Origin of the sequence: Fictibacillus sp. NRS-1165 (assembly GCF_050468105.1) — a bacterium.
Classification (GTDB): domain Bacteria; phylum Bacillota; class Bacilli; order Bacillales; family Fictibacillaceae; genus Fictibacillus_C; species Fictibacillus_C terrinigri.
This window is the reverse complement of sequence record NZ_JBDPNU010000026.1, coordinates 1-57,671: the sequence shown is the minus strand read 5'-3', so window position 1 is coordinate 57,671 and position 57,671 is coordinate 1. Positions and strand designations below refer to the sequence as shown.

At 43.6% G+C, this 57,671-nt stretch carries 45 protein-coding genes and 5 pseudogenes (1 of these 50 running past the window's edge); 15 read left to right on the top strand and 35 right to left on the bottom strand.

From position 1 onward, the window contains the following. Nucleotides 1-159 carry the 3' portion of a uroporphyrinogen-III C-methyltransferase gene (gene cobA, locus ABHN01_RS12925; RefSeq protein WP_429875872.1) on the top strand. 615 nt of this gene lie to the left of the window's left edge, so only the last 159 of its 774 coding nucleotides appear in the window; the start codon falls outside the window, past its left edge; it ends in the stop codon at nt 157-159. Nucleotides 160-230: 71 nt separating this feature from the next. Here cobA and ABHN01_RS12920 read toward each other — a convergent pair whose 3' ends face one another. Then, nucleotides 231-1,436, bottom strand: coding sequence for a nitrate/nitrite transporter (locus ABHN01_RS12920; protein WP_429875871.1), 1,206 nt, complete (start codon nt 1,434-1,436; stop codon nt 231-233). 192 nt (nt 1,437-1,628) lie between these two features. Between ABHN01_RS12920 and nirB the strand changes: the two genes are divergently transcribed. From nirB to ABHN01_RS12880, 8 genes and pseudogenes are all read left to right on the top strand, one after another. After that, nucleotides 1,629-4,040: a nitrite reductase large subunit NirB gene (gene nirB, locus ABHN01_RS12915; protein ID WP_429875870.1), complete on the top strand. Its 2,412-nt coding sequence runs from the start codon at nt 1,629-1,631 to the stop codon at nt 4,038-4,040. Nucleotides 4,041-4,069: 29 nt separating this feature from the next. Next, entirely contained in the window at nt 4,070-4,375 is a 306-nt protein-coding gene (gene nirD, locus ABHN01_RS12910) for a nitrite reductase small subunit NirD (protein WP_290399234.1), read from the top strand. Nucleotides 4,376-4,406: 31 nt separating this feature from the next. Continuing rightward, on the top strand, nt 4,407-6,548 hold the full coding sequence (gene nasC / locus ABHN01_RS12905) for an assimilatory nitrate reductase catalytic subunit NasC (RefSeq protein ID WP_429875869.1): 2,142 nt from the start codon (nt 4,407-4,409) through the stop codon (nt 6,546-6,548). Between the two features lie 222 nt (nt 6,549-6,770). After that, nucleotides 6,771-7,643, top strand: a complete 873-nt coding sequence (locus tag ABHN01_RS12900; RefSeq protein WP_429875868.1) for a LysR family transcriptional regulator — start codon at nt 6,771-6,773, stop codon at nt 7,641-7,643. A gap of 153 nt (nt 7,644-7,796) precedes the next feature. Then, nucleotides 7,797-8,108, top strand: a complete 312-nt coding sequence (locus ABHN01_RS12895) for a hypothetical protein (RefSeq protein ID WP_429875867.1) — start codon at nt 7,797-7,799, stop codon at nt 8,106-8,108. 22 nt (nt 8,109-8,130) lie between these two features. Then, nucleotides 8,131-9,044 (top strand): annotated as a pseudogene (locus ABHN01_RS12890) (AEC family transporter). 885 nt (nt 9,045-9,929) lie between these two features. Beyond that, on the top strand, nt 9,930-11,564 hold the full coding sequence (locus ABHN01_RS12885; protein ID WP_429875866.1) for a bifunctional metallophosphatase/5'-nucleotidase: 1,635 nt from the start codon (nt 9,930-9,932) through the stop codon (nt 11,562-11,564). Between the two features lie 88 nt (nt 11,565-11,652). Next, nucleotides 11,653-12,690, top strand: a complete 1,038-nt coding sequence (locus tag ABHN01_RS12880; RefSeq protein WP_429875865.1) for a nucleotidyltransferase domain-containing protein — start codon at nt 11,653-11,655, stop codon at nt 12,688-12,690. A 371-nt stretch (nt 12,691-13,061) separates the two neighbouring features. Here the strand turns inward: ABHN01_RS12880 and ABHN01_RS12875 are convergent, their stop codons facing one another. The 4 genes and pseudogenes from ABHN01_RS12875 to ahlS form a co-directional block, all read right to left on the bottom strand. Further along, the gene (locus tag ABHN01_RS12875) at nt 13,062-13,436 is read right to left on the bottom strand and encodes a VOC family protein (protein ID WP_429875864.1); all 375 of its coding nucleotides are present in this window, start codon (nt 13,434-13,436) and stop codon (nt 13,062-13,064) included. A 109-nt stretch (nt 13,437-13,545) separates the two neighbouring features. Continuing rightward, nucleotides 13,546-14,100, bottom strand: a pseudogene (locus tag ABHN01_RS12870) (tyrosine-type recombinase/integrase). A gap of 826 nt (nt 14,101-14,926) precedes the next feature. Further along, nucleotides 14,927-16,114, bottom strand: coding sequence for an iron-containing alcohol dehydrogenase (locus ABHN01_RS12865; protein ID WP_429875863.1), 1,188 nt, complete (start codon nt 16,112-16,114; stop codon nt 14,927-14,929). Between the two features lie 13 nt (nt 16,115-16,127). Beyond that, nucleotides 16,128-16,859, bottom strand: a pseudogene (gene ahlS, locus ABHN01_RS12860) (AhlS family quorum-quenching N-acyl homoserine lactonase); the annotation flags it as partial. 23 nt (nt 16,860-16,882) lie between these two features. On the opposite strand from ahlS, the gene ABHN01_RS12855 reads away from it, so the two are divergent. Further along, nucleotides 16,883-17,371, top strand: coding sequence for an MFS transporter (locus tag ABHN01_RS12855; RefSeq protein WP_429875862.1), 489 nt, complete (start codon nt 16,883-16,885; stop codon nt 17,369-17,371). Nucleotides 17,372-17,539: 168 nt separating this feature from the next. Here the strand turns inward: ABHN01_RS12855 and ABHN01_RS12850 are convergent. Together ABHN01_RS12850 and ABHN01_RS12845 are read right to left on the bottom strand one after the other, a co-directional pair. Further along, nucleotides 17,540-18,061, bottom strand: a pseudogene (locus ABHN01_RS12850) (putative PEP-binding protein); the annotation flags it as partial. Further along, nucleotides 18,049-18,816, bottom strand: coding sequence for an MFS transporter (locus ABHN01_RS12845; RefSeq protein WP_429876023.1), 768 nt, complete (start codon nt 18,814-18,816; stop codon nt 18,049-18,051). The pseudogene ABHN01_RS12850 and the gene ABHN01_RS12845, both read right to left, overlap by 13 nt. Nucleotides 18,817-19,082: 266 nt before the next feature. Between ABHN01_RS12845 and ABHN01_RS12840 the strand changes: the two genes are divergently transcribed. The 3 genes from ABHN01_RS12840 to ABHN01_RS12830 are packed head-to-tail and all read left to right on the top strand — an operon-like array spanning nt 19,083 to nt 22,577. Then, nucleotides 19,083-19,790, top strand: a complete 708-nt coding sequence (locus ABHN01_RS12840; protein WP_429875861.1) for a FadR/GntR family transcriptional regulator — start codon at nt 19,083-19,085, stop codon at nt 19,788-19,790. Between the two features lie 23 nt (nt 19,791-19,813). Further along, on the top strand, nt 19,814-21,220 hold the full coding sequence (locus tag ABHN01_RS12835; RefSeq protein WP_429876022.1) for an FAD-binding oxidoreductase: 1,407 nt from the start codon (nt 19,814-19,816) through the stop codon (nt 21,218-21,220). Then, nucleotides 21,213-22,577, top strand: a complete 1,365-nt coding sequence (locus ABHN01_RS12830) for a (Fe-S)-binding protein (RefSeq protein WP_429875860.1) — start codon at nt 21,213-21,215, stop codon at nt 22,575-22,577. The genes ABHN01_RS12835 and ABHN01_RS12830 overlap by 8 nt, the downstream gene beginning before the upstream one ends. A gap of 117 nt (nt 22,578-22,694) precedes the next feature. On the opposite strand, the gene ABHN01_RS12825 is transcribed toward ABHN01_RS12830, so the two are convergent. The 7 genes from ABHN01_RS12825 to ABHN01_RS12795 all read right to left on the bottom strand — a co-directional run bounded on the left by ABHN01_RS12825 (nt 22,695) and on the right by ABHN01_RS12795 (nt 32,118). After that, on the bottom strand, nt 22,695-23,465 hold the full coding sequence (locus ABHN01_RS12825) for an IclR family transcriptional regulator (protein WP_429875859.1): 771 nt from the start codon (nt 23,463-23,465) through the stop codon (nt 22,695-22,697). Nucleotides 23,466-23,532: 67 nt separating this feature from the next. Then, nucleotides 23,533-24,312, bottom strand: a complete 780-nt coding sequence (locus ABHN01_RS12820) for a fumarylacetoacetate hydrolase family protein (RefSeq protein WP_429875858.1) — start codon at nt 24,310-24,312, stop codon at nt 23,533-23,535. 13 nt (nt 24,313-24,325) lie between these two features. Continuing rightward, the gene (locus ABHN01_RS12815) at nt 24,326-25,531 is read right to left on the bottom strand and encodes an NAD(P)-dependent malic enzyme (RefSeq protein WP_429875857.1); all 1,206 of its coding nucleotides are present in this window, start codon (nt 25,529-25,531) and stop codon (nt 24,326-24,328) included. 112 nt (nt 25,532-25,643) lie between these two features. Beyond that, nucleotides 25,644-27,824, bottom strand: coding sequence for a malate synthase G (locus ABHN01_RS12810; RefSeq protein ID WP_429876021.1), 2,181 nt, complete (start codon nt 27,822-27,824; stop codon nt 25,644-25,646). Nucleotides 27,825-27,978: 154 nt separating this feature from the next. Next, on the bottom strand, nt 27,979-29,433 hold the full coding sequence (locus ABHN01_RS12805; protein ID WP_290400562.1) for an FAD-binding oxidoreductase: 1,455 nt from the start codon (nt 29,431-29,433) through the stop codon (nt 27,979-27,981). Then, nucleotides 29,405-30,790, bottom strand: coding sequence for a (Fe-S)-binding protein (locus ABHN01_RS12800; protein WP_429875856.1), 1,386 nt, complete (start codon nt 30,788-30,790; stop codon nt 29,405-29,407). The genes ABHN01_RS12805 and ABHN01_RS12800 overlap by 29 nt, the downstream gene beginning before the upstream one ends. Before the next feature lie 2 nt (nt 30,791-30,792). Beyond that, nucleotides 30,793-32,118 (bottom strand): FAD-binding oxidoreductase, encoded by a 1,326-nt coding sequence (locus tag ABHN01_RS12795; RefSeq protein ID WP_429875855.1) that lies wholly within the window; start codon nt 32,116-32,118, stop codon nt 30,793-30,795. 415 nt (nt 32,119-32,533) lie between these two features. Between ABHN01_RS12795 and ABHN01_RS12790 the strand changes: the two genes are divergently transcribed. Further along, complete coding sequence (locus ABHN01_RS12790; RefSeq protein ID WP_429875854.1) at nt 32,534-33,772, top strand: SGNH/GDSL hydrolase family protein; 1,239 nt, start codon at nt 32,534-32,536, stop codon at nt 33,770-33,772. A gap of 556 nt (nt 33,773-34,328) precedes the next feature. On the opposite strand, the gene ABHN01_RS12785 is transcribed toward ABHN01_RS12790, so the two are convergent. Then, nucleotides 34,329-35,168, bottom strand: a complete 840-nt coding sequence (locus ABHN01_RS12785; protein ID WP_429876020.1) for an NAD(P)/FAD-dependent oxidoreductase — start codon at nt 35,166-35,168, stop codon at nt 34,329-34,331. A 49-nt stretch (nt 35,169-35,217) separates the two neighbouring features. On the opposite strand from ABHN01_RS12785, the gene ABHN01_RS12780 reads away from it, so the two are divergent. Next, on the top strand, nt 35,218-35,466 hold the full coding sequence (locus tag ABHN01_RS12780) for a hypothetical protein (protein ID WP_429875853.1): 249 nt from the start codon (nt 35,218-35,220) through the stop codon (nt 35,464-35,466). A gap of 121 nt (nt 35,467-35,587) precedes the next feature. On the opposite strand, the gene ABHN01_RS12775 is transcribed toward ABHN01_RS12780, so the two are convergent. From ABHN01_RS12775 to ABHN01_RS12680, 20 genes and pseudogenes are all read right to left on the bottom strand, one after another. Then, nucleotides 35,588-36,376 carry an enoyl-CoA hydratase/isomerase family protein gene (locus ABHN01_RS12775; protein WP_429875852.1) on the bottom strand — a complete coding sequence of 263 codons (789 nt, stop codon included), beginning with the start codon at nt 36,374-36,376 and terminating at the stop codon, nt 35,588-35,590. Continuing rightward, nucleotides 36,376-37,539: a thiolase family protein gene (locus tag ABHN01_RS12770; RefSeq protein ID WP_429875851.1), complete on the bottom strand. Its 1,164-nt coding sequence runs from the start codon at nt 37,537-37,539 to the stop codon at nt 36,376-36,378. Before ABHN01_RS12770 ends, ABHN01_RS12775 begins: the two co-directional genes overlap by 1 nt. Nucleotides 37,540-37,581: 42 nt before the next feature. Further along, the gene (locus ABHN01_RS12765; RefSeq protein ID WP_429875850.1) at nt 37,582-38,415 is read right to left on the bottom strand and encodes an SDR family NAD(P)-dependent oxidoreductase; all 834 of its coding nucleotides are present in this window, start codon (nt 38,413-38,415) and stop codon (nt 37,582-37,584) included. Further along, complete coding sequence (locus ABHN01_RS12760; RefSeq protein WP_429875849.1) at nt 38,416-40,296, bottom strand: AMP-dependent synthetase/ligase; 1,881 nt, start codon at nt 40,294-40,296, stop codon at nt 38,416-38,418. Nucleotides 40,297-40,376: 80 nt separating this feature from the next. Further along, complete coding sequence (locus ABHN01_RS12755; RefSeq protein WP_429875848.1) at nt 40,377-40,739, bottom strand: SCP2 sterol-binding domain-containing protein; 363 nt, start codon at nt 40,737-40,739, stop codon at nt 40,377-40,379. A gap of 45 nt (nt 40,740-40,784) precedes the next feature. After that, complete coding sequence (locus ABHN01_RS12750) at nt 40,785-42,011, bottom strand: acyl-CoA dehydrogenase family protein (RefSeq protein WP_429875847.1); 1,227 nt, start codon at nt 42,009-42,011, stop codon at nt 40,785-40,787. Then, nucleotides 41,971-43,155: an acyl-CoA dehydrogenase family protein gene (locus tag ABHN01_RS12745; RefSeq protein WP_429875846.1), complete on the bottom strand. Its 1,185-nt coding sequence runs from the start codon at nt 43,153-43,155 to the stop codon at nt 41,971-41,973. Before ABHN01_RS12745 ends, ABHN01_RS12750 begins: the two co-directional genes overlap by 41 nt. 160 nt (nt 43,156-43,315) lie before the next feature. Continuing rightward, nucleotides 43,316-44,542, bottom strand: a complete 1,227-nt coding sequence (locus tag ABHN01_RS12740; RefSeq protein ID WP_429875845.1) for an esterase/lipase family protein — start codon at nt 44,540-44,542, stop codon at nt 43,316-43,318. Next, a pseudogene (locus tag ABHN01_RS12735) lies at nt 44,539-46,092 on the bottom strand (aldehyde dehydrogenase family protein). The gene ABHN01_RS12740 and the pseudogene ABHN01_RS12735 overlap by 4 nt, the downstream one beginning before the upstream one ends. Nucleotides 46,093-46,102: 10 nt before the next feature. Next, the gene (locus ABHN01_RS12730) at nt 46,103-47,164 is read right to left on the bottom strand and encodes an SDR family oxidoreductase (protein WP_429875844.1); all 1,062 of its coding nucleotides are present in this window, start codon (nt 47,162-47,164) and stop codon (nt 46,103-46,105) included. 81 nt (nt 47,165-47,245) lie between these two features. After that, on the bottom strand, nt 47,246-47,851 hold the full coding sequence (locus ABHN01_RS12725) for a TetR/AcrR family transcriptional regulator (RefSeq protein ID WP_429875843.1): 606 nt from the start codon (nt 47,849-47,851) through the stop codon (nt 47,246-47,248). 312 nt (nt 47,852-48,163) lie between these two features. Further along, the gene (locus ABHN01_RS12720; RefSeq protein ID WP_429875842.1) at nt 48,164-48,781 is read right to left on the bottom strand and encodes an NUDIX hydrolase; all 618 of its coding nucleotides are present in this window, start codon (nt 48,779-48,781) and stop codon (nt 48,164-48,166) included. Nucleotides 48,782-48,922: 141 nt separating this feature from the next. Continuing rightward, nucleotides 48,923-49,510 (bottom strand): hypothetical protein, encoded by a 588-nt coding sequence (locus ABHN01_RS12715; protein ID WP_429875841.1) that lies wholly within the window; start codon nt 49,508-49,510, stop codon nt 48,923-48,925. A 234-nt stretch (nt 49,511-49,744) separates the two neighbouring features. Further along, complete coding sequence (locus tag ABHN01_RS12710; protein WP_429875840.1) at nt 49,745-50,674, bottom strand: CDP-alcohol phosphatidyltransferase family protein; 930 nt, start codon at nt 50,672-50,674, stop codon at nt 49,745-49,747. 22 nt (nt 50,675-50,696) lie between these two features. Further along, on the bottom strand, nt 50,697-51,764 hold the full coding sequence (locus ABHN01_RS12705) for an iron-containing alcohol dehydrogenase family protein (RefSeq protein ID WP_429875839.1): 1,068 nt from the start codon (nt 51,762-51,764) through the stop codon (nt 50,697-50,699). 12 nt (nt 51,765-51,776) lie between these two features. Next, nucleotides 51,777-52,493, bottom strand: coding sequence for an NTP transferase domain-containing protein (locus tag ABHN01_RS12700; protein WP_429875838.1), 717 nt, complete (start codon nt 52,491-52,493; stop codon nt 51,777-51,779). Nucleotides 52,494-52,518: 25 nt separating this feature from the next. Continuing rightward, the gene (locus tag ABHN01_RS12695) at nt 52,519-53,520 is read right to left on the bottom strand and encodes a phosphotransferase (RefSeq protein ID WP_429875837.1); all 1,002 of its coding nucleotides are present in this window, start codon (nt 53,518-53,520) and stop codon (nt 52,519-52,521) included. 160 nt (nt 53,521-53,680) lie between these two features. After that, the gene (locus ABHN01_RS12690; protein ID WP_429875836.1) at nt 53,681-54,355 is read right to left on the bottom strand and encodes a DUF2642 domain-containing protein; all 675 of its coding nucleotides are present in this window, start codon (nt 54,353-54,355) and stop codon (nt 53,681-53,683) included. Between the two features lie 46 nt (nt 54,356-54,401). Continuing rightward, a complete protein-coding gene (locus ABHN01_RS12685; protein ID WP_290400584.1) occupies nt 54,402-55,757 on the bottom strand; it encodes an arsenic transporter in 1,356 nt (451 codons plus the stop codon). A 337-nt stretch (nt 55,758-56,094) separates the two neighbouring features. Then, on the bottom strand, nt 56,095-56,757 hold the full coding sequence (locus ABHN01_RS12680; protein ID WP_429875835.1) for a DUF2642 domain-containing protein: 663 nt from the start codon (nt 56,755-56,757) through the stop codon (nt 56,095-56,097). Between the last annotated feature and the right edge of the window lie 914 nt (nt 56,758-57,671).

Genomic DNA, 57,671 nt, shown 5'->3' with positions numbered 1-57,671 from the left:
AGTCTATTGACCTCCACGCAAAAGATCGCAGGGGATGAGAAGGTGCATTTTCCTGGTATTCTTCTAGTTGGAGATGTAGTTACGTTTAACGACAAGATAAATTGGTTCAATCCACATAACAAACAGCTTCCGGCGAGTGTGGTAGGCTCCGGTTTATAGGCAAAAAAAGAAGATGACGGCAGGCAGGCCAATAGAGGAGCCCACCTTTCCGCCATCTTTTTATTATGGATTTATATTTTAATAGAGCTTTTGTTCATCGCCCATGTTTTCTTCCAGGAGTTCTGAGCAGTCATTAACATGAAAAAGGCGAGGATCCCAATCAAAGAGTATACGATAAAACCGGCCGCGTAGCTTCCAGAAAACTCTTTTAGTGTACCTAAAATAATCGGAACGAAAAAACCGCCAACTCCTCCGGCCGCTCCTACAATACCGGTGATGACCCCGATTTCTTCTTTAAATCGCTGAGGAACAAGCTGGAAGACAGCGCCGTTCCCCATACCTAGACACGACATTCCTGCAAACAATAGAACGGTCACAAGGAATAAGGACGGCAACTGGCTCACTCCCAGCATGCATAGCGTTACACCGATCAATAAATAGCTTAATAACCGTACCCCGCCGATTTTATCTGCAATCATTCCTCCGATCGGACGAACAAAACTGCCGGCAGCAACACAGAAGGTAACAAAGTTTCCTGCAGCGATACTGGACAAGTGGTACTGATCCACGAAAAAGATACTTAGGAAGCTGGTCAATCCTACAAATCCCCCGAAGGTCACACAGTAAAGAAGGCAAAAATACCAGGTATCTCTCATCTTTAAGACAGTTAAATAGTCCTTTACTGGCTTTGCAGGAGGCTGTGAAGGGGCATCCTTGGTGATCAATATATAAAGGGTGAACGTGGCCAGGAGCGGGATTAGTGCGAGCCCCATCACACCGTTCCACCCAAACTGTTCTGCGAGCCGCGGGCCAAAAAGGGTAGCCAATAAGGTTCCGCTGTTGCCTGCACCTGCAATTCCCATCGCAGCACCCTGCAGATGGGGCGGATACCAGCGGCTTGCCAGAGGCAGCGCGGCGGAAAAACTTGCTCCCGCTACCCCTAATAATAATCCGATTCCATAGAGTTCAGCGAGATGAGTACCTGAGAGCCAACCCCACAAGAGCGGCAGCATAGTGACAATCATACCCCCTATCGCTGTTTTCCTTGGTCCGATTCGATCGGTTAAAACGCCGAATAATAGTCTGAATAATGATCCGCTGAGTATGGGTATCGCAACGATAAGCCCTTTTTGAGAAGGGGAGAGACCAAAGTCCTTCGTGATATAAACCCCTAATGCTCCAAGCAGTACCCAAATCATGAAGCTCACATCAAAATACAGGAAGGATCCAATCAACGAGGGGGCATGTCCGTTATTTCTTAAGTCCTTTAACTTCATTCATATCACTCCAATCTAAGGTTTCTCTTAGTCTACGCCGGTTAAAATTGATATGCAGTTTTAATGGAAGAAAAGGTAACAGACAAATTTATAAAAAACAATGTGAGGTTTTCTGACATACGTGAAGTCTTCTTCGTCTGCGTTTGGTATGGTGTTAACAAGAAAGCATCAAATACTGCTTAGGAGGTTCTTATGGAAAGAAAGAAGCTTGTCCTTGTTGGAAATGGTATGGCCGGCGTCAGGTGTATAGAGGAGATCTTGAAAATTGACGCTGAAGCCTTTGATATTACAGTGTTTGGCAGTGAACCTCATCCCAATTACAACCGGATTCTTTTATCCACAGTGCTTCAGGGTGATACCTCGATTCAAGATATTACGTTAAATGAAATGTCATGGTATGAAGAAAATAATATCAAGCTATATACAGGGGAAACCGTGATTAAGATTGATCCTGATCAACAGCTCCTCTTTACCGACCTCGGCAAGGAGGTCTTTTACGACCAATTGATCCTCGCAACTGGATCACAGCCTTTTATGCTGCCGATTCCTGGTGCGGATAAAGAGGGAGTTACTGCTTTCCGGGACATTAAAGATTGTGAAACCATGATTGCTGCTGCACAAAATTATAAAAAAGCAGTGGTGATCGGTGGCGGGTTACTGGGGTTAGAAGCAGCACGGGGCCTGATTAACCTTGGAATGAAGGTCGATGTTGTCCATCTTACAGGCCAGTTGATGGACAGACAGCTGGATCTCGTCGCATCAGATCTTCTGAAAAAAGAGCTGGAAAGCCAGGGGATGAATTTTCTGCTCGAAAAGCAAACAGAAGAGATATTCGGAGGAAAACGGGCAGAGGGATTACGGTTTAAGGATGGTTCAACTGTGGATGCCGATTTAGTCGTAATGGCTGTAGGAATAAAGCCTAACGTCCAGCTGGCAAAGGACAGCGGCATTCCTGTTAATCGAGGAATTGTTGTAGATGATTATTTGCAGACCGAGATCCCGAACGTTTATGCAGTGGGAGAATGCGCCGAGCATCGTGAAATGGTGTATGGATTGGTAGCTCCTCTCTATGAACAAGGAAAGATACTAGCAGAACGAATAACCGGGCTTAAGAACAGGAAGTATGAGGGGTCCGTCATCTCAACACAATTAAAAGTGTCGGGTGTTGATGTCTTCTCAGCAGGACAATTCATGGAAAGTGAACATACGAAAGCTATTAAAATTCATGATGATGTGGAAGGAATCTATAAAAAAATTGTTTTTCAGAACAACAAAGTGATTGGAGCTGTGCTTTTTGGGGATATTCAGGACGGTCCGCGCCTCCTAAAAATGATCCTTGAGAAGGTTGATGTTTCAGACCTTCCAAAAATTGCAGTTCTGGCCACTCCTTCAGAGGATACCGCAGAGAGCGCTGTAGTTTCCATGCCCGCGAGTGAAGTCGTTTGCGGGTGCAATGGTGTTTCCAAAGGCGAGATTTGTGAGGCCATCGTTACTCAGGATCTTAAAACAGTGGATCAGGTAAGAGATTGTACAAATGCCTCCCGGTCGTGCGGCGGCTGCAAGCCCGTCGTTGCCGAACTTCTGGAATATACACTTGGTGATGACTTCGATTACAGTGAGCAAAAGGAAGCGATCTGCAGCTGTACAACATTAAGCCGGGAAGAAGTCATTGAAGAAATCAGAACAAAGGATTTGAAATTCGTGAAAGAAGTGATGCATGTCCTTGATTGGAAAGAAAAAGAGGGATGTTCGAAATGCAGACCGGCATTAAATTATTATTTGGGTATGATCAATCCCGCACAATATGAGGATGAATCAGCATCCAGGTTTGTTAATGAACGGCTCCATGCCAACATCCAGAAGGATGGAACCTATTCCGTAGTGCCGAGAATGTACGGCGGAGTCACAACGGCAGAAGATCTGCGGAAAATTGCGAACGTAGCGGAAGCGTATAATGTTCCGATGATCAAGTTAACCGGCGGGCAGCGGATTGATCTATTGGGCGTAAAAAAAGAAGATCTTCCTAATGTCTGGGCCGATCTCGATATGCCATCAGGGTATGCCTATGCTAAATCCTTGCGAACCGTAAAAACGTGTGTAGGTGAACAGTTCTGCCGGTTTGGCACGCAGGATTCCACCCAGATGGGCATCGACCTTGAGAAGAAATTCGAACGCCTGAATACTCCGCATAAAATTAAGATGAGCGTATCAGCATGTCCGCGGAACTGTGCCGAATCCGGAATTAAAGATCTGGGTATCGTTGGTGTGGACGGTGGATGGGAACTGTATGTCGGCGGTAACGGGGGCACACATTTGAGAGCCGGCGATCTGCTATGTACGGTCCAGACAAAAGAAGAAGTAATCACAATGGCTGCAGCGTTTTTACAGTACTACAGAGAGACAGCCAACTATCTTGAGAGAACATCGAAATGGATTGAACGAGTAGGCTTGGAGCATGTACGTGAAGTCCTTTTTGACGAAGAAAGCCGCAGCCAGTTAGTCGAGCGGATCGAGGAAGCACTCGTTTATACTCAGGATCCTTGGAAGGAAATTATTGAAAGCAAAGAAACACGAGAAAAATTGTTTGAGAGTTTGAAAGTTTAACAAGAACAATGAAAAGGGAGGCAGGACAAATGAACAGGATCGAAGTCGCACAGCTTCATAATTTGCCGGAAAAACTAGGGGTGACGCTCAAAATCGCAGAGCATGACATTGCACTCTTCAGACTTTCTAACGGAAAGATCAAAGCAGTTGAAAACCGCTGCCCTCATAAGGGTGGTGTTCTTTCCCAGGGAATAGTCAGCGGTGATTATGTATTTTGTCCGATGCATGATTGGAAGATCTGCACGACGAGTGGAGAGGCTCAAGGCCCGGATACGGGCTGCGTCAAAACGTATAAAGTAGAAGTGCAGGATGAGAAAGTCTATCTGTGCTTATAGGGAGAAGAGAGAACGAAGAAGGTGAGGCCATATGTCCAATAATTTTCTCCAGCATTTTCGTCACCAGCAGCAGGAAGCAGCCTATGAAAAAGCCATGGATACCCAGTGCCCGTTCTGCAGTGTTCAATGCACGATGCAACTGCTGGAACAACGGGAAGGCGGTCGAAAGAAATATAAAGTACTGCCCTTGAAAGAGACGGTGTCAGAGGCCAGATTGTGTATAAAAGGAAGAAACGCCCATCAGCATGCGCTTCATAGAGAGCGTATTCTGCATCCGATGAAAAGAGTGGGTCGTCACTTCGAACAAATATCATGGGATGACGCATTACACTTTATTAAAGAGCAGTTCACGAGCATTCAGAAACAGAACGGCAATGATGCAGTAGGTGTATACGGGGGAGGCTCGCTAACGAACGAAGAAGCCTATTTATTAGGAAAGTTTGCAAGGGTTGCCTTAAAGACAAAACACATCGATTACAATGGGCGCTATTGTATGTCGGCAGCTGCCTCTGCGATGAGTGAAGCATTTGGTTTGGACAGGGGCATAACAAATTTGGTGCAGGAGATCCCCTATTCACGATGTATCATCCTGGCGGGAACCAATATTGCTGAATGCCAGCCAACCTTGCTTCCCTATTTTCAAAAAGCAAAAGAGAACGGAGCCTTTATTATCGCGCTGGATCCCAGAGAGACACTGACAACGAAACTGGCGGATATGCACCTTAAAGTAAAACCAGGCATGGACGCAGCACTCGTCAACGGCATGCTGAAAGTCATACTCGACCAAAATCTCTATGATCTTTCGTTTATTGAGGAGAGGACGAACGGTTTTGAAGAGTTAAAAGAGCATATCGAGTCTCTTGATCTAAATGAAATTGCCGCGTCAACAGGGATCCAGCGTGAACAAATGGAGCGGGCAGCCGTTCATTTTGCAACAGGCTCCACAGGTATGGTGTTTACAGCAAGAGGTGTCGAACAGCAAACACATGGTCATGCGACAGTACGGAACTTCTTAAATTTGATCTTAGTAACGGGTAACATCGGTAAGCTGGGATCAGGATACGGAGCTGTAACCGGTCAGGGGAATGGGCAGGGAGGCAGGGAACACGGGCAGAAGGCAGATCAGCTTCCGGGATACAGGAGTATCGAGCATCCAGAACATCGAAAATATATCTCCAAGGTTTGGGGGATTACCGAAGAAGAACTGCCCGGTAAAGGTGTTTCCGCATATGAGATGATCGAGAAAATGGATGCCGAAGAAATCAAGGCTTTATTTATAATGGGCTCCAATCCGCTCGTTTCAACACCAAATGCGAATCTGGCAGAATCCGCGTTAAAAAAGCTAAAGTTTTTAGTCGTGGTTGATATGTTTTTATCTGAAACTGCAAAGCACGCTGATTTAGTGCTGCCGAGCTCGTCCTACCTGGAGGACGAAGGAACGATGACCAACATGGAAGGACGTGTGACGTTAAGAAAAGCTGCGCGGAGCTGTCCAGGCGAAGTCAGACATGACTGGCAAATTCTTTGTGATGTAGCCGCCCAGCTGGGTAAGAAGACATATTTTCCTTTTCAATCAGCAGAGGAGATCTTTAATGAACTTAGAGTGGCCAGTAAGGGAGGAAAGGCCGATTACTACGGCATCACGTACAAAAGACTGGAAAAAGAAAGGGTATTTTGGCCATGTCCCGCTCCTGGCCATCCAGGAGAAGGAAGGCTGTTTACCGAATCCTTTGCACACGAGGATGGGAAAGCGAAATTTTTAACGGTAGCCAACCATAAACCAAAGGAACAACCGAACAGGCAATTCCCCCTGTATTTAACGACAGGGCGTGTAATGAGCCATTATTTAACGGGAGCACAGACCAGAAGAAGCCCTGCCCTCGCTGCGAGGGAGATCGAGTCGTTCATCAGGATTCACCCGAGTACAGCCAAAGCCTTTCATGTTCAAAACCATTCGTTGGTTAAGGTTGAATCTGCGCGGGGAAGTATACAAGCCCGGGGACTTTATGACGAGTCCATACGTGAGGATACGGTATTCGTCCCCTTTCATTGGGGGGACGAGCAGAATATCAATAAAGTTACATATCACGCACTGGATCCGGTTTGCAAGATGCCTGGGTTCAAAGTGTGTGCTGTCAGAATTGCACCCGTGGTTGACCTTTCAAGAAATTGAAAGTCGGTGACAAATACAAAAACAAAGTGAAAAACCCGGCATGCAAGCGGCCGGGTTTTTATAGAAGAGGAATACTTGAAGTTAAACAGCTGATTGACAAATACCCCCTAACATATGGCTGTCTGCTCAATTGCGGACAGCTTTTTTGCTGCGAACATGTCTTCGATCTGTGGTAAATTTTAATTATATCAATCTGAAATGGCAACGATGGAGGAAGTCGAGATGGATGAACGGGATTGGCTTATACTAAAGGTTCTATATGAAAAAAAGAATATTACGAAGACGGCGCTGCAATTGTATATTTCACAGCCAGCCCTTACGAAAAGAATTCAGCACATCGAGAAGGAGTTCAGGCTGGTCATTATCGAACGCGGAAAAAGGGGAGTTCAATTTACACCACAGGGTGAATATCTCGCCAAGTGTGCGGATGAAGTGCTCAGCCGGTTCCAGAATATCAGGGAGAACGTCATCAATATGAGTGAAGAAGTTGCAGGGACACTGAGGCTCGCTGTTTCCAATTATATAACCTTGCACAAACTTCCCAAACTGTTAATGCTTTTCCGTGAGAAATTTCCTCAGGTAGACTTTAAAGTTACGACCGGCTGGAGTAGAGAAGTGTTTAATCTTGTCTATAATCATGATGTACATATTGGTATTGTGCGAGGAAATTATCAGTGGTCTGATGCAAAGCTACTGCTTTTTGAAGAAAATCTCTGCATCACATCCAGGGAGGAGATTAAGCTGAGTGATTTACCATCCACTCCGAGGATTGATTATGGAACAGACCCAGCCTTAAAGACAATCATCGATAATTGGTGGAGCAGGACCTTTTCCCGCCCGGGGATAGTCGGTATGGAGGTGGACAAGGGGGAAACGGCCAAGGAGATGGTCATGAACGGTTTAGGTTATGGAATACTTCCCAGTGTTCTAGTGGATCAGAATACAGACCTTTTCAAAATTACTCTTATGGACGAAAAGCAAGAACCGATTGTTCGAGAAACATGGATGTTCTATCATGAGAAATCAATGGAGATGAAACTAATTTCCGAATTTGTCCGTTTTGTTCAAGGTTTGGATTTTATCCATGATCTTTGAAAACCACAGGCTCTGAGCCTGTGGTTTTTTTGCAGATCACCATTTCGAGGCTGATTATCATTCCATTTTTATATCGCTGTCGATTCGTTAATGATATTTTAATCATCCATGCTTTCTCTCTATGATGGAAATGTGGAAGGGAGAGAAACGTGAATGGAGATTCAAACAAAGCAGCTTTATGCACGCTTTAAGGATAATGAAGGCAAAAATTTTGATGCGATCCTGCAGAATGAACATGAGGGCAATATGGGCTTCGGCTTTATGAACACTATAAAAAACGGGATCGTTCGAGCTGTCAATAAAAAGGTGATAGTCAGCGAGCCAAAAACTGCGAATTATTTCAGCCTTCCCCTCTGGGGAGTTGAAAATATACTTGATGAAAGCTGCGGAGAATATGACATCGCATTCACCGTAACATACGTCAACTCCTATCAACTGTTTATCCAAATCTATGAACCTTACTAATTCAGGAAGAAAGGAACATCTTATGAAAATATTTTTGATGATTATCGTAAATGTCATTCTCCCCGTCTTTATTCTAATCGGCATCGGAGCGTTTATTCACCGCAAATATAAACTCGATTTGAATACCTTATCTAAGATAAATAACTATCTGCTCATGCCAGCCGTCAGTTTTGTGAATATCTATCAAAGTGAAATCCGGGGAGAGGCACTGCTTACAATCATCGGTTTTCTGCTGCTGCAAAATGGATGTCTCATTCTCCTAAGCAGCATCGTTGCAAAAATATCCCGTTTTGACCGCAGTCTTTCTGCGACTTTTAAAAACAGTGTGGTGCTCAACAACTCTGGCAACTTTGGACTTCCGGTCAGCCAGCTTGTGTTTCAGCACAACCCGTTAGGGGCCTCCATTCAGGTCATCGTTACTATTTTCCAGAACTTTATTACATATACTTATGGTTTAATGAACTCTGCCTCGGTTCATACAAAACGTTCCACGGCTATAAAATCGTTCCTTAAGAACCCCATTTTCTTTGCCCTGCTGCTCGGACTGGCGTTTCAAATGACAGCAATAAAATTACCTTCTTTTCTTTGGACTCCCATTGATAATATTTCCAGTGCTTTTATTGCGGTTGCCCTCATTACGCTTGGTGCTCAGAGTGCATATTTAAGGATTAATCAGTTTTCTCTTCCACTCCTGCTGAGTCTTATCGGGCGCCTGATTATATCACCAATGATCGCCTTGGCCCTCATTTTATCACTGGTACAACGGCACAAGCGCTGTTCATCGCAAGTTCATTTCCATCTTCAAGAAACAGCGCCCTGTTTGCTTTGGAACATGGAAACCATCCGTCCTACGCAGCTCAAACCGTCTTGTTATCAACGCTTTTCAGCAGTCTTACGGTTACGCTTGTCGTTTATTTATCAAAGGTCTTATTTTAAATATTTCTGAGGTGAAGGAAATCCTGCGTTCGGAGGACGTATTACGAAGTTACATAAATAGTGATGAGAAAAGAAGTGCAAGCATATTAGGCTGCACTCCTTATTATTTTTTAAAAGTGACCACGTTCACAAGTTCTCAGCGCATCGTTCTCCTGTGATCTTTTAAACCCAATCCATTCCTCTTTATTTACATACTTTACTATGAAAAAAATTTAAGGATGTGAGGAAATGGAGGCTTCTAATCAAATTCCCATGCAATTAAAAAATGATCTCAATCTCAGAACCCAATTTACGTTTATAGCAAACGATCCAACCTTGGCGTGTATTTTGAAAAATATTGCTTCGAATTCTGTTAATATTTCGGGTTTTTTCTTAACGAAAGACCGCCAAAAGAATAATTTTTGTCAGGCTTGTAGCTGGTACATCTGAATCTGAGAGTAACCATGATCTCCGTATCGTTAGAGAAACACTGCAATCTCTTAATGTTTCTTTTCAAGAGGAAACAATCATCGCTATCTCTAACATTCCCGCGGGCATTCCAGGCGTTTTCAGCACATTGTTCGGCAGCCTATGGTGTAAGTTAGAAGTTAAATCATTTTACATCGGAGAAAACGATATCATATTTATGAATGTATCCAATGTTAAGAAAGCAATAAAGATCCTGTCTCAAGAGGAATTGAAGCAATGCCAAAATGACAGTTGATTTCAATACGTAAGGTAGCATTACTAACTTGCAAGAGGACGACCTGGAATGGTGGGAAGAAAACCATCATTTTTGATCGTCCATTTTTTGAATTTACTTAATTTTTACGACTACCCCCATTTAGCTTAATGTTTAAAAATTATAATTGGGCTGTCAACTAGATTCTAGGGGGGGATTTGTTCATGCGGAAACAGCCATTCACTAAATTAAGATCGATGATTTTAGCCGCATCCATGGCATTATGTGTACTTGCCATACCTTGGGCAGTAGACGCCGTAAAAGCATTCGCAGATGATCAAACGCACAAGCAAAAGAATGTGAACGTTCAATTGCTTGGTATTAATGATTTTCATGGACAGCTTGATACGTATGATAAAAAACGTAACGCTGGCGGTGCGGAATATCTTGCAGCCTATCTTAAAAAAAGGGAAGCTGCCAACCCTAAAAACACCCTTATGGTTCATGCCGGCGATGCAGTAGGCGCAAGTTCTCCAGTGTCGGCTTTACTTGAGGACGAACCAACGATTAAGTTTCTAAATAAAATGGGCTTTGATGTAGGCACGGTTGGAAACCATGAATTTGATGAAGGAGTAAAAGAAATGCTCCGTCTTATAAATGGAGGCAGCCACCCTAAAACAGTCGAAAAATACGGCAAGTTTGAAGGTGCGGACTTTCCTTATGTAGCCGCCAATGTGATTGATAATAAAACCAATAAGCCATTGCTCGACCCGTACGCCATCAAAAAAGTAGAAGGAGTTCCCATCGGCTTTATTGGGATTGCGTTGTCTGATACACCAAGTGTGGTAATGCCAAGCGGCACAGATGGAGTTCGATTTACAGATGAGACGAAAGCCATCAATAAATATGCAAAAAAATTAAAAGCGAAAGGAATCAAATCCATTGTCGTGCTAGCTCATAATCCGGCTGCTTCTAAAGAAGATGGTTCAAAGGCTTCTGGAGAATTAGTAGATATTGCTAAAGGAGCCGATGATGAAGTAGACGTGCTTTTTGGCGGCCATAATCATGCACTAACGAATACCACGGTTGACAATAAATTACTTGTAGAATCTTACTCTTACGGTACTGCGTTTTCTGATGTTGATCTAGTGATTAATCCCGTAACGAAAGATATTGTGAAAAAGAAAGCAGAAATTGTAACTGCCTACCGTGACAAAATCAAACCGGATGCAAAAATAAAAAAGATGGTGGATGCGTATTCGGCAGATGTAGCGCCAATTCTAAATCAAAGGATTGGAACGGCCTCTGCTCCAATCAGCAAACAACAAAATTCGAACGGAGAGTCTGAGTTAGGAAGCATGATTGCGGATGCCATGAGAGCTCAAACTCATACAGATTTCGCATTTATGAATCCTGGTGGAATACGCGCGGACATTGATGAGGGCGAAATATTGTGGAAGGAACTATTTACAGCTCAGCCATTTGGCAATGATCTTGTGAAAATGGAGTTAACGGGGGATCAAGTGAAACAGTTGTTGAATCAGCAATGGGCAGATCCTGAAAGAACAAAGATCCTTCAGATTTCGGGATTAAAAGTAAAATATGATGACTCTCGCCCTGCAGGCGACCGAATTGTTGAAATAACTCTTCCTGACGGGAGGGCAATTCATTCTTCCAAAACTTATACTGTTACTGTCAACAGCTTTATGGCTAGTGGGGGAGATGGATTTACCACGTTGGAGGATGGAAAAAACCAATTGGTTGATATACCCGACCTCGATGCCTTGATCCATTTTATTCAATCCAAAAGGGAGGTAAACCCAACGATTGATGGCCGCATGACAAAATTAAATAATTAGGGACAACAGAAAGGAGTGAGCTCGGCATCCCTTTTTTGTTCATACCATGTCGGATTCTTGGGCAACTTAATCCATAGGGGGGATGGTGATGCAACTTGAATTTTTCCTATCGATACCTAAAAAAGAACGCATACTGCTGATGCAATTTTCTCGGATACTCCCGATGGAACTTTTTAAAGAATATGCCAATCAACGAACCGTCCTCACTCAGTATTTGGATGACTTCCCTGAGTTTCGGACCGTATTTGTTATCCTGGACGACATGGAACTCTATTATAGTTATTATCCGCACGCAAGAGAGACCAAAACAGAAGCGATCACTTCTTGGGAATCGGAACTGAAGAAGATCCAGAAACGAATCCAACCAAAAGCGAAAAAGCTGGTGAAATGGTTTCATCAGTTAAAGAAACAAGGGAAAATCACGGAAGAAAAGGCGAAACCAAATATAAAAGGTGCTCTCTTTCAGAGGGCACGAGAGATTAGTCAGCATTTGGCTTCCCTTTGGTTCATTGAAATCGTGTCTCTTTTCGGGTCGGTCGCTGTTGGAACTGAAAAAAAGGGTTCGGACATTGACCTCTTGTTGCATCACACCATCCGAGCGAAAACAAAAGTTGAACCGGTTTTGAACCATATAAAAAATGACGTCAAACAAAGGTTCAACATCGATCTTGATATGCTCAACCATTCTAAACATATGGAGAACATAGGGTTTTATGAACCTGCAGTTGTGATGGCAGAGGAACCCGCGATTAAGATTTTCGGGCAGCATCCCATCCTAAAAAAAGACCTGCAAGTTTTTGTTGTAGATTTGTACGCTGGTCATCATCTCCAGCTCATTCTTTTACCAAAAACCACGGAAGATACGGGATATTCTGTTGTTTTGATTTCGGATACGGAACAAATCGCCCTCTTTTCCATTAAAATGGAGGGCAATCTTGGGATTTTCAGCAGCCTCGCTGAAAACCGCCTAGCTTTGAAAAAACAGAATATCCCCTTTACTGATGCTGATTTCCAACGGTTTATAGGGGACTTAATGACTGAACTGTTGAGAAAACAAGAACCAGAATTGAATCATGTGTTCCCCGAAGCATTCTATGAATCGTACAAAGACATGCCCACGTTTTAGTGAGATGCCAAATCGGCATCTCTTTTTTACGCAACAAAACGTACATATTATCGCTCCAAAAAATCAAACAGAGGAACAACGGGAACGGATCATTAAAGAATGGCACATTGCTGGCTGGCATATTATTGATGAAATAATGGAAAAGGAATCAAAAAAGAGTGCTAAATAAGCACTCTTTTTACGTGAAGTTTTAAAAACAGGTATTCGTAGCATCCCATTATTAGTGTAATTACGGAATTTCACCTGGGCTTTGACATGCGTTGGATATAAACGAACTTATCCGTTTCATTGATCTTCAAGTCCTGGGCATTATATTCATTAAAAAGCCCTGGTTATAAATCAGGGCACAAAACCTTAACAATTACAAATCATTACACATTTCCATCTAAATCTTTAAAGTTAAAATAGGCAAAATCATCAATACGTTCTATTTCCCTAACGATTGTAATTTCTTTGTTTTTAACAAATTTATAGGCTTCATCAATATCCTCGACGAAAAAATTAAATAGAACATGTTCTGAAGGACTTAATGTAAATCCTGGATCAAAAGTATGATCGTCGTCCAAAGTAAGTCCAGTCTCGGAAGTAATGGGTATGTTATATACAGGTGATGCAACGTCATCCTTATTGAATGGGATCGCAAGTAAATCACTGTACCATTCTGCTGATTTTTCTAGGTTACTAACATGGATGAAAACATTGTTTACCTTACAGGCAATAGGAGAAGAAAGAGAGTTCTTAGACATTCCACCTTTTCATTGCATTTAATGTTACATATTCGATGAAGAAGGAGAAATCCCCTTTAATCGGAGAAGTAGCGGAAGGGCTTAGGAATAGTTCCTAAGCGTTATTTCATTACTGCATAAATGAATGAATTGCACTCTTTTTTTGTTCTAAATTCACATGGGTATACATTGCTGTAGTAGATAAACTCTCATGACCTAATAATTCTTGTAAGATTCGTATATCCACTTTATTATTTTGAAGAAGCAAAGTCGCAAACGTATGGCGTAAATGGTGCAAAGAGAACCGTCTAGGCGGCAATCCTGCTTTGGGTAAGATTTCTTTAAATATTTTGTGTAAACCCCTAGGATCCATTTTCATTTTATTTTTATTTAAAAATACGGGTTCAGTTGGATACAGTTGATAGTCTTCTTGCTGATCAATATAGTCCTTTAGTAAAGGGATAACAATGGGATGAAGAGGGAGGAGATGTTCCTTTTTCCCTTCCCAAAGATACGAATCGTTTGGTTATACCATATCGATTTGCTCCCATGTTAAATCCACTAATTCCTGTCGTCTCATCCCAGTTGTCGCAAGTAATTTAAACATTACATGATTGCGTGAAGCAAACCGATCCGTAGAGTTTTCTAAATACGCAAATAATTTTTGTAGTTCTTGGAGTGTCATATATACCGGTAATTTTTTATCTGATTTAGGAGCCTGAACGCCCAGCATAAAATTGTGCTTTAGATTAAGCGTATTTTTGGAGTAATTTTTTTCTACCTGTAAATACATTAAAAAATCATCGGTTGCTTGTTTTAAATCCATGTAACGACCTCCGTAAAATTTAATTATGAGGACGTACCCGTAAATTACGGGTCGATCCTGAGAATTATGAGACGATCCCGACAGTTATCAGGTCGATACACGTTATTATTGTAAACTTGGAGAGAGGAAGTTCCTAATATAAGATATTATCGGAACGTGAGGGGATCAAGTTATGGTACGTTTGTGTTTTTTTGTTAGTTAACATAATATATATTCTAGGAAGCTATGCGAGAGCGAATGAAATTTGTTTCAAATGTTAAGTTTACTGATGATATTGAGACAACATAAAAATTGAAACAAAAATCTGATCTCGAAAATGTTTCAGATCCCAACTTTCATTTACACACGCATATTAATAGAAGTTATTATTCTCAAATTGAATTATTTAAAAAAGATTCAAGTCCTTTTAATGCAGCAAATTTTTATTCAGGGCATTTAAATGAACCCTTCAGTTCGTGCTAGAGCAATCTCCAGTATCAATTATGCATTGCGATTTACAATTACGTTATACATGGATTTTTAATCCCCCTTCGACCATTCACCATTTGACATAATTGGAAAAAGCGATGATGAATTAGGAGATCCCGCCATGAGATTTGGAATAGCAATAAAAAACTCCTTGAGGAGAGTGTCCTCAAGGAGTTTTTTATGCATACAGTGGCTTTTGATGTGGAATAGAATTCATTTACCGCCTCGTTGGCTCAGTGACAACACCGTTAAAAGCAGATTGATAAATGTTCCTAATGTCATCCTCCAATAATGGGTAAGGGCTTCTGGCCAGTATCCGCCTTTGCTGGACTCCGTCTTGAGTGAGGCGTTCCAAAGCGGATTCAGGTATATCAAACTCTGCTAAAGTTGACGGAATTCCAACATCTTTTACAAGCCTCTCCAGTTCCTCAACGCACTTGTAAGAAGCGTCTTCCTCAGATAAATAGCTGGAGTTGCCCCCTAGCGCGTTTAAAATATCCGCCATTTTTGCCGTGCAGCTTTTTCGGATATAACCCATGACATAAGGCAGCAATACGGCGTTTGATTCACCATGGGAAATATGGAATTGACCGCCTAATGGATAGGCTAACGCATGAACTCCCGCCACCCCTGCATTAAAGAACGCTAGTCCTGCGATAAAGCTCCCATTACTCATATCGATCCGGGCCTTTTTATCATTGCCATTATGGACGGCCTTTCGTAATGAACGGCCAATGAGACGAATGGCTTGAAGGGCTAAACCATCGGTCACTGGGCTTGCATTAACCGAAATATAGGCTTCCACCGCATGGGTTAATGCATCAATTCCCGTGGCTGCTGTGACTTTCGCTGGAACAGAAACCGTTAATTCAGGATCCAAAATGGCTGCATCTGCTAAAAGATAATCGTGGGTAACGACGTCTTTTGTTGATTCTAAGGATAAGACGGATATATTTGTCACTTCCGAACCCGTACCAGAAGTTGTCGGGATAAGGATTTTTGGCAATCCTTTCTTTTCCACTTTCTTTGTTCCGGTGAGGTTTAAATAGTCGGCTACTGATCCTTCATGCTCCGCCAGAACGGCTGCTAATTTCGCTAAATCCAATGCACTACCTCCACCGAGGCCAACCACCATTTCAAATTGACCTGTTCGAGCAAAGGAAACTAGCTTCTCACCTGTTTCTATAGGTGGTTCAGGTACCACATCCGTATATATCGTAACATGATACCCCCCCTCTTTTAGGGGAGTAGTCACCCGCTCGACTAACCCTATTTTTTCAAGCATGGGATCCGTTACCACCAGTATTTTCTTAGGCGCGTATTTTTCGACTTCGGGCAATAGTTGTTCCAAAGCACCCCATCCGGTATAACTTAATGGGGCAAAAACTAACTTATCAAAACTCATTTAAGATTCCCCCTTACTCATAATAGCCTTCAGTAGATTTGCGAAATTCTTTAAATTGATTAGGATCATGCCCAAACCAGACCTGAGAGTTTGTTTCCTGAGCTATTCTGCGTATTTTTTCAACCGCGTTTACATAGCCCAGTGAATCGTAGATGATGCCGGGCGGCTTGATCGGTGGACCAAAGCTTTCCGACGTATAGACCGCATCTGAAGCAAGGATGATTCCGCCCGATTCCGGCATATCGATGTGAAGTCCAATCATGCCCCAGGCATGGCCACTTCCAAAATTTAAAATCTTAATGCCTTCTGCCAATTGGAGATTGTCATCACTCCGTTTTACTGTTCGCCACTGAAGATTATTTTTGATCCAAGCATCAATATCTGCCCAAATATATGCCCCTTCCTTTTGATTGCGTGCGTAGGATTGGAGTGTACCGTTCAACTCGTCTTCATGAACGATAATCGTTGCATTCGTAAATAGTTCCAAACAACCCGCATGGTCTAAATGAAGGTGGGAAGCGACTACATGCTTTATATCTTCCGGCCGTACATTCAGCTGTTCCAAACGGTTATGAAGGTAGCATTCTTCCCCCATGGAAATCGGAAACATGGCTTGAGTTGCTTGTCCCCACCGGCCATCAGGACCCATTGAATTGGGGTTGCAAGCGGTATCAAAAAGGATTTTACCCTCTGGATGATCAATGAGAACGGTATAAACGGGGAATTCAACAAATTCGGTTTGCGATCATAAAAGGCTTTTCCGGGGTATTGTCGAATACGGAGATCGGCTTGATCTCGACCATTCCTTACGTTGTCGCGGCATTAATCATGAATTGGTGGTCTCAACGCTCTGACAAAAAAGGGGAGAGGCACATGCATGCCGCCATCCCGCTTCTTCTTGCAGCCGTATCACTTGTCGGAGCAGGTTTAGCATCGAACCTTATGGTGGCCATGGTTTTAATCACGGTCTCGTTAACAACCATGTATTGTTTTAAAGGCCCCTTTTGGGCGCTTCCTTCCATGGTTCTGACGCCATCGATGGCTGCGGTGGGTATCGCCGTAATCAATTCGATCGGAAATTTAGGTGGTTTTGTAGGGCCATATGCGATTGGTGCCTTAAAAGATGCGACAGGCGGTACCTTCGCTGGCTTGATTTTTCTAAGTGTCATGATGGTGGTCGCATTCATTATGCTTTTGCTATTACGCAAGGATAAAAAGACTTTCCCGACGGAAAAGCACTATAAGATAGCGAAATAAGATGGTATTTTGGGGGATGGACGGAACATCAGGGATTAAACGGGAACGTCGAAGTAAGAATGGCAGAAATCTGATCCTTTAATCACCTTCAAAAGTTGGGGTGGAGATTCTTGAACGTAAGTTTCCAATAACAGCAAAGAAAAGCAGCCGTTTGGCTGCTTTTTTAATTTAGGTCATCTGGATGGATTGACGTTCATATACACGCTGTATTTGTTCATTTTTAATATTCGCTTGAGCTGCTGCAAGGCGTGCCAGAGGTACTCGATATGGTGAGCAGCTTACGTAATCTAAACCTGCATCATGGAAGAATTGGATCGAGCTTTTTTCTCCTCCATGTTCACCACAAATTCCTGTTTTTAACCCGGGCTTTGTTTCTCTACCAAGTTTTACGCCAGTTTCTACAAGTTTACCAACGCCTTCTTGGTCAAGAGAAGCGAATGGATTTTCCGGCAGAATTTTGTTTTCGATATATGCCTGAAGGAACTTACCCTCTGCGTCATCACGACTATATCCAAACGTAGTTTGAGTTAAATCATTTGTTCCAAAGGAAAAAAAGTCTGCCTCGTGCGCAATTTGGTCAGCTGTTAGAGCTGCTCGTGGAACTTCAACCATCGTACCTATAAGGTAATCGTATTCGAGGCCTGTTTCTTCTTGAACTTGCCGCCCGGCATTAATGACTAGTTGACGCATTTACCCGTAATATAGACAAAATAAATCAAAGCAAGATACCACACTTTCGGACTGGAGAGTGCCTTTTTGTGTCCATATTTTGCATGGTTAGGGCTTGTCTTAATCATGGCTTTTCGTTCTTTTTCCAGATCCGCCGTGAGCCATATCTTCTCTTCCTTTGCAAGCCACTGTGCGTCCTGCGGCCGTTCCGTTAAATAGAAGTAGGAAACGACTCCCAAGATGACTGCAGGAGCACCTTCTAGAATGAAAAGCCATTTCCAGCCTGGAATGTTGATCCAATGGATATGATCCATGATCCATGTAGAAAGAGGTGCTCCAAGTATGTATGACGCGGGAATAGCTGTCATAAACATCGCGATGGTTTTCGCCAACTCCTTTGACCTGAACCAATGTGTGAGGTAAAGAATGATTCCCGGAAAAAAGCCTGCTTCCGCGATACCAAGTAAAAAACGAATAATGTAGACTTGTTCTGCGTTTTGAGCAAATCCTGTAGCCACACTGATGATTCCCCATGTGATCAGAATTCTCGCAATCCAGACCCTGGCTCCATACCGTTCCATCAAAATATTGCTTGGTACCTCAAAAAGAAAATAACCAATAAAAAAAATTCCAGATGCAATTCCAAACATCTCACTCGTCAGTCCGAGTGCCTCATTCATCTCTAATGCAGCGTACCCGATGTTCGCCCGATCCAAATAAGAAATGATATACAACAAAAAGAGAAAAGGCACGAGCCTAAGCGTAACCTTCCTCATGGTTCGCCTTTCCAGATCCGTTGAATTGTTTTGCATTCTGATTCCTCCTCGTTTCACCGTCAATCACAGCAATAATAGAACGCTTTGTTGATTTTGAAAATTTGTAATACAAATTCATCATTTCGTGTTGAATTTTCTATATTTTTAGAATAGTATAATGGTTAATGACAGCGTTGTAAACGCTTTATTTCCCTTTTCAAAAAACTCGCTTTTGACTTGTTATACAAATTATTTTTTCAGCTTTATTGAAGACAGGAGAAAGTACGATGATAAAAAAAGAGAAGGCTTCCCAAAAAATATCACGGGAATTATTGAATATGATCGATTCGGAGGTGTTTCCCCCAGGGTCAAAGCTTCCGACTGAAAAGGAACTTTCCGCCCACTTTGGTGTTAGCAGAATACCCATCCGGGAAGCATTGAGCGTACTTAGAGCAGCAGGCATTATTTCTTCCAGGCAAGGCGGAGGAAGTTATGTGGAGGAAGGAACAGCCCCTTCCCTTCTACAGCGGCTTCAGATCCAAAGTGATGATGTGGAAGGAATTAAATACTTGTTTGAGATGAGAAGAATATTGGAACCCCAGGCCGCCTATCTCGCTGCCGAAAGAAGGACTCCCGAGGACCTTGCGAAGATGAAACAATGGCTGAAAGTGCTAAAGGAGGAATCGATCAATGAAGGCAAAACAGGCAGAGAAGCAGATATTGAATTTCACAGATTAGTAATCCTGGCGACCCATAACCCGATTTTCATTCAAATGTTTGAAAATCTTTCATCCCTTTACAAAAGCGTTCTGAGCGTTACTCTGCAACCAAATAAAGAACTGAAATTCAAACGCGAAACCGTATATAAGGAACATCAGAACATTTTGAATGCTATCGAGGACGAAGAACCCGATCTTGCCAGAATACAGAGCACCATCCATCTAAAAAACGCGGAAAAGAAGCTAAGCGTGTTCCTACAGGATTATGACTTGTAAAGGAGGAATCTAACTTGAAAGCGATGACCTCGAAACATGTGGCAGAACTAAAAAGCATTGTAAGAACGGGAAAGGTACTAACCGATGAAAGCGATCGTTTCAGCTATTCGTATGACGGCTCATTTGGATCGTATTTACCGGATGCCGTCGTTCAGGCACGATCCACTGAGGAAGTTTCAAACATTATGAAACTAGCCAACCGGGAACATATCCCTGTTTACCCTCGTGGACAGTCCACTTCATTAAGCGGAGGACCCCTTCCGGTCAAAGGCGGTATTGTGCTCGATTGTTCCCAGTGGAATACGAAACTGGAAATCTATCCGGATGATCTTATCGCCGTAGTCTCGCCAGGCGTATTAACAGCGAAAATTAATGAAGCCGCAAGTCAATTCGGACTGATGTATCCACCAGACCCAAGCAGTTCCCACGTTTCAACAATTGGTGGCAACCTGGCCGAAAATTCTGGTGGACCAAGGGGATTAAAGTATGGAGTGACAAAAGACTACGTGATCGGACTTGAACTGGTTACACCAGAGGGTCATATCATCCGTACTGGAGGCAAAACGATTAAAAATGTCACAGGCTATGATTTGACTAAATTAGTGGTCGGCTCTGAAGGAACGCTAGGGGTGATTACAGAAGCGACCCTCAAACTGCTTCCGAAGCCTAAAGCTGCTCGTACTGCGATGGTTGTCTTCAGTGATCTCGTACATTCCGGACGAGCGATCTCAAAGGTTCTGACATCTGGCATACTTCCCTCTAAAATGGAGTTAATGGATCAATCATCCATCCGAGCCGTAGAAGATTACCAGCCGCTTGGTTTGCCTACCGATGCAGAGGCGATTATTTTGATTGAACTTGATGGCCATCCTCTGGCGATTAAAGATGAGATGAACACTGTATCGACCATCTGCTGGGAGGTCGGGGCAAGAGAGGTTAAGGTAGCTAAAACCGAATCGGAAGCGGCGAAGTTATGGCAGGCTAGAAAGCTTGTTTCCCCTGCTATTGTAAGAATAAAACCGACAAAGGTCTCAGAAGATGCCACTGTACCAAGAAGTAAGATTCCAGAGATGTTTGAACGATTGAAAAAGATACGGGATCAGTACAAAGTAGACCTTGTCGTTTTTGGTCATGCGGGCGATGGAAATCTTCATCCGAACATCATCTGCGACAAACGGGATACCGAAGAAATGATCCGGGTGGAAAAGGCCGTTGAAGAAATATTTAAAACGGCGATCGAGTTGGGCGGCACTCTTTCTGGTGAACATGGGATTGGAAACATGAAGGCGCCGTTTATGGAAATGGAACTGGGCTCGATCGGACTAGAGATGATGAAACGAATGAAAGATGCGTGGGATCCAAATCATATCATGAATCCAGGAAAAATTTTTGCCGAACCTGGTCAAAAGCTGGTGTTAAGAGATGAGTAGCCTTGAAAAGCTAAAACGACAACTAAACTACGATAAGACGTTCGACTGTGTTCAATGCGGCTATTGCTTGCCGGCATGCCCAACGTACGAAACAATGGGTGAAGAAAAGCACTCCCCGCGTGGACGGATCAACCTCGTTAAGATGGCGGGCGAAGGAAGAATCGGGCTCGAAACTTTGCGGGAGCCGCTTGAAAAATGCCTTGGATGCCGTGCATGTCAAACGGTTTGTCCGACAAATGTACAATACGGCGAGATCCTAGAAGGCGCCAAACATGCACTTGATCAAAACGATACGAAGAGCAGAGCACGGCAAATAACAGAAGATCTTATATTCAACAAACTGTTCCCCTCTCGAAGATGGATGAATACGATCGGGAACGCGACTTGGTTTTACCAAAAAACAGGTCTGCAGAAACTCGCGGGCAGAATCGGTCTGACAAGTCTTGCCCCGTTGAACCTGGACAAGTTCGAAGCCGTGCTGCCAGCTGTCCCTTCCCCAATGGAAAGAAGCAAGACGCCAAACTTTTTAGAAGCGAGAACGAACAAGAAGTTGAGAGTTGGCTTTATAACCGGGTGTGTCATGGACAGCGTCTTTCATCAAACCAATAAAAATACGATCGAGCTGCTCTCCATAGCGGGAGCCGAGGTTGTAATACCCGGATCCCAAACCTGTTGTGGTGCGCTGCATGCTCATTCCGGCAAAATGGAAACGGCACGGGAACTCGCCAAACGCAACATTCTGGCCTTTGAACAAACCGATGTGGATTATATCGTGAATAACGCAGGCGGATGCGGAGCCATGCTGGCAGAGTATCATCATTTATTTAAAGATGATGAAGAATGGAGCACGCGGGCTCAACGCTTCGTGAACCGTTCAAAGGATGTATCAGTCATATTATCAATGCTCGATGGTTTGGAATTCACGAAGGAAATCAATGAGGTGGTTACCTACCAAGCATCCTGTCATCTGACCCATGTACAGAAGGTGACAATAGAACCTAAGGCGCTTCTGCAAAAGATTCCCGGGATCCGATACAAAGAAATGAAGGACTATGACCGCTGTTGCGGCTCTGCGGGAATCTATAATATAGTCAACTATGAAGATTCAATGGATATTCTTGACCTGAAGATGGAAAAGGCGAAACAAACGAGTGCTGCTACGATCGTAACCACGAACCCCGGCTGTCTCCTGCAGATGCAGCTCGGAATCAAAAGAGAGGACCTGGAGGATTCAGTAAGAGCTGTTCATCTTATTGATTTGTTGATGGAAGCAAGGCCGGTATTTAAAAGAGAAACAAATGGGCAAATAAGCGCATTACCCTTTGAAGGGCAAGCTTATGAGCTGATGAACGAATAGTATAACGAAAAAGACAACCAACCAAGAAACGCTCACCTTCTGGGTTGAGCGTTTCTTGGTGGTCGCTGTTCTCTTTCATGAAATATGTTTAAGGAGAGGAATTTCAAATGTTTCCTGTTAAGGGGCCTTATATCCAAGCCGCGCAGAAATTTGCAGCCCAATCTGCTGCATCCGTGGCTTAAGTAGCTCAAGCCGCTCACTTGTCATACGGATCGTTGGTCCTGAGATACTGCTGGCGGCAATGACTTTTCCTAAATGGTCAAAGATAGGTACAGCAATACAAGTAATTCCATGTTCATTTTCTTCTAAATCGAGTGCATAGCCTTTTTGTTTCACTTCCATCAATTCTTGAAGGAAATCCTCTTTATTAGTAATGGTTTTGTTGGTATGCATAGGCATTCCTTTACGTTCAAGAATCTCCATAACAGCATTTGAAGGTAAATATGAAAGGATTGCTTTTCCCACTGACGTACAATGCATGGGAGCACGTTTTCCAACTTTAGAATGCATTCTTAATGTTTCATTACCATCTAATTTTTCGATATAGACGACTTCACCTTGATCATAGACGACAAGATGAACGACCTCATTGGTTTCATCTTCCAGCTCCTGCAAATAGGGTTTTGCCTCCGCTCTCAGGTCGATCGACTCAAGCAGCTTTGAACTCACCTCTAAGAATTTGTAACCAAGCTTATATCGCCCTGTTTCTTCATCTTGTTCGATATAGCCGTACAACACTAAAGTGGACAGGATTCGATAGACAGAGCTTTTATTAATATCCATTTGTTTGGATATTTCCGTAACCCCTAGACCGCCCTTTTTCAAACTTACTAGAGTAATAATATCTAATGCCCGGCTGACGGACTTGACCATATTGTCCCTTTCCAAAACCCCTCACCTCATCTGTATATATAAGAAAATTATAGCATATCTGCCGCCGGGCCTTTGACGTACCTTAAGCGTTGATGCTCTCTCTTGCTGCAACAAAAGTGTTTCGAAGCTTCCCAATCTCCTGTATTTCGCATTCGATCACATCGCCTGCTCCCACTAGCTCTGCTCCGACAGGGCTGCCCGTTAAGATGACGTCTCCCGGTTTTAGCGTCATCACACGGGTAAGATAGGAGACCATTTTCCGGATAGGGATGATCATTAATTCCGTTGAACTGTTTTGTTTTTCAACATCGTTCAGTTTTGCTGTCACTTCAACGAGAAAAGGATCCAGCTCTGTTTCAATTACAGGGCCTAACGGAGTAAAAGTGTCGAACGATTTGCCAATGGTCCAATGGCCGTCTTGATGAAAATATTGGGGAGCGGTTACATCATTTCCGATCGTATAGCCGAAAACATAATGTAACACCTCTTCTTCCGGAACATTTTTCGCCTCTTTTCCGATAACAATCGCAAGCTCAGATTCGAACTTTACTCGATCAAGAGTATCTGGTATTACTATTTCTTCTTCTGGACCAATAACCGATGATGTCGGTTTGAAGAAAAATACCGGAATCTCAGGCAGATCGCGTGGCAGTTCGTCAACGTTTGAAACGTAGTTGGCTCCGATTCCAATGATTTGATTAGGCTCCAGCGGAGAAAGAAGTTTTACTTCCGTCCAAGAAAACGTTTTTCCTGTATATTCCCATTCTCCAAACATATCCCCCTTAATTTCCCGAATGATATTATCGTCTGTGATCACACCGTTGTATACGGAAGATTGAACCGTAAATCGACTAAATTTCATCCTGACACTCCTCTCAAGTTTTAACTTTTTGTTCGATGTTCATTTTTCGGGCAACTCCCGTAACAATAGCGGCATCGGCTACGGCATCCGCTACGGCTTCTACTACTCTCTGATCAAGGGCATTTGGGATAACGTAATCGTATGTAAGCTCTTCAGATGCAATTAAGTTGGCAATGGCGAAGACCGCCGCTAGCTTCATTTCTTCATTGATTTCAGACGCGAACACCCGTAAAGCGCCTTTAAAAATACCAGGAAACGCAAGTACATTGTTCACCTGGTTCGGAAGATCGGATCGACCGGTGCCCACTACTGCCGCGCCGGCTGCCTTTGCAACTTCAGGCATAATTTCTGGTATCGGGTTGGCCATGGCAAAGATAATCGCCTCTTTATCCATGGACACTACCATTTCTGGCGAAAGGGCATTTGCCACTGAAACCCCAATAAACACATCTGCCCCTTCTATCACGTCCTGTAATGTCCCTTCGGACTTGTTCCGATTGGTACGTGCGGATATCCACTCTTTCATGGCGTTCATGCCAAACGGGCGCCCTTCATAAATCGCACCCTTCGAGTCACAAAGAATGAGATCTTTCACACCCATATTAATGAGCAGCTTCGTTACGGCAATACCGGCAGCCCCCGCGCCATTGATAACGATTTTTGAATCTTCAATCCGTTTGTTAACGACCTTTAGCGCGTTAATCAACCCTGCTGTTGTCACAATGGCCGTTCCATGCTGGTCATCATGAAAAACAGGTATATTCATTTCCTTTTTAAGACGTTCTTCAATGATGAAACAATGAGGTGCTGAAATATCTTCTAAGTTAATTCCGCCAAAGGTGGGTTCCAACGATTTCACGATTTGAACGATCTCCTCAGGCTCATTTGTGTTTAAACAGATAGGAAATGAATCAATTCCGGCAAAGGCTTTAAACAACGCTGCTTTTCCTTCCATAACGGGCATTGAGGCCCCTGCCCCGATATTGCCTAAACCCAAGACAGCCGAACCATCAGAAACCACCGCCACTAAGTTTCCTTTAATGGTATACTCGTAGATTTTCAGGGGATCCTGGTAAATTTCTTTACAGGGTTCTGCAACACCAGGAGAATAGGCCAAACTCAAATCATCCGCATCCTCTATGGAAACCTTGACTTCCACACTTAGTTTTCCTTTCGACCGTTTGTGGAGCTCTAGCGACCTTTCCTTTAAGTTTTGCATATCCGGCACCTCCTAAATCTATTTGTTAATCAGTAATCTCAAGCCTCACTAGTACATGAGATTACTTTTTCCATTGTTCATTTTGAATAATCCAGGTGGATTAGATTATATGCTATTGTTTGACGGCAAATTTCGTCTTTGCCTCTAAACGACGGCGGTGCAGGATCGGCTCCGTGTAACCATTTGGCTGTTCATAACCTTTAAACACAAGGTCACAGGCCGCCTGAAAGGCGACGGAATTTTCATAGTCCGTCGACATCAAACGATAAGCTGGGTCATTAGCATTTTGTTCATCTACTACTTTGGCCATGCGCTTTAACGTCTCTAACACTTGTTCTTTCGTACAGATTCCGTGATGCAGCCAGTTGGCCATATGCTGGCTCGAAATTCGAAGCGTTGCTCTGTCTTCCATCAGGCCAATGTTGTTGTAATCCGGCACTTTGGAACAGCCGACACCCTGTTCAACCCAGCGAACCACGTAGCCTAAGATGCCTTGTGCATTGTTGTCTAATTCCTGCTGAATATCATCAGAGCTCCAATTCGGGGTTTTCGCTGCAGGAATTTCTAAAATGTCATCGCGCAAATCCTTAGATTCCTCAACGAGCTCATTCTGCACCTTAGAAACATCAATTTGATGATAATGCAGCGCGTGCAGTGTAGCCGCCGTCGGTGAAGGAACCCAGGCGGTATTTGCTCCTGCTTTCAAGTGGCCAATCTTTTGCTTCAGCATATCTGCCATCAAATCCGGCATCGCCCACATTCCTTTACCGATCTGGGCACGCCCCTGGAAGCCAGCAGCCAACCCGATGAGTACGTTAGATTTTTCGTATCCTTGCAGCCATCTGGATGATTTCATGTCATTCTTAGGGATCATAGGGCCAGCTTCCATAGAAGTATGGATTTCATCACCCGTTCGGTCGAGAAAGCCTGTATTGATAAAGGCGACTCTATCCTTGACTTCCCGAATGCATGCTTTCAAGTTAAGCGATGTTCGCCGTTCTTCGTCCATTACGCCGATTTTTATCGTATTCCGTTCAAGTCCGAGCATGTCTTCCACGCGGTCAAGGAGCTCATTGGCAAAACCCACCTCTTCTGATCCATGCATTTTCGGCTTAACAATGTAGATCGAACCCTTAGAAGAGTTTTGATAAGGGTCCTTTTCTAGAGGATTATGCATAGCGATAAGGCTTGTGATCACCCCGTCTAGAATCCCTTCTTGAATCTCCTCTCCATCCTCAAGCAGAATCGCGTTATTCGTCATCAAGTGGCCTACATTGCGGACCAACATAAGAGATCTTCCTGACAAGGTGAATTCTTGACCTGTCGGAGAAACGTAAATGCGATCAGGATGAAGGGTCCTTGTCACTGTTTTACTTCCCTTTTGAAAGGCAGCCGATAAATCTCCCTTCATCAGGCCGAGCCAGTTGCGGTAAACGAGCACTTTATCCTCCGCATCTACGGCGGTTACGGAGTCTTCACAATCCATGATGGTTGTGATTGCTGCTTCCATAAGGATGTCTTTAATTCCAGCATCATCGGTTTTACCAATCGGGTGGTTGCGGTCAATCTGGATTTCAAAATGAAGACCGTTGTTTTTAAACAAAACGGCGGTTGGGTTTTCCTGTTCTCCCTGAACACCCGCGAGCTTTGAAGGGTCTTTGAGCCCAGTGGTCTTCCCGTTGTTCAGCGTAACCGATAATCTGCCATTCTCCACGCGGTACTGAACCGCGTCTTCATGCGAAGCATCATTTAAAGGTACAGACTGGTCGAGAAATTCTTTCCCAAAGGCGATTACCTTCTCCCCGCGCACCGCATTATAACTCTCCCCGCGCTGGGCCCCGTTCTCTTCACTGATGGCATCGGTGCCGTAAAGAGCGTCATACAGGCTTCCCCAGCGTGCATTGGCGGCGTTAATCGCATAACGGGCATTGTTCACCGGAACGACGAGTTGTGGCCCTGCCTGTACCGCAATTTCATCGTCTACCCCTTGTGTGGTAATTTTAAACTCCTCGGCTTCCGGTTCAAGATAACCAATCTCTTGAAGAAATGATTTATAGGCATCAAAATTGAACCGTTCCCGATTTTCCACATGCCATCGGTTAATTCGGTCCTGGATTTCATCCCGTCGAGCTAATAACTCCTTGTTTTTTGGCGTTAAATCTTGGACTAACCTTTCAAAATCGGACCAGAATCTTTCAGCATCCAATCCGGATCCCGGCAGAGCCTGCGTTTGAATAAATTCATAAAGCTCTTCAGCCACTTGAAGATTCCCTTTTTTTACATAGTTTTGCATCATAAATTCCTCCTTTAACTCCATTCGAATTTTTTAGAAATCCTGTATTCCCTTTGGTGTTTGTTATTACAAAACGATGTTTCGTGTTTTGTTTAAAAAAGAATAGCACGGAATGATCGAGGTTTTCAATTACTTTCGGAAAATTTACACTATTTTAAAGTGCCGCTTCTTTCATCTCTTTTTTAATCTCTGCACAACGTCCCGGACTTGGAAATAATTTACCCGCATTTAATAGATTATCTGGATTGAATACTTCCCGAATGTCCGTCTGAGCCTTGATCTCTTCATCTGTGAAGACGAAACGCATTTCCTCTCTTTTCTCAATTCCTACGCCATGCTCACCTGTGATAGTACCGCCCACATCGGCACATACTTGCAAACAGGCACTCCCTGCTGCTAAAGCCTTTTCCGTTTGGCCAGGAATCCTGGCGTCAAAAAGGACCAATGGATGTAAGTTGCCGTCTCCCGCATGAAAAATATTTGCAATCCGAAGGCCAGATTCTTCACTGATTTTGTTGATTCTGCTTAACACTTCCGGAAGCCGGCTCCGCGGGATCACCCCGTCTTGCACAAGATAATCCGGAGAAATGGCTCCCATTGCCCCAAAACCGGTCTTCCGATTCGCCCACCATCTGGCTCGTTCGGATTCATCCTTGGCGACTTTCACTTCGCGAACGTTTCGGTTTTCACATACGTGCAGGATCTGGCTAATCTGTTCATTAATCCCTGCAGATATGCCATCCACTTCAATGAGGAGCAACGCCTCAATATCTCGAGGGTGGCCGACAGGAAATGCCGCTGCTTCTACTGCTTCAATAGCCGTCTTATCCATCATTTCAAGCGCAGCAGGAACAATTCCCGCTGAGATAATGTCAGAAACCGCACGGCTTCCATCGGAAACGTTATCAAAATACGCGAGCACGGTTTGTTTCGCTTCCGGGTTTTTCAGAATTCTCACGGTGATTTTCGTTACGATTCCTAATGTTCCTTCAGACCCTGTGATCAACCCGAGCAAATCATATCCAGGCGAATCAGGAATGCCGTTCTTCCCAATTTCGATAATCTTGCCGTTTGGCAAAACCACCTCCAACCCCAAAATATGATTCGTGGTTACGCCGTACTTGAGGCAATGAGCTCCCCCCGCATTTTCAGCCACATTCCCCCCTATCGTACAGCAATACTGGCTCGACGGATCGGGTGCATAGTAATACCCTTTATCAGAGATGGAGTTCGTGAGCTTGAGGTTCACAAAGCCGGGTTCAACCATCGCTCTTCGGTTCTCAAAATCTACGTGTAACAGCCGCTTCATTCTTACTAAACTAATAATCACTTCGCCATTGACCGGAATGGCCCCGCCACTTAATCCGGTCCCTGCACCGCGGGCAAGAAAAGGCAGATGGTTGTCAGAGCAATATTTTACGAGCTTTGAAACTTCCTGTGTATCTTTGGGGAAAACCACCGCTTTCGGCAGATGCTTATGAATCGTAAAGCCATCGCAGTCATACGCCAGCAAGTCTTCTTTGTGATAAAGAATCGAACGGGCACCTCCGACAATGTTGGCCAGGTTCCTAATATGTTTATCATTTGTTTTGACTTCTTTTAATGCCATGCCTCTCCCCCCTTAATTCGTCTTCTTTCTGGTAGGCCCAGTCCAGCAGTTGGACAGTGTGAACCACTTTTTGGTTTCTTCCATATTTTTGAACACCCATCGCCATCTGAAGCATGCATCCGGGATTGCCCATCGAAATCATTTCCACCTCTTCAGGAACGTTCTTCATTTTACTTTCCAGCACCTCACCAGCCATTTCAGGATTGGTAAGATTGTAGATCCCAGCACTTCCGCAGCAGCGATCAGCATTGGGCATGTGGACCATTTTTACCCCTGGGATATCAAGCAGAAGATTGCGGGGCTCCTCCCGCACTCCTTGCCCATGTGCAAGATGGCACGCATCGTGGTACGTGATACGAGTTTTCATTTCCGCTTGCGGTTTTTCATAGCCCGTGTCATGAAGATATTTCGAAATGTCTTCAACCTTGGCCGAGAAATCTTGTGCTTTCGCTTGCCATTCGGGCTCTCCACGGAACAATTCGGCATATTCCTTCATCATGCAGCCACAGCCGGCCGCGTTCACAATTATTTTTTCAGCATCTTTAAACGCTTCGATATTCTGCTTGGCAAGATTTCTTCCCATTTCTCGTTCACCCGCATGGACATGGAGCGCGCCACAGCACGTTTGCGTTTCCGGTATGACCACATCATTTCCGTTTCGTGTGAGCACATTGATTGTTGCCTCATTAATGTCGCTGAACATCACATCCATTACACATCCCGTTAACAACGCCACTTCATGCTTTGTTTCGCCTTTTGCATTGATCACTTTTTCACCCTTGTATTTTTTACGCACAGGTTCTTTAATGTCTGGAAGGATCCGTTCCATATCAGCGAGGTGGTCAGGCATCACCTTTAAAAGTCCCGATTTACGGACCACCTTTTGCATACCGCTCTTTTGATAAAACTTTAATAAACGACCGAGGGCATTCAATCGCTCCTGATGAGGAAACAGGCTTTCCAGAAAGAGCTTGCTTACCGCCTTTTTGTATCCGGTTAAGGGCATCGCTTGGCGAATTTGCCCGCGCGCCTCTTCGATCAGACCGCCGACATCCACATCAGCTGGACAGGCCGTTGTACACGCACGACAGTCAAGACAGGCAAACACAGGATCCATAAATTGTTCATTGACTTGCAGTTTTCCTTCTGCCACCGATTTGATGAGATGGACCCGGCCGCGGGGGGAATGCTGCTCCTGGCCGGTGAGTTCATATGTAGGACAGGATTCCAGACACATCCCGCAATGTACACAATCCGCCCATTTGTTTTCGTCAGGGGGATCGCTCCATCGATAATTGCTCAGGCTGGTTGTTGTACAGGCTGGCCGTTCCTTCACATCGCTTTCCGTTATACTCACCTTTAAATCCCTCCCACAAATCGTTGATCATTAAGAATTCTATTTGGGTCAACTTTGGCTTTAATTCCTTCAAACAAATAGAAATGGCACGGCTGTTCCCCCCAAACACTCAATTGCTGCCGGAGTACGTAAGGCAGATGTCTAACAATGAGATATCCGTTTAACTGTTCAACAAATTTTCTTAGTTGATGAATCGCCTGCAGGACATCGTCGCTCGCACCTTTTAGATTCACTTGGCATAAACCATGTCCTAATCCGGCATGTCCCTCAACTACCAGGTTGTGGCTGTCTTGCATAAGAGCGCTTTCCTTTAAGACATGAAGACCATCCAGGTTCGTCACACCAATTTTGACCGCTGCTTCTGTTTCTTTAGCAGTTGAATCAATCGCTCCATTCGGTCCGATGGTATATAATTTCTCCCAAAAGGCCCCGGCTTCTTTTTGCTGCAAAATGTCCAAATTCGTTTGGACCGGCTGAATGCTCCTAACAAATTCCTCCTGGTAATGGACAGCGCTTTCCACATCCTCGAAGCTGATGGCTAATGTATAACATTTTTTTCCGGTCAAGGTTTCGGATAAGGATGGAGTCAACAATTCAAGTGCGGCGGGTTCCATCATCGATTCTAAAAGGCTAGTGACAAATGAACGAATCGGCTCGAATTTTCCTTCCGGAAAGGCCAAAAGCATCAGACTTTCATACTTTGCAAGCGGACGGAGTTTGAGGGTAACTTCAGAGATAACGGCCAGCGTTCCCATTGACCCGATAAAGAGCTTGTTCATATCATAGCCGGCAACATTTTTTACGACTTTTCCACCGGTTCGAATCATTGAACCATTGGGATAGACCATTTGAAGTCCGATGACAACATCCCTTGGTGAACCATAGCCGAGCCGCTTGGGACCGCTTTCATTTGCACCGATGATACCGCCAATGGTTGCGTATTCGGGCCAAGCCGGATCCAGTGAAACCTTCTGTTGATGCTCTGCTAAGTAAGTTTGCAATTCATGAAAAGGGGTACCTGCTTTCACGGTGATGGTCATATTGCCAGCTGTATGTTCTACAATGCCTTTATATTTCGATAATGAAAGCAAGATATCCGCCGTTTCCATTAGTCCACCGAATCCTCTTTTCGTTCCTCCCCCTTGAACGCAAACTTTTTTCTCATAACCATTGGCATATTTCAACACTTTTTCGATTTCTTTTTCGGTTTTGGGAAATACAGTGATGAACCCCCCGTTCCCCAGGGGATGGCTTTTACTTTCACCTGTTATAATTTGACCTTCAGGTAAAAGGGAGTTTAGATCCGTGAGTAATGAGGTCGTGATCAATACTTTACACCTCCTTTTGTTTGGTAATAAGAAACACTGTTTCGAATAATCTTTAAAAAAATAGTCTTCATAGCATCAGTTTTAAATTTAACTTCATTAAACCATCATGAACCTCTTTTTTCAATGAATTTACCAAAAAATTTTAAATATTTAATTAAATTTGCCAATGATATGGGTATTATTCATGTTTTTTTATTAGATGAGCTAATTTAACTCTTGATACGTCCTTGCCGTTCCTTCGTGGTTTTCTTCTCCATTATGAGGTCATTTAGGACATTGACCGTTATCCCTGAGCTCCACACTTTCTTTGTCACCGACTAAACTCTACCCTTATTCAATTTTTGCGTAAATTGACAAAACTATTCGAATACTTAAAAATTATATTGTCTTAAATTTAGATGGGAGGTTGTTTTGCATGCATAAACTTAAACATTCGATTCTTTCAATCATTGCTGCTGTTGGACTTATGGCTGGAGGCTCCATTGCTTCAGCCGATACGTCCCAGGCAAATCACCATCAGTGGATCGCTTCGTGGGGAGCCAGCCAGCAGATGCCACGTGAATCCGGTGTTTCTCACGATGGATTTAAGAACCAAACCATTCGGATGATTGTAAATCCTAATCAAGGAGGTAAAGATGTCAGGCTGCGTTTTTCTAACCTTTATGGAGTGAAGCCTTTGGTGCTGGATAAAGTAGTACTTGCTCATTCGGCAACCGGTGCTGAGACGGTACCAAAAACGGGACGTATGGTTACCTTTAAAGGTAAGAAACGCACAGTCATACCTGTGGGAAGGGAAATCAGCAGTGACAGTGTAGATTTTGAAGTAAAAGAGAATCAAGATTTGACTGTATCCGTCTATACACACTCGGCCACAGGGCCAACGACTTGGCATCCCCTATCAAAACGAACAACCTATGTATCAGAACAGGGTGATCACACTTCGGAAAACCAGAGTACTTCCTTTACAAAAGGCTTTAAAAACTGGTTTTGGATGGAAGGGATCGATGTTGCCGCAAAGGATAAAAAAACACGTGTCATTATCACGTTGGGAGATTCCATCACGGATAGTTATGGATTCACCTCGAATCCTAACCGCAGCTGGGGAGATTACTTTGATCAGAGACTGCAAGAGAAGTACAAGCATCGTTCAATTTCAGTTATCAATTCAGGTATTTCAGGCAATCGAATTCTTCGGGATTCTCCTATTTTTGGTGAAAAGGCGCTCGATCGATTGAACCATGATGTACTTGAACAACCTGGCGTAACCGATATTATTCTCTTAGAAGGCATAAATGATATTGGACAGGAGCCACACGAGTTCGATTCAAGCAAAATTATTGCCGGAATGGAGCAGATCATTGACAAGGCACACGCGAAAGGAATCAAGGTCTATGGGGGAACACTCACACCTTTTCGGGGGACAACCATCGCTAACTACTTTACAGAAGAAGGAGAAAAAACGAGAGAAGAGGTTAATCAATGGATACGTACAAGCGGGGCATTTGACGAAGTGATTGATTTTGAACGGATGATCCAAGACCCGGCAGATCCGCAACGCCTGCTGCCTGCTTTTGACTCGGGTGATCATCTGCATCCAAGTGATGCTGGATTCCAGGCAATGGCCAACGGAATTGACATTGCCCTACTTGAGTGATATAAAAGCTCTTTTGTGTGGGTGCACAGCACACCATAAGGGCTTATTTACTTGCCTAGATGAAAACAGCCGGATGTAATTTTAGGTCAGTACACTTTTGCCCCTCTGTACATTATTTCTTTCCGGAACTGGGCTCGCTCGGTTTTGTATGAACGACATTCGGTGATTCGGATTTCGGAATTGTCGGCATCTTGCTCGGATATTTGATTAAGCTTTTCACGTAAATGTCAAGGAGTAGGATCTTGATTCAGGATCCTACTCCTTTTTAAAATTACATTCAATTTTAATAGAAGGGATTGTTTCATTCATACATCAAAAAAAATGATTTAGAATTTTCAGATAAATTTAAAGCACCGTAAATGTCCGGTGCTTTTTCTAATTCTTCTTCTTGGTTACCAAACATCTGGGGCTATATGTGGACAGAAAATCGTATCCTTCTTCCGGGCAGAACCCATTATTAATAATTGATTTGTTTATGCAAAAGCACCGAAGCCTATTTTGATTGTGAACCCGAAATATAAAAGGAAAACCGGCCTAACGTTGCCAATTAAGCGTTTCAAGCGAATCGTGCAATCGAATAACGATCAATCGGTATCGATGTTACTCCGTCAATGATTAATTCCGTGATTAAGGTACCAATTAAGGGCGAGAGTGTAACCCCGCTATGTGTAGCGGCAACAAATAGATTTTCTACGCCAGGTACTTTTCCGATGATTGGAAAGCCGTCTTCCGGCAGCGCACGAATGCCGGAAAATGCACGGACAATTTTTGCTTTTGCTAAAGCAGGTATATAATATATCGCCATATTGGCAGTTTCCTGTATGACATCAAGCGTAGTGGAACGGTTAAACCCTGCCTTTTCCATTGAATAACCGATTAAAACTTCTCCGTTATCTGCCTGCCTCATCCCGCTGATTGTATGTTTTAAGAAAGGCTTCAAGGGTTCAGTAATAAGAATTTGTCCTCTTACCTGGTTGATAGGAATATGAATGCCTGTCATTTTCCCCAATTCCCTCGACCAGGTTCCGCCGGCAAGGATAAGATTTTTGCAAACGTAAGCTCCTTTTTTGGAAGTGACGATAAACCTTCCATTTTGCTGTTTGATATCCATGACCGTCTCATAATAGGAGTAGTTTACGCCGTTTTTTTTAGCAGCTCTCATATACATATCGACCAGCCGGAACGGATTAACATTTCCGTCGATCGTGCTGTAAGTGGCACCTGCCACATCTGGATTAATGGAAGGTTCTTTTTTCAATACTTGTTCGCGTGAAAGCACTTTAATTTTGATGCCTATTTTACTGTAGGATTCCGCAAGCCGTTCCCCCTTCTCTCGATCTTTCTCATTAAAAAAAGGAGACAAGCCGCCTGTTCTTTTATATTCTACATCACCGATTGAACAGGGACCTCATATTGCAGCACGGGATTTAGAGAAAGTGGCCAAAGTGAGAGAACATGGAATTCCCATTTATCTGAATGCCTCTATTAAGGAGGCACGCGGAAAGGGGGAGGTTGAGGAAATTGACGTTCTGCAACATGATGAAATGATGTCGATTGGCGCATATTTAATTTGTATGGATGGTGGCAGAACATGTTTCATTTTCAAAAGGATCAAAGAAACGCTTCTTCCTTATCATTTTTTACTCATCATAGAACCTGACAACTCCTCACTTATTCATCATTATTATGATTAGACTTCTCTTTCACGCGCTTAATCACCTTCATAGTAATGTTGAAAATGGTAAAAACCCAGCTTAACGGGCTGGGTTTTGTTATCTAGGTTTATATCGTTAAGCGACTTACTAATAAAATAAATTACCGCCCTTTGAACTTCGGCCCTCTCTTAGTAAAGAACGCCATGACACCCTCTACTGCGTCTTCTGATGTCATCACTCTTTTTACATTATTTCGTTCAATTTCCATACCTTCATCCAATTGAACCTCGGATCCTTGGTAAACCGCATCAAGGATGCCTTTCATCGCCAAAGGCGGACCGTCTGCGAGCTGTTTCGCCCATTTCAACGCTTCATCCAACAGCCGTTCCTGCGGGACAATCCGATTGATCAGACCTAGATCTGCTGCTTTTTGAGCAGAAATTCGATCTCCGGTCAACAGGAGTTCCAAAGCCCTGCGCTGCCCAATCTGCCGTGGAAGACGCTGTGTGCCGCCATAACCTGGCATAATCCCAAGCCGGATCTCAGGCTGACCAAGTTCTGCCGTATCGGAGGCGATGGACAGGTGGCACGCCATTTGCAATTCATTTCCGCCGCCCAGCGCTTTTCCATTAATACAGGCAATAACCGGTTTAGGAAACCTTTCAATATAATTGAAAAAATCATGCATGCGGTTAAGTGTAACGTCTGCGGTGCCTCTATCCGCCATTTCCCCAAACTCGGAAATATCCGCTCCGCTAGAGAAGTTTTTTTCTCCTGAACCGGTCAGAACGATTGCACCGACATTAGGATTAAGCTCCAGTTGACGAAACACGGCTTGAAGTTCATATAGTGTTTCTTTGCTAAGCGCATTGGCAGGAGGCCGGTTAATGGTGATAAGAGCCACGTTCTCCTTTAGCTCAAGCAAACCTTGTTTTTCGGTTTTATTCATTATTCCGCCTCCCTTTCTATGATCACCGCAACCGCCATCCCAAAGCCTATACACATGGTGGCCAGACCAAATCTTCCATTTCTGCGCTCCAGTTCATTCGTCATCGTTGCAATGATCCTTGCACCGCTTGCACCGAGCGGGTGTCCTAAAGCAATGGCTCCTCCGTTTGGATTGATTTTACCAGGATCGGCACCCGTTTCCCTTTGCCTTGCCAATACAACGGATGCAAATGCCTCGTTCACTTCAAATACATCGATCTCCGTGAGGGCCAGGCCTGCCTTTTTCAAAACTTTATCTGTAGCAGGAATAATTGCTGTCAGCATGATTTCCGGATCAACCCCGGCAAGCGCGGTTGCTACAATCCTGGCACGCGGCTTCAAGCCAATTTCCACAGCCTTTTTTCTTGATGCCAGAAGAACAGCCGCAGAACCATCGCTGATCTGGCTCGAATTTCCCGCTGTTATATGGCCGTCCGGTCGAAAAGAAGGACGAAGGTTTGCCAAGGCTTCCTTCGTTGTGTCCGGCCTAACTGTTTCATCTTCTTCCAACAAGAACTGTTCACCTTCAGCACTCCGGCCTTCAATCGAAACAATCTCATGGTCAAACCACCGCTCATTTTGTGCTTTCAGAGCCTTCTGATGGCTTATAAACGAGAACTCATCCATCTCAGTTCGGATAATACCCCATCTCTCGCCAATCAATTCAGCGGAAAACCCTTGTGGAATGATCGTATACTGATCGAGAAGGTGAGGGCTGTAATTCCCCCCATCGCTTCCCATCGGCACCCGGTTCATGCTCTCAACTCCTGCAGCAATCACACAGTCTGACATTCCTGCCATAATGGCATGAGTCCCTTGGGCGAGCGTTTCCAGACTCGAAGCACACATCCGGTTGACGCTTACTCCGCACACCTCCACTGGAAATCCGGCAATGAGGCCCGCCATACGGCCGATATTTGCCCCCTGTTCATCGATTTGCGTGACACATCCCATTTTAATATCTTCCACCTCCGCCGGGTTTAAGTGATTACGGGAAACCAATTCTTTTAAAACGGACGCCGCCATCTCATCCGGGCGGGTTCCTGACAGTGACCCTTTTTTTCTGCCGATGGGAGTTCGAACGGCATCAATAATGACCGCATCCCTGTCCGCCAACATCCTCATCCTTTCATTTTCGAATTTTTAAAGATGTCGCTGTATTGTTGTTTAAAAGGTGAATAAATCAATTCCTCCTGCTACAGGAAGGCCTGCACCGGTTATATAGTTCGCTTGATCAGACGCCAAAAACGTTATCGCATGGGCAATATCTTCGGGTTCACCCGGACGTTTAAGGGCCGTTCTTGCAATCATCCGTTCCCGCAAATCCGGATTGGTCATCTGGAACGCCTCTGTATTAATGATCCCGGGCACAATAGCGTTTACAGTAATATTGTATCTTGCCCCTTCCAATGCCAGTGTCCGAGTAAGGCCCAAAATTCCTGCCTTTGTTGTGGAATAACTTGCTTGTCCATAACCGCCGTGTGTCCCTGCTACCGATGCCATGTTGATCACACGGCCGCGCTTTTGTTTTTTCATATATGGCCAGACCGCTTTACAGCAGTTGTAAGCCCCGGTTAAATTAACGGAAAGGTCTCGTTCCCAATACGCATCATTCTGATCCTCGAGCTTAACCGTGTGATCAAGAGTGGCTGCGTTATTGATCAGGATATCTATATGCCCGAATTGTTCATTCACCTCGGCCATAACCCTGCTAACTTCTTCACGGTTCGTCACGTCCATTCGAAAAGCGGCCGACCTGCGCCCCATTTGTTTAATTTGTTCCATTGTCGTTTTTGTAAATATTTTTTTGGTCATGGTCATGACTTGCGCGACGGGACCCAGCCTCTCTGACGTTTCATCCAGATTTTCATCATCTTCCACAAGAATATCAGTCACGATGACGTCAGCGCCTGCTTCAGCCAATGCAAGAGCATCTACCCTGCCCAATCCTCTTGAAGCTCCTGTTACGAAAGCCACCTTCCCTTCTAGCGGCAATTTCATCTATTCATCCCTCCCTGATTGATGCATAGTCAAACCCACTGCAATCTCATCAGCTGCACTGCTGGCTGCCACTGGGTGTTCTTCAGCATAGACCTTTTTAATGATATTCTTATATTTTTCCTCGATTACCGGCAGGCGGACCTTTAACGAGGGCGTTAGCTCTCCTGTACCGGTTGTCCATTCATCCCCCAGGATGACCACTTTTTTCGGTTGTTCATAACGCGGAAACTTTTTTGTGCGCTCATCGACTTCTCTTCGCAATAATTGCTGTACTTCTTCGTTTTTGACGATCGCTTCATAATGATCAGGCAAACCTCTCTTCTTTGCCCACGGCACTAGGACCGAAAAATCAGGAGTAACGAGAACAATGACGTATTTCTGATTTTGGCCGATCAAAACACAATTTTCGATATAGGAGCTTAAATTGATGGCATTTTCCACAGGCTGAGGAGCCACATTTTTCCCTGTTTTCAGGACGATGATCCTCTTCTTTCGATCGACGATCGAGAGGAACCCGTCTTCGTCCAGTTTCCCAAGATCTCCTGTCAACAGCCAGCCGTCCCTGAATGCCTCCCTTGTTGCCTTTTCATTATTGTAATAGCCTGTCATCACGCTCGGGCCCCTAACCATCACCTCTCCATCAGGTGCCAAACGCATTTCCAGGTTAGGAAGGATTTTACCTACCGTGCCCACTTTCGTCCGTATCATAGGATTAGCTGCAATCACTGGCGAAGTTTCAGTCAGCCCATAGCCTTCAAGGGCAGGCAAATCGATCGCCCAAAAGAATCTCCCGATTTCAGGACTGAGCGCACCGCCCCCGGAAATTAGCCCCCTGAGCCGGCCACCTAGTTGTTTTTTAACCTTTTTATAGACAAGCCAATTAGCAAGTGCCCATTTTCTTCGTAACGCTTTCGGAACAGATCCTTGTTTCATGATCTCATCCACCGATTGCGTGACATAACCCTCATACCGTTTCATGCCGACTCCTAATGCCCAGCTGAAAATTTTTCTTCGCAGGGGAGTCCCCGCTTCAATTTTTTCTTGAACCCTCGTATACACTTTTTCTAAAAGGAGCGGCACACTTACAAGTACAGTGGGTCTCACTTCGAGAAGGTTCTCTGACACCTTCTCCATACTCTCCGCATAAGCGATGGCAGATCCCGCAGATAGCGGAACAAATTGTCCCGCCATCCGTTCGAAAACGTGAGATAACGGAAGGTGTGAAAGCAGGACATCGGTTGGCCTGGCTTCCAGTACCCAAAACTGCACGCCTTCCACATTTGATAAAATATTCCCGTGCGTCAGCATCGCACCCTTTGGATGCCCGGTTGTGCCTGATGTATGAATAATGGTGGCCAGCTGCATCCTGTCGATGTGTTTCCACATCTCTTCCCACATCTGCAGCGGATGATCCCCACCCATTTTCATGAGAATTTCATACGTAAAAACCTGTCCAGTGTCATGATGACTTTCGTCCGGCTCCATTACGATAATGAAGAGAACTCCCGTCTCTGCGGTGCTTACCTTTCGGAGCAGTGCATCATTTTGTACGATAACCGCCTTACACTCTGAATTATTGATAATAAAAGCAACCTGATCTTGCGGAAGAGCAGCGTGGACCGGAACACTAACAGCTCCGAGGCTCATGATAGCAAGATCGCAAATTGGCCACACCGGGTTATTTTCAGAAAGAACGGCTACTTTATCACCTGTCCCTACACCAAGCAGCGCCAGTCCAGCCGCTGTATTCCGGATTCTCCCCCAAAACTCCCCGTAGGTCATGCTTACAAATTGCCCCTTGCTCTTCCACATGAGAGCAGTTCTATCAAAATACCGATCTACCGAATACTTGACCATTTCAACTAGATTTTCAGCTTTCATGAAACACCTCCAAACAGGAACTGTTCCTCCCCACCTCGTCCATAGCTCTCGAGTTCTTTTGTGAAGCTGCCGGCCAGCTGCTACAAGTGGTCAACAACGTTGTACTGGCGCAAAACGCTCTCTATTTTAATCGCTTTCCCGATATCGCCCCTGATCTTCAGTTTTCCCGACATGAAAGCAACGGTTCCGTTTAATTTTCCAAGCAGCATCTTCTTAAAATCTGGAAAAGACATCTGGATTGTGCAGTCTGCCTTGTCAGGAGATCCTTCTGATACCTTTGCTGTTCCGTCAGCCAAATGCAGCTGAAAAGAGTAATCCTCATCTGTGATGTCATATTGATAGATTACATTCATCTCCTTAATGGGCTCAGGATTTTCATTCAGCACCTGTTCGATTTTTTGTCCTGTTTCCTGTACAGAATATTCCTCAATTGCCTTTGCCATGTTACGTTTCCTCCTTTAATTAGATAAGGTTAAAGATCTATTAATCTAGACGCGTACTCCAAGCGGTTCATACAAGTGACGCGCTATGATTAAATGCTGTATTTGATTCGTGCCTTCAAAAATATCAAAAATCTTTGCATCCCGGTAAAGCTTTTCAACAAGATGCCCTTCGACGCCGTCCGGCCCCAAGACCTCAAGACATCTGCTGCACACTCCAAGAGAAATGGTGCCGGAAAAACTTTTACACATCGCTGCTTCTTTTGCATTGGGCTTACCCATATCCGCTTTCCATGCTGCCTCCCAGGTCAGAAGTCTTGATACATCAATTTCCTGCTGCGCTTTTGCCAGAATTGTTGAAGCTGTATGGAAAGAGCGGCCGTGTTTTGGATATTCATGCTGTACGAAATCAAGTGTGTATTCAAAAGCAGCCCTCGCTATCCCCGTAGCCATAGCGGCAATAATAGGACGGGTATTGTCAAAGGTTTGCATGGCCACACGAAATCCGGTATGACCCGCACTTTTCTCTTCATAGTAGGATTCACCCCCAAGAAGGTTTTCCTCTGGCACAAAACAATCTTCGAGAAGAAGCTCTGCGGTTTCAGAAGCTCGGAGACCCATTTTATCTGCCAGCCTTGTGCAGCTAAAACCGGGTGTTCCCTTTTCTACGACAAATGCCCTGTGCCCGGCACGCCCTGATTTTTGGTCCACTTTGGCAAATACAACGACCCAGGAAGCGCGGGCACCGTTCGTAATAAAGACCTTTTGCCCGTTTAAAATGTAGCCTCCATTCGTTTTAACAGCAGTAGTCTTCAACCCTGAAACATCTGATCCGGCTTCAGGCTCAGTTAACGCATATGCTCCCCATCTAGGCGGTTCGTCTCTTGAAAAGATAGACATAAAACGCCGTTTTTGTTCAGGAGTCCCACTGGCCTGCACTGGCGGACCGCCTAGGCCCGGGCCCGGAAGAGTCAGCGCAATGGCAGGATCTCCCCAGCCAAGCTCTTCAGCAGCTATTACGGCCAATCTGTTTCCCTGTCGTTCTGATTTTTTTCTTTTCTCCGTCTGATCTGATTCTTCGCTGGTGCTGTCTGAATCTCCGAAGGAGGACGTACTGAGCTGGATTCCAAGCTGATTGATGTTTTCCAGCCACTCATCAGGCACCCTTTTGTGCTGATCGGAAGCCAATGATATCGGACGCATCTCATTTTCAGCAAACCAATGGACAACCTCCTTAACCTGGATTTGATGCGGCGACATTTTGAATGAAATCATGCAGGCCACCCCTTTCCTCTCCAACTATCAGCCATTCCCCATGATCCAACAGCAACTCGCTTTCTCCTTCCGTAAAAATGATCTGCGCCTGGGCATCCCGCATCCACTTTTCCACCGGGAAGTCCTGAACATACCCGTGCCCACCTAGAAGCTGGACAGCACAATCTGTAACAAAACGAAGCGACTGGTGCGCAAATTGGAGTGCACTTTGTGAAGCGGCTTCACCTTCAGGATCACGATCATCAACCTTCAGTGCAGACTGCCAGACTAAATGGCGGGCTGCCTGTGTTTTAATGGACATATCTGCGAGTGTAAAAGATACGCCTTGAAACTTGGCGATTTCCTGTCCGAATGCCTTACGCTGTGCGGTATAAACTGCCGCATGGTCCAATGCTGCTTCCATGGCGCCTACTTCCTTTGCAGCTTCAAGTACCCTGGTTCTTGTCAGCATTTGTGAAAGCAGCACCTTTGCTTCGTGTCCTTTGGCCAGCACCTGTTCGTCTGTAATGACGGTGTCATGAAATTGTATTTTTGAGAATCCCGAGGCCAGCAATCCGAGCCGGTAATCTCCTTCAAGCAGTCTCCATTGTCCATGATCTTCAAGCCAAATCAGAAGCTGTTCGCCTGTAGTATCTTTTAAACCAACCAAAAGATAGCCAGCGTATTTTGCCATTCTAAGCGGTCGGGAAGTTCCGTTTAAAAGATAGCCCCCTCCGCTGGATTGCAATTCCAGTCGTAGAGATGACGAATGGTTCGGCTTATTGCCATTTAAAAAAGCGACAGCAGGCCATGTTTTATCTCTTGTTGTCTTTTTTATTTTATTAAAGAGTGGATGAGCAGGGACCAATCGAAACAGAGAAGCCGCTTCACCGGGTCCCCTGAATCCCTGGACGCCGCCAAGATCTCCGGCGCTTAAAGCCTCTACAATTTGTACCTGTGAGATCAATGGCAGTTCAAGGCCGTCCCAATCTGCCGGAAGTTCGAGAGCCGAAAATCCCAGTTCGTTAATCTCTCGTGATATTTCGTCCGACACTTGCCTCGTTTCTTCAAAATCGCGTGCCAAAGGGCGAAGTTTCTCCTTCGCAAAATTTCTGGCAAGATTCCTAAAAGCTATTTCATCCACGGTAGGCTGAAACGAAATCAACAGATCTCCTCCTTTAAAATACTAGTACGTATTAGTACGTATCAAACAAAAAATAAAAGGTTCCGAGTTCAGAAGTGATACGAGTACGTATTGGTATCAATATATAATCCCCCATATATAATTTCAACAATTATTGTCTGAAAAATAAAATAATATTCTATTATTCTTTTACACCGGATAGCTGCCTGGCTATTTTTTCATAGAATGGATAGAGTCTGTAATTCCTAATCCGGTCAGAGGGGTCAATGCCTATAAAGTCCATATGATCCCATCCATAGTTCACGGGAATTTCGTTCCATACCCCCTTCTTTAACCTTTGACAAAAAGGTTGATGCGGCTGTCCTGCAGGAAACTGAGAAGAAGTAACACTTACCAATCCATCATTGGCCCACCACGATGAATCGATTTCCGGCTTGGGGTTTTTTCTCGAATAGGAGCCAATGTAGGAACCAGATCCAATCACGAGTGTGCTCATCGTTGGCAATGGGTGTTCAAAGCCAGTAAGCGGCGCCTTAAAAGTGGCATTTCCTGTGTAAGAGACATAATAGATATCGGGAAGCGTTTTTACCCATTGGTTTATTTCTGCAGACCCGTAAGTCGACAGATCATATGTGCTCATGTCTTTACTGTTCCAAATCGGACTGCTGTAAACGCGATTTGAGTATTGTATAAATGATTCCTCTTTCTTGCGTTTCAATCCCCATTGATCCAGTTTAAAGTCATAGGCAATCGACTCAGGTGTACTCCCGGATAAACTGGCAGCCTTAAGTACGAACGATTTAATATAAGGTATGAGATGGTCCTCATCTGCAAAGGTTGAGCCATTATGCGGTGTCCCAATGCTTGCCACACTTTTAACCCAGTGCTTCCCTCCCTGGTATAAAGGAGACATGCAATATTGCCTTTCTTCCGCACTTCCATGTTCAAGAAGTTCTGCCAGCATTCTTGACGTCTGCCCCCCCATACTGTGCCCAATGAAATGAACCTTATGAGTTTCATTCCACTGGCTGTAAAGGCCGGGAAATGTCCTCCCGAACCTCGCATGTCCATACTTATTGGCATGTGCAGCCCCATAATCCACTGTCCCGCCTTTTACGAAATAATACAGTTCCACAGCCCTGTCCCAGTTGCTCGAAAAGGGTCCCACTGCAGAGGTATAGGTCTTAAAGCCTTTTTGGTTTAGATCGTGTTCGATGTCTTTTAGTCCTCCCCAATAAAGGTAACCTGCCAATTCCCCTTTTCCCCAGCCGGCCAAGCCGTGGACAAGCACAATGGGTTCATTATTTTTAATTGGTGCAGACGGGCTCGCAGCCGCCTGATCGGGAAGTGCAGAATTCCCCATCCACAAACATACAGCCAATATAGCTCCAATTAAGATTTTCTTCATTTCATCCCTCTTTCAATAGAGGATTTTTTCAACAGCTTCAGGAAAGACCCGAGAAAGCGCATCCAATTTTTCCGTTTGCCGTAATAGGCAAGAATAAGATCATAAAAAAGAGGAAATTTCCCTCTATACGGGAACCAATTCACCTCTGCCTTCTTCCAGCCATGATCCACAAGAACCGCCTTGGGTTCTGTGAATATCTCAATACCGATATCACCGTGATATCGGCCCATGCCACTTCCCTTCACACCCCCAAACGGGAGGTAAGGATTGGCAAATGATATGATCACTTCGTTTATGCAGACGGCACCTGATTCCAGCCTGTCTGCGGTTCGTTTTGCTTTCCTCAGGTCACGGGTAAAGATGCTGGCATTCAATCCATACGGTGAATCATTGGCAAGCCGGATTGCCTCTTCTTCGCCTTCAAACGGCAGGACACAGATCACCGGACCAAACGTTTCCTCTTGCATGACCTTCATTTGCTGAGTCAGATTAGAAAGGATGAGAGGCTCCAACTTAAAGTTTTTTTCTTTTGGCCATTTTTCCGGAAGGCTCCCCATCTCAAGAACCGCGCCATTATCAACGGCGTCCTTTACGTGTTCTTTCACGATCTCTACCTGAGGTTCAAACGTCATGAAACCGAGGTCGCTGTCGACACTTCCGTCATGTTAAAGTTTTTCCGCTTCACTTTTTAATAATTTCATAAACTTCCTGTAAACATTGGCTTCTACGTAAATTCTCTCGATCGACATACACACCTGGCCGCTGTTGGTGAGTGCTCCCCACAATGCTCCCTTTGCAGCACGCTCGAGATTCGCATCCTCATAAACGATCATCGGGTCTTTGCCGCTAAGTTCAAGAGTAGTAGGAATTAACAATTGAGCTGCTGCCCTTTGAATAATTTTTCCGGTTTTTGCTGAACCGGTAAACAAAATATAATCCGGTTTTTCTTCAATTAACTTCGCGCCGAGGTCTCCCTTCCCATGTGCCACCTGGACGGTACCAGACGGAAAACCAGCCTTTAAAAAAAGTGATTCCATCAGCCTTCCGATCATCGGTGTCACTTCCGACGGCTTTAAAATCACACAGTTTCCTGAAACGAGTGCACTTAGAACAGGAATCATGGCGAGAGAAAAAGGATAGTTCCACGGCGAGATGACGAGCACTGTTCCCCTCGGTTCATAAGATATATAGAATCTCTTCCCGAGGAGTGTGATCGGGGTTTTTACTCTTTTTGTTTTTAATAGCTTTTCAGCGTGCTTCTCAAGGTGTTTAATGGATTCTGCTGTCGTCAGGATTTCTGCAGTAATGACTTCCACTTTCGGCTTACCCGCATCCTTAGCAATGACATCCACACAATGGTCAAGAGAGTCAAGCATCGTTAAACGAAGAGCTTTAAAATAGCTTACTCTTTGTGAAACACTAAGATTTTTCCACGATCTAAAAGCCAGACGAGCATCTGCCATTATGGATCCGGCTGATTCAAGCGGGGTAGCCTCCATTTCACTGATCGTTTCCCCTGTTGCTGGGTTAACGGCCGTTAGTGTACCCATAACGAACCTCCTATTTGACGTTGATTAGTTTTTCAGAATCCATTCGATGATTTTTATAATACTGTACCAAGTTCGCTACATAATCTTTAAAGTCCGGACAGCGGACACCCCACTTTTCCAGCACTTCTTTGGCCTGGCTTGCGTCATATTGCGAGGTGCAGCGAAAATATTCAAGGGCTTCTTTTTCAACTTTAAATAAACGCCGGATGACAGAAAATGAGAGGGCAAATTCAACAAATGCAGGTGAGATCGTCCAGGATGGTTTTTTGCCTAGTAATTCTTCGCAAATCATGCGATAGAGCTCTCGGCTTTCGTATGGTGAGGGGTCTGTGAGGTGAAAAGCCCGGTTAACAGCTTCTTCAGATTCGGAAAGACACAGGGTCGCGTTAATGATGTAATCGGCGGGCACCACATTAAACAAAGCTTCTGATTTACCTAGATAAGGGATCGGCATATAACGGATACGGTCTAAAAACCGCATAATAAAGTATGGGCCATCAAACTTTATGGTCTCCCCAGTAAGTGAATGTCCCACCACCACTCCGGGGCGTATAATCGTGTAGGTAACTCCTGTGAGCTCTGCAACCAGTCTTTCAGCGGCGAATTTGGTAGATTCATAATGATTTTTAAAGGTCTGGCCCGCGTCCAATTCATCTTCCTTAATAAGTCCCGTCCTTTGTCCGGATACATACGCCGTACTAAAATAGACATATCGTTTCAAATTGGTAAGGGATTGAACGAACCGGTTGACATTGTCCGTCCCAGTCACATTAACAGCTTCTGCAATTTGTTTTGGCACAGCAAGGTCATAGACCGCGGCGAGGTGGAAGACATAAGCAGTATTTTCCCGGAGCCATTCTGCCTGTTCAAAAGTCAAATTCAAACCCTTTTTTGTAATATCACCTGGAAACAGTTCAACATTGCGTTTATTCACCGTTAGTTTTTTTGCTTTTTCAAATTGACTGGGATGGACAAGCAATGCGTAATGATCCCCTTCATGTCTCTCCATCAACTCCTCAAGCAGCCTCGAAGCTAAAAAACCCGGATAGCCTGTCAGTAAATACGTTTGCATGATGACAAATCCCTCCTCCATCAATTAAATACGGATACGTACTGGTATTAATGACCTAAAAAAATCGGCAAACTACCGATCTTATAGAGATAGATTTACATAAGCACCGACCACAATGCGATTTAGTAACCGGGCAATACGATCCAGATCCATCGTTGATTCTGATTCAAAAAGGTTTTGAATCACTACTTCGTTAATGGCTCCAACCATTGCCTGGGAAACGACCACAACCTCCTGGTCAGGTACTGAGGCCGGCATGGCTCCCTGCACCGTTTGATAAAGCAAAACAGCAAAGCGGTGGTAGGCTTCTCTGCGAACTTTTTCAACCGTCTGGCTTACTCCTACAGAATCAATTAATAATAATTTGGCCGCCGTTTTCCACGTTTCACATATTTCGATATAACGGCGAATTCCCACATATGCTTTTTCACTGATTTTGTCTTCACGCTTTACCGTTTCCTCGACATCTTCAATGATCTCCTCAGCCAGCTGCCTGCACAGGGCGGCAAGCATCTCCTCTTTGCTGCCATAGGTCTGATAAAAGGTAGTTTTTGAGACCCGTGCCTTTTCTACAATTTCAAGTACCGAAGTTTCCTTGAACCCTTTGGACGTAAAAAGATGGAGGGCAGCATATAGCATCTTGTCCCGAGCTTCTGTCGGCATTTCTGTTACAAAAAGCAAATTCATCAGTCCATTCTTCGGATTGTACTAGTACGTATTAGTATTTTACGAATATTTAGCCATCAATGTCAAGAATTTCAGATCACACAGAAAAAATCCGATGGTTTCATACGTGTCCCATTCTTCGATCGTATGTAAAATCAGTCTCTTTATATCCTTTATTCTTACTGCTCCATATTTCTTCCTGTTTAATAAACCGCACAGTGCAAGTAGGTCCAACAACTTAGCTTTCTGCAGCCAGTTCTGTGGTAAATCTCCTTTATTTTCTTGATCACTTAAGATGAAAGGAGTTAATAGCCTGACTCGCAGGCAGCTGGGTCAATCAAAATAAGCGGGTTCATGCGGATGATGCAATTGCCTAAACGCCATCTCAATTTGAGATCTCGTATTTCTGTCTATTGATAATGCCGGGAGTTCCTCTTGAGAAAAAAAGTCCACTGCGGTCGTTTCAATTCCAGTGAGTGCCTGTCCACCTACTATTTCACATTTGATAAATATTTTATAAGTGTGATAAGGAGAAGGAGGATGCGGGTGACACTTTTTATCGAGTACTCCTAACAGCTTGATTGGTCTTACATCAAACCCAGACTCCTCTTTTACTTCTTTAACCGCTACTTCACTTGGTGACAGTCCTATATCACCCCAGCCTCCGGGTAATGACCAGCCTCCATCCGTTTTTTCTTTGACCATTAATAATTTTTTGTTCCTAAATACAACAGCCCTAATATCCACTTTAGGTGTTGCATAACCAGTTTCATTGGCAAACAAATCGCTTATGGCTGACTCATCTAAATCAGTAAAGGACGACAATATTTCAACACTGATTTTTCTGATCGATTCAAATCTTTCCAAGTCGTAAACATCTTTGGAGTAGGTTAATCCAGCCTGGGCAATAGATTGAAGCTGCTTCGACCATTCAAGCCATTTGGGTTCCATATATCTCACCACCAATACCATTATACCTAAATATTACCATATGTTTCTCTTAAAAGTCTGTAAAAGAAGAAAAGTGACTGTGAATGATCAAAACCGTCATTTATAAAAAACGAGGCTCCAATTTCGGAGCCTCGTTTTTTATTACCTTAGTACATGGACATAACTGATCTGGTCGTTCCACCCGTCACCGACGTAGGCAATGTCCTGTCCTGGAGGGAAAGTCTTGCATGGTTCCCCTCTAAAACTGTTATAACATACTTCAGTACCACTGCTTTCACCAGCTGTTTTCAATGAAGAGATGACGTCATTAAAAGGGATGTTCCATTCAAAACCAACGCCCTGCTGGAATAAAAACCCCTGGAAATTTGCATCGTTAAAAAATTCACTTACTCCAGGAGCGCTGGCTCTCTTAAACTTAGAACGATTGGTTTGTTCGCACGCCCACTTGTCTGAAAAATGGCCAATAGCCAATTTGTATTTATCTTTAGAAAGGTAACCATATGTTTTTCCGTTGGTATCCAGGATGGTGTACTTCACTTGTTGTTTTATTTGGTTAAACAAATGACTATTTTTATGCTTCGAATACTCGACACCATTGATGACGATACTGTCCTGATTTGCTTTGATCACTTTGTTTGTTGACTGATTAGTACTTTCTGCATGTGTCACAGAAGGTATTCCAAGAGAAACTGCAAAGATCATCATCGCAAAAATTGCAAAAATGAACAAGCCAATACTCTGTCCTTTACACACTCGATGCTCATAACTATCAGCCTCCTTAAGGTACTATGCAGCTAGGATACACCTTTTATAATTATAGCACAATACCATTTAAGGAAATTGATACCAATTAACTATCGGAGATTTTCAATACACTGAATGATGAGACAAATGAAACTGGACGATGGTATTCCTAACTATTTACAAATGTGTGGATACAGAAATTTTTTTACAATATGAATTTTATGCGATTCCTCTTGGCGGGTTATTCCTATTCTTAGTTAAAGCGTTCAGCTGTCGCTTGAAATGAAGGGTCTGCAGCCAAAGCTTATAAATGACAGCTGCTTCAAACAGTATCATGATAATAGAGCTGAGGATTACTCCTTCTTTTATTAAGCCGATTAGTGGAGCGATGATAAAAATGGACATTTGGTATTCAATTCCGCTCATGAGATGCAAGCGAACCCTTCTTTTTAAAAAGAACGATCTTATTTTTATATAGGTGGGAAAACGGTAGACGACTTCCCCTAAAAACTTCTCTTGTATACGCAGGTCTTGCTTGGTGGCCTTTCTGCAGCACACTGATGGCTTGCCTTTAAACATTTGGACCAACTTGAGGCGCGATGTGATTACACGTTTTTTTTCATTTATAAATGTGCTCTTTGCCTTGTCTATTTTTTTTCGCATTTGATTCAGCGATTTGTAGGCTAGCAACGAATTCATGTATCGTGTACTATCCAAAAAGCAAACGATCGCAGCTAAATAAAAATAAACGGCTTGTCCTGTCTGATGATATTGACCAAGCATCAATGAAAAAGCACAGATAGCAACACGGGTACGATCCAAAATATAGTCTAACCACGCCCCGAAGATGGAACCGGTTCCTTTAAGGCGGGATATTTTCCCATCCATGCAATCTAAAGTAAAACTGATATGATATAGAACAGCACCAACGATTATCGCAGAATAGGTACCCTGATAAAACTGATAGGCGGCTAATAGACCAGTGAAGAATGCTAATAGCGTAAGTTGATTGGGGGTAACCTTCGTGTAATTGGCTAGTGGGAACATCAATCGGGATGCGACTGGATCCACCAAAAAAACGGTCCACCAGGCATCTTTCTGTTTATAAGAATTCTTAATATCTTCCATTGAATATTTGTTGGGTGTCAAAAAAACCACACTCCTTATTATCTTATGGTGAGAGAGGAAATACCTCATCTAAAACATGGCTAATGTGTTTAGCCGTTAGCTCCGTTTCATTTAAAATAGTGTAACGATTCCGTATGGTAGCGGCATTCTGAATCGCCAGGGACATCTCTTCCTTCGTATAACCCAGCTCTCTGTAATGGAGAGGAAGACCTAATCGCTTAAAATATTGTCTCATGTTGTTCTCAGAGTTGTGATTACCTTGCAAATATTCAGAAACTAACATCCCCAAGGCAACCTGTTCCCCATGGAGTGCTTTTCCTCCACAGTAATAATCCAGGGCGTGGCTGATTAAGTGTTCCGAACCACTGCACGGTCTGCTCGAACCCGCGATCGCCATCGCCATTCCACTCATGATCAGTGATTCGGCAGCCACTTGTATCAAAACTTCATTGCTTATGTTTTTTTGATTGATTTTATTCAAAAAAGCTTCTGTCGCTTTATCGGCAATTAAACTAGCAAAGCCATTCATTTTTTCTTTCTTCACTTGATGTGCCAGTTTCCAATCTTCAAGCGCCGTCTTATTGGAGAGCAAGTCTCCGATTCCAGAAGAAAATAACCGTGCGGGTGAACGGGCCACGGTGTCAAAGTCTATCACGACAGCCCAAGGCATTCGAACTTCTATGCTAATACTCTTGGTTTGGCTTACGCGGATCGAGGCTACGGGCGAACAGATTGCATCACTGGATAATGCTGTCGGTACAAGTATGACTGGCAAATTCATTCTCGTACCGACGACCTTAGCTACATCCAATACCTTACCGCCTCCAACTCCGATGATCATTTCTGCAAAAACCTGCTGTGCTTCATTTTCTAACTCATCAACCGTCTGAAGCGTGTTGTCTTTGCAGTACAGTGCCTTCACCTGTGTCGGCTGCAGTTTCAGGTCGGCGATCAGCTGTTCACCTATTTGACGAGTGGGACCTCTCCCACTCATTACAACCACTCTCCGCTCAGCCAAAAATTCAACAATTTCGCTTCCATGCAAACGTTCGAATGCTTTGGACTCAAGGATTAAATGAGTCGGGAGTTCGACCTTTACCTTCTTAGACATTTTACCCCCCCTTTAAGAAGGCCACATGGCAGTAATAAGCTGTTTCGCGCAATTCAAATCTTGCACATCGTCTATTTCAATCCATGGGTATCCATCCGTATTAACAACCATAATCGGCACGTCTGCAGCACAAGCTTCATACACGTTTTCATACCAGTACCGTGCTCCCCCAGCTTCAATCATCTCTGTAGCTTTTTGGTATAAAATTTTCAGATCATCTAGAGCCAATTTAGAAATCCCAATATATTCGCCATCCGTACCATCCTTATTCAATTGCTTATTGATGAACCGCAAGCGTTTGTCATTCAGCTTTACCTTCATCGCTTCATCCGTTAGTTTTTTTTCCCGGTCTACCAAAATACAAGTGGGAAACTGTGATTTCAAGATCAATGAAATTAATCGATGGTCGAAAATGACATCTGAATTGACCAGCAATAAATCATCATCCACAGCTTGGGAAAGTAAAAATGAATAAATGTTGTTCATTGATTCATAGTGTGGATTGTATATAAAATGGACTCCTGTTCCTGTTAAATACTCTTCAATTCTCTTAAACATATAGCCGCCTACGATATAGACATCTTCATAGGCAAAACCGGAGTTTATCACACTTTCTACCTGGTACTGCACTAAAGGTTTTCCATTAATTCTAACCATTGCTTTTGGGTTGTTCATCGTATAGGGATGTAACCGACTTCCAACTCCAGCAGCCAATATCACTACCTTCATACGTAACCCTCCTATCTATAACCGTTTATGACATTGGCCCCATCCCAAGGTCGGTTAGTTTTTGTTCGTCGATCGCAATGCAGCGTTCCAATTCATTTAATAGTTTCGGGTTTCTTGAATCGTTGAAATACTTATGTGCGTATCGAATCGCTTTATGGGGAAAAATTTGGTCAAGCAGAAGAAGATCATATTCCTCAGCAGAAAGTGGACGAATTTGCTGGTATGCATCCACAATTAATTGGAATCTTTCCCCGGACCATGCTCCTAGAGCATGATTGATCCAAGTAATGAGATGGGATATATCCCTCATGGGAAGAGCGATGCTAACGGTATCAAAATCGATGACAGTTAATTCGTTACTGTTACTGCAAAGCAGATTAAGAGGGGAATAATCGCCATGTGCGAGATGTGGATCAAGCCTTGCGGAAGCCAACAGATGACTTAAAGCCGTATGGGGAAGCTGATCAAGTACCCAGTTGACACGGGATTGAAGCCAAGGCAGATTGCACAAATAAACCTTTGAGAACGGATCCCCGCTAATATTGGCCATTTCTTGGCATTTTGCCATCTTTTTAACCTTTCTTTTATAGATTTTATTCCAATCAAGACGGGTATCAAAAATCGGATGTCCTGCAGCAGCATACCCTTCGGAGGCAACATGGAATTTTGCAAGCAGCATAGCCATTCTTTCTATCATTTCTGACTCTGCATAGCCAGGCTGCTCCCCTTCCAACCATTGAAACAGCAGGAAACAGCCTTTATTGACGTTTACGAACGAGGTTCCATCCAAAGTTGATAGAACAGTCGTGACCGGAACCCCTTTTTCGCGCACATACCCATTGACGGCAGCGATGATCGGGGCTCTTTCACATTTAGTCAGGTATTTTAGTGCATATACACCTTTGTTTATATCGGTAATCTTCCATAACTCCCTATCCGATTTTCGTCTTATTAGGACCATCTTATCCGGCTGGATCCCATAATTTTTTTGTAAAATTTCAGCAACAGCTTTCTCTGTTATCTCCACCTATCATCACCTCTTAGATTCTAGCGGTTCTTTTAATATATGATTCTCATTAGAAAATGGTATGGACGTAAACTTAAAATTAAAAGATTTAATGTTTGAACATAAAAAACCGATCCTATCTTCTAAAGGATCGGTGATACAAGTTAACCTTTGCTCTCCATTAAGGAACATATACCGATTTGACATGGGCCGGATTTAAGATCACCGTTTCACCATTGGCCGTTATAAGTTCGATGAGGTTGTTTTCTATTTTTTTCAGTAATCCAATCTTGTCCTGATCTTCACCCAAGTCAAACACGACTAAATTATCCTCCAATTTTTTTAATTGTTCTTCAAAAGAACGGCTTGGATTTTGCGTCTGTATGGGCAAACTGGTAATGGTATAAGGCGTTGCATTTTGATCGTGCAAGGTTAACCATTTTAAATGCGTTAGCGGTATATATACGGTTTGATAAATGGGTGAATTAAATACAAAATAATCGCTTAACACACCTGTGATATATCCATACAATGGCTGTTTTCCGCTCACCTGGATCTCGGTAAAAAGTCCTTTCGCATTGGTTAGAATGGAACGATAAGAAATCTCCTTTTCTTGCTGAATTAAAGAATTTCCGGTTGGCTGGCTTATCTCCTCTTCTTCTTGGCTGCTAAGCTTTATTTTATGGACATGTATCAAAGGAATATAACGATACCTTTGTCCATCAAATAAAACTAAAATGTCATTTCCTATATCGGTGAAAATCCCTTGGATGAAATTCCCTCCTGTGACTTTCACCATGATTTGCTGATTGATTAATTGCATTACGCTGTTCAAAAACAATCTCTCCTTATTCATTAAATGTAGTAAACTGCTCTCGTTTAATCTATTGTCAGATACGCGATCACGTAAAGATGAATTGGATCCAATAATAGAGTAAAAATAACGTTACGATTAACGTTAGCGGCACGGCAATCAATGAAACCTTCAAGTAATCTTTCCAATGCACCTTGATCTTATTTTGCCGTAATATGTGCATCCAAATTAAAGAGGCTAGTGTCCCAATAGGCAGTAGCAATGACCCGATATCGCTGCCAATAATACTGGCAAGATACATTGTCTTCATCGTTACGGGATCGAGATTCATTTCTGTTAACGTAATCGTTCCTATTAGCAAGGCTGGATGATTGTTAAAGAAGTTAGATAATAAGGAAACCAATCCCCCCATTAGAAAGCTAGCTTCAAATAAGCCCTGATGTACGATAGGTTCACAAATCTTCAGCAGCAGGTCTGTAAGCCCCGAGTTATGAAGACCATAAATAATCACATACATCGAAAATGCGAAAACCAATATTTGCCACGGGGTTTTTTTCAATATATCCACTGGATTGGTGCGTAAGTGATACCATCTCCATACGAGTAAAACAAGAGATCCGAATACAGCAACAATCTCTATGGGAATCGCAAGAAAAGAGGCAACAAAGAGTGAACAGCGCATAATAAAGACAAACAGCAATATTTTCAGCATCAATTTGGTGCGCTGGCTTTTGGTTTCGACGGTAATCTGCCCTTTTAACGGATGAAAGTTTCTGGTAAAAAATATTTGTTCAATATCATATGCGGAGTTTGGCAGTTGTTTCGGCAGCTTTCTTTTGACTAATATATACATCAACCATGACATAAACACCAATCCAACCATTGCGGGCAGAAACATCATCGCAGTATGCATATATAGCGTCATATGGACAATTTTCAATGCAATTAAATTCACAATGTTGCTGACCCCAATCGGTGCGCTTGATGCTGTCGCGATCAGTGCCCCAGTTAATAGATAGGGGATTTGTTGATGGGGCTTCATTTGAAGATTTCTAAGAAGTAAAATTAGAATCGGAGTTGTAATAAGTATACTGCCATCGTTATTAAACAAAAGTGTCATCAAAAAACACAGCAACTGAATGTTCCAATAGAGACGATAACCCGAACCCCTAGATAAGCTTGCCAGCCGTGCCGCTGCCCAATGAAAAAAACCGAAGCTTTCCAATATAACAGCCATTACGATCGTTGCGATAATGGTGATCGAGGCACCGCCAATTTTTTGGATAATGTCCACAATATTCGCTTGTGATACCACGCCGGTCAGTAAAATGATTGCTGCGCCTACAGCGGCCGGCCAGGCTTCATTGATCCCCCTCGGTCTCCAAAATATAACTAAAGTGGTCATTAGGAACACGAAAACTGAAATCATGATATGAATATCCATCGTCGTTTTTTGTCCCTTCTTTCTTTTACAAAATATAAGCAATGTAACTTTTTTGCTTGTCCTATAGCATATGTAAATCTATAAAGAAGGAACTAGATACGAGACTAGAAAGGCAAAAATGGTTGTTTGCCATAATGGGTTTTTGATTCACTCTATATTTAGTAGATGTTTGCCTGTAACCATCGTTATTTATCCTTTAAGAGTTAGACAGGTGACTATTCCATAAATACGGAAATGGTTTGACTATGGGTGTATGCCTAGAAGAATACAAAAAAAAGGACCTCACCGTGGGAAACAGGCGGTCCCGTGACGACTACTTATTTAAATTTAAGAGGAATTAAGGTAAATGCGCCGACTTGATATGAGAGAGCTTTAAGTATATGACCTCGCCACTGGCATCAACAAGCTCAACCATTGCCTCACTGACTTTTTTTATTAATCCTATCTTCGTTGAATTATGGCCCATATCGAAAACCACAAGCTCCCCCTCCCATTTCTTGATTTGATCTTCAAATGAACTAAGTAAGGGGATGTTGGAAGGGATCACTGGAACCTTTTCATGACTAAGATTGTACGGAGGGTTTTTTAAATGATAGGGAATCAGCCATTTCAAATGATGCAATGAAATGAGCACCGTTTTGTAGACAGGTGAATAAAACGCTAAATAGTCACTGCGAACATTCATAATATACCCATGTATGGAGACGTTGCCTGTCACATAAACCTCGGTGAACAGACCTTTTGCGTTGGTTAGAATCTTACGATAGGAAATGGATTCTTTATCTTTTGCTAAAGAGGTTTCATTTGGCGCACTTATATCATCATTGTTAATGGAACTCACATTTATTCTATGAACGTGTAATAATGGGATATAAACAAATTTTCGGCCATCAAATAATACAAGAATATCTTTACCGGTCTCAATAAGTATCCCTTGAAAAAACGTGTTTCCCGAAATCACGACATCAACTTGCTTTCCGCATAATACTGAAATGCCCAAGTAAACTCCCCCTACCATGAAAACAGGATAGTATTACAATATATATGTACAAACTGAACACTTTAGAAAAGAAAATTACAATGAAGGATCAAAAAAACCACCCGTTCGTTCTGGGCGGCTTTATAGATGAATTTTTTACAATAAGTACCATTTACTGGATATGGTCGGCAACCGGACTGCAGATAAGTCTGTAAAGTGCTCAGTAAATCTCGTCGCATCGATATCGACTGCTGCAATCATATTAGCGGGCAGCTTTTTGGGGATGGTTCTGTCTTGTCTTATTAATAAATCACGCGGTATGAGTGCTTGTGCGTATGCTGCGGCAACATGCAGCTGTGTTTCAGTAATAAAGGTCTGTTAAACGCTACAGCTATGGTTACCGGATCATGCAGCCAAAGTCCGGTATGCTCTGTCGGAGTTCTTACACTTAAGTAGATTTGCCTTTCTTGTCAGGCCAAACTTCCAAAATACCGTTTACTAATCTTGCAATCTCGGTTTTTCTGTCCCTGATCGTTTCGACTTGAGTATCTGGGAGGGGAACCTATTAAAACACGCAGTAATTCAGAATGAAAAAACACATTATTGTATTTCTATCCGTTTTCTTTTAAAATCAGTTGGGCTTTGTCCAACTTGTAATACTAAAATGCGATATATACAGTTGGTCGTTTTATTAAATTTATTTTAGGCCTTTCTGTTTTAGGTTTAATGGAAATCTTTCTTACTCGGAAAATTAAAGGGGCTTCACTTAAACTTAATTGGATTGTGTTATTAGTGGTATTAACGGTGACCGTTTTACTTGGATTTTCTCTTCCATTGGGCATTTATATTCAATGGTCATAAAGTTTAATCTTTAGCAGCAAATCGTCACTATTTATGTAAAACGAAAAAACCTAGGGCTAGACTGACCTAGCGAT

Coding starts and splice junctions, on each gene's coding strand:
- ABHN01_RS12920 (WP_429875871.1), bottom strand. CDS start 1,436: ATGAAGTTAAAGGACTTAAGAAATAACGGACATGCCCCCTCGTTGATT.
- nirB (WP_429875870.1), top strand. CDS start 1,629: ATGGAAAGAAAGAAGCTTGTCCTTGTTGGAAATGGTATGGCCGGCGTC.
- nirD (WP_290399234.1), top strand. CDS start 4,070: ATGAACAGGATCGAAGTCGCACAGCTTCATAATTTGCCGGAAAAACTA.
- nasC (WP_429875869.1), top strand. CDS start 4,407: ATGTCCAATAATTTTCTCCAGCATTTTCGTCACCAGCAGCAGGAAGCA.
- ABHN01_RS12900 (WP_429875868.1), top strand. CDS start 6,771: ATGGATGAACGGGATTGGCTTATACTAAAGGTTCTATATGAAAAAAAG.
- ABHN01_RS12895 (WP_429875867.1), top strand. CDS start 7,797: ATGGAGATTCAAACAAAGCAGCTTTATGCACGCTTTAAGGATAATGAA.
- ABHN01_RS12885 (WP_429875866.1), top strand. CDS start 9,930: ATGCGGAAACAGCCATTCACTAAATTAAGATCGATGATTTTAGCCGCA.
- ABHN01_RS12880 (WP_429875865.1), top strand. CDS start 11,653: ATGCAACTTGAATTTTTCCTATCGATACCTAAAAAAGAACGCATACTG.
- ABHN01_RS12875 (WP_429875864.1), bottom strand. CDS start 13,436: ATGTCTAAGAACTCTCTTTCTTCTCCTATTGCCTGTAAGGTAAACAAT.
- ABHN01_RS12865 (WP_429875863.1), bottom strand. CDS start 16,114: ATGAGTTTTGATAAGTTAGTTTTTGCCCCATTAAGTTATACCGGATGG.
- ABHN01_RS12845 (WP_429876023.1), bottom strand. CDS start 18,816: ATGAGGAAGGTTACGCTTAGGCTCGTGCCTTTTCTCTTTTTGTTGTAT.
- ABHN01_RS12840 (WP_429875861.1), top strand. CDS start 19,083: ATGATAAAAAAAGAGAAGGCTTCCCAAAAAATATCACGGGAATTATTG.
- ABHN01_RS12835 (WP_429876022.1), top strand. CDS start 19,814: ATGACCTCGAAACATGTGGCAGAACTAAAAAGCATTGTAAGAACGGGA.
- ABHN01_RS12830 (WP_429875860.1), top strand. CDS start 21,213: ATGAGTAGCCTTGAAAAGCTAAAACGACAACTAAACTACGATAAGACG.
- ABHN01_RS12820 (WP_429875858.1), bottom strand. CDS start 24,312: ATGAAATTTAGTCGATTTACGGTTCAATCTTCCGTATACAACGGTGTG.
- ABHN01_RS12815 (WP_429875857.1), bottom strand. CDS start 25,531: ATGCAAAACTTAAAGGAAAGGTCGCTAGAGCTCCACAAACGGTCGAAA.
- ABHN01_RS12810 (WP_429876021.1), bottom strand. CDS start 27,824: ATGCAAAACTATGTAAAAAAAGGGAATCTTCAAGTGGCTGAAGAGCTT.
- ABHN01_RS12805 (WP_290400562.1), bottom strand. CDS start 29,433: ATGGCATTAAAAGAAGTCAAAACAAATGATAAACATATTAGGAACCTG.
- ABHN01_RS12790 (WP_429875854.1), top strand. CDS start 32,534: ATGCATAAACTTAAACATTCGATTCTTTCAATCATTGCTGCTGTTGGA.
- ABHN01_RS12775 (WP_429875852.1), bottom strand. CDS start 36,376: ATGAATAAAACCGAAAAACAAGGTTTGCTTGAGCTAAAGGAGAACGTG.
- ABHN01_RS12770 (WP_429875851.1), bottom strand. CDS start 37,539: ATGAGGATGTTGGCGGACAGGGATGCGGTCATTATTGATGCCGTTCGA.
- ABHN01_RS12765 (WP_429875850.1), bottom strand. CDS start 38,415: ATGAAATTGCCGCTAGAAGGGAAGGTGGCTTTCGTAACAGGAGCTTCA.
- ABHN01_RS12760 (WP_429875849.1), bottom strand. CDS start 40,296: ATGAAAGCTGAAAATCTAGTTGAAATGGTCAAGTATTCGGTAGATCGG.
- ABHN01_RS12755 (WP_429875848.1), bottom strand. CDS start 40,739: ATGGCAAAGGCAATTGAGGAATATTCTGTACAGGAAACAGGACAAAAA.
- ABHN01_RS12750 (WP_429875847.1), bottom strand. CDS start 42,011: ATGATTTCATTCAAAATGTCGCCGCATCAAATCCAGGTTAAGGAGGTT.
- ABHN01_RS12740 (WP_429875845.1), bottom strand. CDS start 44,542: ATGAAGAAAATCTTAATTGGAGCTATATTGGCTGTATGTTTGTGGATG.
- ABHN01_RS12730 (WP_429875844.1), bottom strand. CDS start 47,164: ATGCAAACGTATTTACTGACAGGCTATCCGGGTTTTTTAGCTTCGAGG.
- ABHN01_RS12725 (WP_429875843.1), bottom strand. CDS start 47,851: ATGAATTTGCTTTTTGTAACAGAAATGCCGACAGAAGCTCGGGACAAG.
- ABHN01_RS12720 (WP_429875842.1), bottom strand. CDS start 48,781: ATGGAACCCAAATGGCTTGAATGGTCGAAGCAGCTTCAATCTATTGCC.
- ABHN01_RS12705 (WP_429875839.1), bottom strand. CDS start 51,764: ATGTCTAAGAAGGTAAAGGTCGAACTCCCGACTCATTTAATCCTTGAG.
- ABHN01_RS12700 (WP_429875838.1), bottom strand. CDS start 52,493: ATGAAGGTAGTGATATTGGCTGCTGGAGTTGGAAGTCGGTTACATCCC.
- ABHN01_RS12690 (WP_429875836.1), bottom strand. CDS start 54,355: ATGAATAAGGAGAGATTGTTTTTGAACAGCGTAATGCAATTAATCAAT.
- ABHN01_RS12685 (WP_290400584.1), bottom strand. CDS start 55,757: ATGGATATTCATATCATGATTTCAGTTTTCGTGTTCCTAATGACCACT.